The sequence below is a fragment of the Sphingomonas panacis genome (assembly GCF_001717955.1).
Taxonomy (GTDB): Bacteria; Pseudomonadota; Alphaproteobacteria; order Sphingomonadales; family Sphingomonadaceae; genus Sphingomonas; species Sphingomonas panacis.
This window is the reverse complement of the sequence record NZ_CP014168.1, coordinates 3,035,972-3,092,284: the sequence shown is the minus strand read 5'-3', so window position 1 is coordinate 3,092,284 and position 56,313 is coordinate 3,035,972. Positions and strand designations below refer to the sequence as shown.

The window sequence follows — 56,313 nt, the reverse complement described above, 5'->3', positions numbered from 1 at the left end:
CTCGGCCGCGCCGGCTGCCGTTCAGCCTATGAAGGCGGACGCGGGTCGATCATCGTGCGCTCGCGCTACGTGGTCGAGGAAGGCCGCGGCGACCGGCGCTCGATCGTACTGACCGAGATCCCGTTCCAACAGGGCAAGAACGCCCTCGTCGAGAAGATCGCCGAAGCCGCCAAGGACAAGCGGATCGAAGGCGTGAGCGACATTCGCGACGAATCGAACCGCCATGGCGTGCGCATCGTCATCGAACTCAAGCGCGACGCGACCGCAGATGTCGTGCTCAACCAACTCTGGCGGCACACGCCCGCACAAGGCTCGTTCCCGGCCAATATGCTCGCGATTCGCGGCGGTCGCCCCGAACTGCTCAACCTGCGCGACTTCATCCAGGCGTTCATCCAGTTCCGCGAGCAGGTCATCACCCGCCGCTCGAAGTTCGAACTGGCCAAGGCACGCGACCGCGCGCACATCTTGCTCGGCCTCGTCATCGCGGTCACCAACCTCGACGAGGTCGTGAAGATCATCCGGGGTTCGGCGTCACCCGCCGAGGCGCGCGCCAGACTGCTCGCGCGCGAATGGCCGATCGAGGAGATCGCGCCCTATCTGAAGCTGGTCGAGGCGTTCGACGTCGAAGCGACCGGCGACAGCTACCGCCTCTCCGAAATCCAGGTCCGCGCGATCCTCGATCTGCGCCTGCACCGCCTCACCGCGCTCGGCCGCGACGAGATCGGCGACGAACTCAAGGGTCTCGCCGATTCGATCGCCGAACTGCTCGAAATCCTCGGCAACCGCGCGCGTCTGTACGAGGTAATGCGCGAGGAGCTGATCGCGGTGCGCGCCGAATTCGCCACGCCGCGTCGCACGGAGATCGCCGCCGCCGCCGACGGCATCGATGACGAAGACCTGATCGAGCGTGAGGACATGGTCGTTACCGTGACGATGCAGGGCTATATCAAGCGCACCACGCTCGATACGTTCCGCGCGCAGGCGCGGGGCGGCAAGGGCCGTGCCGGCATGGCGACCAAGGACGAGGACGTCGTCACCAACCTGTTCGTCACCTCGACGCACACGCCGGTCCTGTTCTTCTCGACGGCGGGCAAGGTCTATCGCCTCAAGGTGTGGAAGCTGCCCGAAGGCGGCGCCGCCACGCGTGGACGCCCGATGATCAACCTGTTGCCGCTGGCCGAGGGCGAAACGATCTCGACCGTGCTGCCACTTCCCGAGGACGAGGACGAATGGGGCAAGCTCCACGTCATGTTCGCGACCGCGCGCGGCACCGTGCGGCGCAACTCGATGGACGCGTTCACCAACGTGCCGACCGCGGGCAAGATCGCGATGCGGTTCGAGGATGAATCGAACGACCGCCTGATCGGCGTCGCGCTGCTGAGCGAGCAGGACGACGTGCTGCTCGCCACCCGTCAGGGCAAAGCGATCCGCTTCGCCGGCGATGACGTGCGCGAGTTCCAGAGCCGCACTTCGACCGGCGTGCGCGGCATGACGCTGAAGGGCGACGACGAGGTGATCTCGCTGTCGATCCTGCACCGCGTCGGCGCGACGCCCGATGAGCGTGAGACCTACCTCCGTTTCGCCCCGTGGAAGGGCGAGAAGGACGGCGAGCCGGACATGGAACAGGCCCGGTTCGAGGAACTCGTCGCGCGCGAGCAGTTCATCCTAACGGTCTGCGCCAATGGCTACGGCAAGCTGTCGAGCGCCTATGATTATCGTCGCACCGGGCGTGGCGGTCAGGGCATCACCAACATCGACAATATCGGTCGCAACGGGCCGGTCGTGGCGAGCTTCCCCGCCTCGAAGGGGCATCAGTTGATGCTCGTTACCGATCAGGCCAAGCTGATCCGCATGTCGCTCGGCTCGCTGCGCGTCATCAGCCGCAATTCGGCCGGCGTTCGGTTGTTCGATGTCGGCAAGAACGAGCATGTCGTTTCGGCCGCCCGAGTCGAGGAAACCGAAGGCGAGGCCGAGGCCGACGTGCGCGATCCGCTCGCGCCGCTCGAAGTCGCGCCTGACGACGGCGCCAACACCGCCGACGATTCGGCCGCCGGCCCGGAGAACGGCGAATGAGCGACCGGCCGACCACCGCCTACAAGGTGCTGACCGCCGAACAGATGGCGACGCTGGAACAGGGCAGCTTCGCCGGCGCGCCGATCGATCTCGCGGACGGCTATATCCACCTCTCCACCGCCGCACAGCTCACCGAGACCGTCGACAAGCATTTCGCCGGACAGAGTGACCTGCACGTCGCTGCGGTCGATCTCGGTGCGCTGGGCGATGCGGTGAAATGGGAAGAGTCGCGCGGCGGCCAGCTCTTCCCGCACCTTTACGGCGGCCCGTTGCTACTGGAGACGGTGATCGCCTACGGCCCGCTCACGCGAGCGGACGACGACAGCGTCGCGCTGCCCGTCGCGGGCTGACAGGTCGGCTAACCCGTCACCCAGCGTAATCGGGATCTTTGCGTCGGCCCTGCCTTGTTCTCCCGCGCACGCGGGAGTCCAGAGTCCCAAGAGCCGTAAAGCGTGGTTTTGCTTGGCCCTGGATTCCCGCTTTCGCGGGAAACACGATAAAGCTATCGAGGCTTACGCGAAAATCCCGCGCACGCTGTATTCTCCCGCCATTGCGGTGCGCACCTCGAACCCGCAGAAGATGCCAGCTCGCTCTGGCATGACGAAGTTGTCCTTGCCCTCGCCGATAGCACCTGTTATTTCTGAATTTACAGAAATTACGGACATGCCATGCTGACCGATCATCCTGACGCCAAGGCCTTCATCCTGCACTGGGGCGAAATGGGCACGCAGTGGGGCGTCAGCCGCTCGGTCGCGCAAGTGCATGCGCTTCTCTATCTCTCCGACCGTCCGATCGACGCCGAGGCGATCGTCGAGTCGCTCGGTCTCGCCCGGTCCAACGTCTCGACTGCGCTCAAAGAGTTGCAGGGCTACGGCATCGTCCGCCGAGTCCATGTCGAGGGCGACCGGCGTGACCATTTCGTCGCCGAGACCGATTTGTGGGAGATGCTGATGCGGATCGTGCAGGAGCGCAAGAAGCGCGAGATCGACCCCACCATCGCGCTGCTCGGCGACCTCGCCGAACGGCTCAAGGGCGATACGACCGCCCCCGCCCAAATCAGAGAGCGCGTCGTCCGGATGCATGAGTTCATCGGCACGCTCGGCACCTGGTATGAACAGGTGCGCGTGCTGCCAAAGCCGACGCTGGTCACGCTGATGAAGCTCGGCGGCAAGGTCGCGCGCTTCATTCCCGGTGGCAAAGCCAAGGACTGATGCTGCCGACCGCACGTAGATGTGCGCCTTACGATTTCTGAATTTACAGATATTACCGATAATTCGAAAGGAATGGTGATGGAGTCCAGAGACGATATCCCCCGCGCTGTCCGCCCCGCCATACTGCGAATCCTCGCGGCGCTCGGCTTCGCGCTCGCCTTCTGTCTCGGCGCCTACCTTCTCATCAGCGCGACACAGCCGAAATCCGGGCTGGTCAGCTTCTCCTTCCTGCTGGTCCTGCCGGCCGCGATTTCCGCCTTCGTCGCCTATGCCGCCGATCCGTGGGGCGAGCGGTCGCGGCGCTTCTACCTGTTGATGCCGGTGTGGCTGTTGCTCGCGATCATCGTCGCGGCGATCGTCATCCTGCGCGAAGGCGTGATATGCGTGCTGCTGTTGTCGCCGTTGTGGCTCGGCAGCGGGCTGATCGGCACCTGGATCACCTATGCCTCGCGTCATCGCCGGCGGAAGCGTGCGGACGGCACGACGTATTGCTCGGCACTGCTACTTGCACCGCTGCTGGCGATGCAGGTCGAGCCTTATGTGCCGCTGCCCAGCGACACTGCACGCGTCACCCGCAGCGCCGTCATCCACGCCAGCCCCGAGCAACTCTGGCCGTTACTGCGCGGTATCCCCGACGTGCGCCCGGATGAGGGTGCATGGAATATCTCGCAGGACGTGATCGGCATCCCTCGCCCGCTCGGTGCACGGTTGGCCGGAGGCGGCATCGGCGCGGATCGCCACGCCGACTGGGACCGCAGCATCCACTTCCGCGAACGAATCACTGAATGGGACATGCACAAACGGATCGGCTGGCGTTTCATCTTCGACGATATCGCCGGCTGGGGCTTCACCGACCGCCACCTGATGCCCGACAGCCCGTATTTCCGCGTGACCACCGGCGGCTACACGCTCGATCCGATCGCGCCGGGGCTTACGCGCGTGACGATTGACACCGAATATCGCATCACCACGCCGGTCAACGGCTATTCCGAACTGTGGGGCGAACTGTTCCTCGGCGATCTGGAGAACAATCTGCTCGCGCTGATCCGCGGGCGGGCTGAACACCCGGCTTTGTCAGGTGCTTCCGAACGCGCTATCGGCCGCGGATGACTCACGACATTCACATCATCGGCGGCGGTCTCGCCGGGTCCGAAGCCGCGTGGCAACTCGCCGAAGCCGGTTTCCGCGTGAAGCTTTCCGAAATGCGCGGTTCGGGCGAAGCCACCCCAGCGCACCACACCGATGGCCTCGCCGAACTGGTCTGCTCGAACAGCTTCCGCTCGGACGATGCCGAGAGCAATGCGGTCGGGCTGCTCCATGCCGAGATGCGCGGCCTCGGCTCGCTGATCCTGCGCGAAGCCGATATTCATAAGGTTCCGGCAGGTTCGGCGCTGGCGGTCGATCGCGACGGCTTCTCGGCGGGCGTCACTGCGGCGCTGGAAGCACATCGCAACATCACGATCGTGCGAGAGCGGGTCGATTCCCTGCCTGCCGACGGTCCCGCGATCATCGCCACCGGCCCGCTCACCGCCGCCGGCCTCGCCGCCAGCATCGCTGGCGCGACCGGCGCCGATGCGCTCGCCTTTTTCGACGCGATCGCGCCGATCGTCCATTTCGACAGCATCGACATGGAGACCGCGTGGTTCCAGTCGCGCTGGAACAAGGGCGACGGCAAGGACTACATCAACTGCGCGATGAACCGCGAACAGTATGAGGCTTTCCACGCCGGGCTGATCGCGGGCGAAAAGACCGAGTTCAAGGAATGGGAGCGCGACACGCCCTATTTCGAAGGCTGCATGCCGATCGAGGTGATGGCGGAGCGCGGCCTCGACACGCTCCGGTTCGGGCCGATGAAGCCGGTCGGGCTTGACGATCCACGCACCGGACGCTGGCCGCATGCCGTCGTCCAGTTGCGGCAGGACAATGCGCAAGGCACGCTCTGGAACATCGTCGGCTTTCAGACCAAGCTCAAACATGCCGAGCAAGTGCGGCTGTTCCGCTCGATCCCCGGCCTTGAGAAGGCGGAGTTCGCGCGGCTCGGCGGGCTGCATCGCAACACCTTCATCCGCTCGCCCGAACTGCTCGATCCGACGTTGCGTCTCAGGAACCGCCCCAACATCCGCTTCGCCGGGCAGATCACCGGCTGCGAAGGCTATGTCGAGAGCGCCTCGGTCGGGCTGATGGCGGGCCGCTTCGCCATCGCCGAACTGCGCGGCGAAACGCTCGCACCGCCCCCGGTCGAGACGGCGCTGGGCGCATTGCTTCACCACATCACCGGCGCGGCTGTGGCGGAGACATATCAGCCGATGAACGTCAATTTCGGACTGATGCCGCCGATCCCCGGCCGCACCAAGAAGGCGGACCGTAAGAAGATGTATACAGACCGCGCGCGGGCGGCGATGCAGGGGTGGCTGTCACCCGCAGCGCCCTAAGCGCGCGCCTCTCCCGAGACCAAGGTCACCGTGCGGCCGCCAACCCACACCTGGCCATCGGCATCACGCGACACCTGCACGCGCCCGGTGCGTCCGAGCCGGGTGCCCTGCGCTGCAACATAGGGCGCCTGCACACGCCCGCTGTCGAACAGCCACTGGCCGACCGACGCATTGAGGCTGCCGGTGACCGGATCTTCGATCATGCCGCCGCCCGGCCCGGGGAACACCGCGCGCAGTTCGAATGCGACCTCCCCGCCCGGTGCATGCGGGCCGACCACGCCGATGTCGATGTGGCGATGGTACTGGCCGACCGGCTCGATCGCGAGCACCGCCTCTGCGGATTCCAGCATAACCGCGATCCAGCCCGGCCCGTTGTCAGCCCATTGCGCATCGACGATCGCACCGCGATCGATCCGCAACACCGCCGCGACCTCCGCGATCTCCGCCTCGCTCGGCGCGCCGCCCCGGATCAGCGGCGGCGCGGCGAAGGCGAGACGCTCGCCGTCCTGCCGTATCGCGACTGGCCCAGCGCCGCATTCCTGCACGATCACGCCGTCACGCTTCGGTTTGCCGCCCGCCTCAAGCCACGCGTGGCAGGTGCCGAGTGTCGGATGCCCGGCGAAGGGCAGTTCGTGCGTCAGCGTGAAGATGCGTACCCGGTAATCCGCCTCCGGCACCGTCGGCGGCAGTAGAAAGCTGGTCTCCGACAGGTTGAGCCAGCGCGTGATGCGCTGCATCGCGTCGGTGTCGAGTCCCTCGGCATCGGCCACTACCGCGAGCGGATTGCCGGTGAACGGATCAGTGCCGAAGACGTCGACGAGCTTGAACGAATGTTCCATGAGCTTTCCTCCAGGTCAGCGGTGTGGATGATATGCGGCGCTGAGCAGCGGATCGTCGGCGCGTGCCACTGCCTCCGCGACGCTGCCGCGCCAGCAGGCCGAATCGCGCACCGACATCCGTATCTCGCGCAAGCTGAACGACGATGCACCGCACACCGCAAGCGCGGCCTGCTCGATCCGCGCGAGGGCTCGCCGGGCGGCGCGCGGCGTCGGCGGGTGCGCGGCGGCCTTCACCACGACGGCATAACGATCGGGGCCGATCCTGTCCTGCGCCTGCGCGGGGCCGGCCAATGCGGCAAGCGCCGCGGCGAACGATATCATCAGTATCTTCATCTCTGCCTCCTGTGCGCCGCCGGATGCGCGCAAAGTGCTGGCCGACACAGGAACGGATCGATACAATTTGGATAAACCGTACTACCCAAGGAGCCAGTACAGTGGCCAGCGTCGCGTTGAACGTTACCCGCACCGGGCACGTCATGCAGATCATCCGCGATCGGATCGCGCGGCGCATCCTCACCCCCGGCGCGCGGCTGCCTTCGGTACGCGCGATGGCCGAGGCGACCGGCTTTTCGAAATCGACCGTGGTCGAGGCGTATGACCGGCTCGCGGCGGACGGCGTGATCCGGGCGCGGCCCGGTGCGGGTTTCTACGTCGCCGCGCCGCTTCCGCCGCTCTCGCTCGACCGGATCGGCGCGGAGGTGGAACGCGAGGTCGATCCGTTGTGGATGCTGCGCCAGTCACTCGCCGAGCGCCCCGGTGCGCTGATGCCCGGTTGCGGCTGGCTGCCCGACGATTGGCTCGCCGGCGCGCCGATCCGCAAGGCGCTGCGCGCCACCGCGCGCAGCGACGCCGATGGGCCGCTGACCGGCTACGCCTCGCTGCTCGGCTCACCGCCGCTGCGCGCGCTGCTCGCGCGGCGGCTGGACGAACAAGGCATCGGCGCGGCGCCCGACCAGATCCTGCTCACTGACAGCAGCACGCAGGCGCTCGATCTCGTCGCGCGCTTCCTGCTCGAACCCGGCGACACCGTGCTGGTCGATGATCCCTGCTATTTCAACTTCCTCGCGCTGCTGCGCGCGCACCGCGCGAATGTGATCGGCATTCCGATGACGCCGAACGGACCCGACGTGAACGCCTTCGCCGCCGCGCTCGCCGAGCATCGGCCGCGCTTCTATCTCACCAATTCCGCCGTCCACAATCCGACCGGAGCGACGCTCTCCGCCGCGACCGCTCACCGGCTGCTCAAGCTCGCCGCCGCGCACGATCTGGTGATCGTCGAGGACGATATCTTCGCCGATTTCGAGCATACCCCCGCCCCGCGCCTCGCCGCGTTCGACGGACTCGATCGGGTGATCCGCATCGGCAGCTTCTCCAAGTCGGTCACCGCCGCGATCCGTTGCGGGCACATCGCCGCGCGGCGTGACTGGATCGAGTCGCTCGCCGACCTGCGCATCGCGACGTCGATGTCGGGCAATCCGCTCTCTGCCGAAATCCTGCATATGGTGCTGACCGACGGCAGCTATCGGCGCCATATCGAGAGCCTGCGAACCCGCCTCGCCCGTGCGACCGCGCGCACGATGAAGCGGCTGCGCGATGTTGGCATCGAGCCGTGGATCGCGCCTGCGGCCGGGCTGTTCGTGTGGGGGCGGCTGCCGGGAGGGCGCGACGCGGCCGCGCTCGCCCGGGTCGCGCTCACCGAGAACATCGTGCTCGCGCCCGGCAACGTGTTCAGCACGAATGGAGTGTGGGGCGACTATCTCCGCTTCAACGTGGTGATGAGTGACGACGACCGCGTCAGCGCATTCCTCGCCGCGGCGCTCAAGTCCGGGCGGTTGCCAGCGACAGCATGATCCGCGTCGAGCGGATCGCGCCATCGAGGACCGATGCGGTGCCGGCATCGCAACCGACGCTGCCGCGCGCCGCTTGCGATCCGTCGAGCATCGCCAGCACCAGCCGTTCGTCGGCCGAGCGCGCGATCGAGGTGCCAGCCTCGATCCGCCGCCCGAGCGCCGCCTCGCAGGCCCCAAGCAGCGCGTCGAACACCGGCGCGAGCACGCCCGCCTCGAACCGCGCGAGCGCGTCGTAGAGCCGGCGCTGGACCGGCGCGCCCGCGTCGCGCGCAAGGCGCCAGCAGCGGATCGCGACGGTGGTGATTTCGATGGAGACGAGCGGCAATTTTCAGCATCCTCGTTCAAGTGGCAGGATTGTCGTAGCTTAGTTGCGAATGATTCGCAACAAGGCGATCAACTCTCCTCGTCGCGCGCCGGGGCGGTTTGCTGGTTCTCGGGGCAGCGCGCGCGGACCTTGGATTTGCGCTTGGGTGCGGTCGCGGCGAATTCGGTGGCGTTCATCGCGCCCGATTTATCGGCATCGGCGGACACGAACTTCGCTTCGGTCTTCGCCGCCCATTCATCGAACGAGAGCATATCATCATGATTCGCGTCGAGCTTGGCGAACGCCTTGCGGCGCGGCGCCAGATATTCCTCGCGCGTCACGCTGCCGTCGTCATTCTTGTCGTACCGGGCGAGGCGCTTCTGCTCACGGGTCTTGTCGCTCGCTTCCGGCACGGTGTCGGGCAACGCATCGCTGCCCTGCGCGACCGGCGCTGCCTGCACTGCCGCGAGCGGCAGGCCGACGCCGTTGACGGTGCGCCCGGTGAAATAGATGAACCCCGCCGCCAGCAACAGCAACGCCGCCAGACCACCCGCCAGATACCGCCACATGAAGCGACTCTCCCCTCGCCCTTGTTCCTCTTTTGTTTACACGATACGCGAGCGCAACGAAAGGGTCAGCGGCCAGTCATCCGATGCAGCATAAGCCGGGCGACTCGGCGCGGCGCACCGGCGGGAATCGGCGCATCGGCCGCTACCTTGAGGTTCATGCGCGCGATCAGCGTCAGCGCGCCGAGCGACCGCAGCCGGGCCGGCCACGCGCCGACGAGCGCCGCTGCCAAAGCGGACTCAGCCATCGCCCGCGCCTGACCGGCGGCGCCCGCCGCGCGCAAATGCCGGGACAGATCGGCCAGTGCCCAGCCGCGACCGGCCGCGGCAACGCGCGGATCGGACTGTCCGAGCACCGCCGCCGCGACCGCGAACATGCCCCCGCCGCGCGCGTCGGCATGAGCGTGCATCGCCGCCTCGTCGATCGTCTCGGCCTCGATCAGCGCCTCCCAACCGGTGACGAGGTCGGCGAGCGCCGCGCCCGAGACACCGCGCGGCAGAACCGCATCGGCCAGCCCCTGCAACACCGGCTGTGCCGGCGGCGGCGCGTCGTCGAGCTTCCGCAACGCCTCATGCCACCACGCCAGCCGCATCTGGCCGATCATCGGCTCGGTGGTGGTGCGCAGCACCTGCCCGAACGCGTCATCGAGCGCGAACAGCGCATGGAGCGCCGCGCGGGTTTCGGCGGGGGCGTAATCGAGCGCGAGCGCGCGCTCCGGATCGGCTTGCATGCCTCCGCGCCTAGCCCTGCCAAGCGGGCGCGGTCCAGAGGTTATCGCGCCATTTACCATGTCGCTTGAGCCGAAATTATCCACCCCGTCGCTAGACGCCGCGGTCGGAACGGGATCGGGGCAGAGCGTGGGTGGTATCAAGGTGAAGTCGTGCGACAGCCGGGACGCCGTGCAATCCGGTCTGCTCACCCGGCTCGCCCGCGACCGGCGCGGCAACACGCTCGCGATGATGGCCGCCTTCATGATCCCGCTGCTGGCGCTCGCCGGCTCGGCCGTGGATATCGCGCGGCTCTATGTCGTGAAGGTCCGGTTGCAGCAGGCGTGCGACGCCGGCGTGCTCGCCGGGCGCAAGTTCATGACCGATTCCAACCCTAACACACCGCTCGACGCGAACGCCGTGACGCAGGCCAAGGCGTTCTTCGCGAACAACTTTCCGAGCGGCTGGATGGGCACGAACGCGTTCACCGCTGCGTCCAACCCCTATCCCTTCACGCCGACCAAGACGAGCAGCAGCCAGGTCGCCGGCACCGCCGCGATCACGGTGCCAATGACGATCATGAAGATGTTCGCGATGGCCCCCAGCACGATCACCGTGACCTGCGAGGCGCGCTACGACGTGGCGGATACCGACGTGATGTTCGTGCTCGACACGACTGCTTCGATGGCATGCCTGCCGGGCGGGCCGGATAGTTGCGGGACCGGCACCTACACCTACACGCGCCCAAGCACCAGCGGCGGCGTTCCGGGATATGCCGGCACCACGGCAGCCGCCACAAACGAACTGACGTCGGGCGGCGCCAACGTGTCCCGTATTCAGGCGTTGCGGCAGGCCGTGCTGAGCTTCTACGACACGTTCGCCGCCAACGCGGACCCATCCACGCATATTCGCTATGGTTTTGTCACCTATAGCTCGTCGGTCAACGTCGGCCAGGCGATATTGGCCAAATCGCCTAGCTATCTGATGGGATCAGCCGGCCCTTCCGACGACATGCCCTATTACCAGACGCGCCACGTCATAGACGACTACATCGCAAGCACCACTTATACTGACAATAATAAAAGCAAGAGTAATTGTACAGCGCCTCTCACGCGCATGCCTGCGGCGCCACTAACATACAATGTTCCAAGCGGCACCGCCTTGCAGAGCCAGGATGTTTGGGTAAACTACTATAACCAACCAACGACGAATGTTGGCTACGGAAACTCCTGCAAGACGCGCACGGACACGTTGTGGCCAAAATGGCGATATGAACGGTATCAACTCAACATCAGTCCGCTGATTAGTGGCAGCACTACCTTGACCGATCCGACAAAATGGACGGGCGACAAGCTGCAATGGTCCGGCTGCATCGAAACGACAGTCGACAATCCGGGCCAAACCGGGTTTTCGACGAGCAACTTACCGTCCGAGCTCAACCCTGATCTGAGGCCAAGCGGGGACAAACGCTGGTGGCCCCATCTTCAGGACGTGGAGTATCCACGTTCGAACGCCAATTCCGAGATAGGCTATGGAGACCAGGACCATAGCGACATGGGTTCCGGAAGCTATGTGACGAGCGGCTACGTCGCCTGTGGCAAACCCGCCAAGCGTATCGACACTATGACGCGAGATCAGGTGCGAAACTTCGTTTATGCGACAGATTTCGTGCCCCAGGGCGGCACCTACCACGACGTCGGCATGATCTGGGGCGCACGCCTGATCTCGCCGACCGGCCCGTGGTCGGACGATACCGCCGCTTGGCCCGGCCGGACCGCGCCCAACCGTGTGATCGTGTTCATGACCGACGGCATCATGTCCCCGAACAGCAATTCCTATTCGATGTATGGCTATGAGGATTACGACAAGCGTGTCGCCAACGGCAACACAGGCAATCTCACCAATTACCATAATTACCGCTTCCTCGCCGCCTGCGCCGCCGCCAAGGCGCGCAACATCGACGTGTGGACGGTGGCGATCGCCAGCAGTGCCTCGACGCAACTTCAGACGTGCGCGACGACGGTGAATCAGGCACTCTATACGACCACCGGCGACGGGCTCTCCGCGGCGTTCACATCGATCGCACAACATCTCGCGATGTTGCGGATCAGCAAATGATCCGCACGCTGCACAGGCTCGCGCGCGATCGGCGCGGTGTCACGATCATCGAGTTCGCGATCGTCCTACCGGTCATGCTGCTGATGATGATGGGGCTCGGCGACCTGCTTTATCAGGAATATGCGCAGTCGATCCTGAGCGGCGCCGTGCAGAAGGCGGCGCGCGATTCGGGTATCGAAGGCGGATCGAACAACACGACCAATATCGATAACGGCGTCGTCACGCTGATGGCGCCGCTCATAAAAAATCTCAGCAAGAACTGCACGCCGACTGGCGCCGGCGCAACTTGGTGCTCGGTCCGCAAAACCTACGATAGATTTAGCGCAGTCGGCACGGCAGAGCCGTTCGTCGATAGCAACGCGAACGGCGTACTCGATATTGGCGAGTGCTTTTCCGACGAAAACGGAAATGGCGATTGGGATACGAATCCGCAGCCGCTCGGACAGGGCGGCGCCAGCGCCGTGGCGCTGTATACGATGACCATAACCTACCCGCGTATTTTTCCGGTGGCTGGGCTTTTCAAATGGCCGGCGACGCAGACCATAACCGCGACCACATTGCTCAAGAATCAACCGTATGCGACTCAGACAATGAGCGCCACGATATGCCGAAAATCATGATGCTCGCGGCGCCCGTCCGCGCTTTCGCCCACCGGCTCCGCGCTGATCGCAGTGGCGTCGCCATGATCGAGTTCGCCCTCAGCGCGCCGATCGTGCTTGCCATCGGCTGCTATGGCACCGAACTGGCGAACCTGGCGCTCGTCAACATGCGGATCAGCCAGATCGCACTGAACCTAGCCGACAATGCTTCGCGCGTCGGCATCTATAGCGGCCTGACGACGCAGCAAATGCGTGAGGTCGATGTCAACGATATCCTTCAGGCGGCGCGCTATCAGGGCAACAGCATCGGGCTGACGACGAACGGACGCATCACGCTATCGAGTCTGGAAAACGTCACGCAGAGCTACGACACAGCCAACAATGGCGCCCCGGTTCAGCGTATCCACTGGCAGCGCTGCGTCGGCGCCAAGCGAGGCGCGGGGTATGACTCGCAGTTCAAGGCCAACGTGCCGGTCGCCGCCGGCTCCGACGCGACTCAGGCCAACAAGGGGTATGACCTGCCCGGCGGCATCGTCGATAATGGCAGCGCTGCGATCAGCCCGCCCGGCGGTTCGGGGCTGATGTATGTCGAGATCAACTATCTGACCAAGCCGCTGTTCGGCACCTGGCTGGTTCCGCCGCAGCGTATCCACTACACCGCGTCGTTCATCGTGCGCGACAAGCGCGACTACACACAGATCTACAATCCCTCGCCCGCGGCGACGCGATCGACCTGCGATCTCTATTCGGCCTGAGCCGCCGGCAAACGGGCGGAGCGCACCGGCGCCCCGCCCGTCCAATCAGCGGTAGGTCACCTTCTTCACCGCGGCGACGATCTTGTCGGCGTTGACCAAGGCGAGCTTTTCGAGATTGGCCGCATACGGGAGCGGCACGTCCTCATTGGCGACGCGCAGCACCGGCGCGTCGAGATCGTCGAAGCCCTGCTCCATCACGACAGCGCTGATTTCCGACGCGATCGAGCAGGTCGCCCAGCCCTCTTCGACGACGACCAGACGGTTGGTCTTCTTGACGCTCCTGAGCACCGCCTGCGTGTCGAGCGGGCGCAAGGTGCGCAGATCGATCACTTCGGCGTCGATGCCCTCGGCCGCGAGCGTCTCGGCGGCTTCGAGCGCGAGCCCGACGCCGATCGAATAGCTGACGATCGTCACGTCCTTGCCGGCGCGCATCGTCCGCGCCTTGCCGATCGGCAGGACGTAATCGTCGAGCTTGGGCACGTCGAACGAGCGGCCGTAGAGCAGCTCGTTTTCGAGGAATACGACCGGGTCTTCGCTGCGGATCGCCGCCTTGAGCAGACCCTTGGCATCGGCCGCATCATAGGGCGCGATCACGATCAGGCCCGGCACAGCGGCATACCACGGGCCGTAGTTCTGCGAGTGCTGCGCGCCGACGCGGCTGGCCGCGCCGTTGGGGCCGCGGAACACGATCGGGCAGCGCATCTGGCCGCCCGACATGTAGTTGGTCTTGGCGGCCGAGTTGATGATGTGGTCGATCGCCTGCATCGCGAAGTTGAAGGTCATGAACTCGACGATCGGCTTCAATCCGCCCATCGCCGCGCCCGTGCCGATGCCGGCGAAGCCATATTCGGTGATCGGCGTGTCGATCACGCGGCGCTCGCCGAACTCGTCGAGCAAGCCCTGCGTCACCTTGTAGGCGCCCTGATATTGCGCGACTTCCTCGCCCATCACGAAGACGCGGTCGTCGGCGCGCATTTCCTCGGCCATCGCGTCGCGCAGCGCCTCGCGCAGCGTCATGCGGACCATCTCGGTGCCCTCGGGCAGCGCGGGATCGGCGATGTCGGTGTCGTGCTTGGCGGCTTCGAACAACTGGCGTGCGCCAGTCTCGGCCTTGTGCGCGCCGCCCTCGGGTGCGGGTGCTGCATCCTTGGGCGCGTCGGGCGCGGCGCTCTCGGCGGCCTGTTCGGTCTCGGCGGGCGAAGGCTCGGCGCCGGCTTCCTCGCCTTCGGCCAGCAACGTCGCGATGACGGTGCCGACCTTCACGCCTTCGGCACCCTCGGCGACGAGAATCTTGCCGACGACGCCTTCATCGACCGCCTCGAACTCCATCGTCGCCTTGTCGGTCTCGATCTCGGCCATGATGTCGCCGGACTTGACGGTGTCGCCTTCCTTGATGAGCCACTTGGCGAGCGTGCCTTCCTCCATCGTCGGGGAAAGCGCGGGCATCTTGATCTCGATCGCCATCTCAGTAACGCTCCACCAGAACGTCGGTATACAGTTCGGCGACATCCGGTTCGGGGGTCTGCTCGGCGAAGTCGGCGGCTTCGTTCACGGTCTTGCGGATCGCCTGCTCGACGGTCTTCAGGTCTTCTTCCTGCACGCCCTGTTCCTCGAGAAGTTTCTTGATGTGTTCGATCGGGTCGGACTTGTCGCGGACCGCCTGCACTTCCTCGCGGCTGCGATATTTGGCGGGGTCGGACATCGAGTGGCCACGGTAGCGATAGGTCTTCATCTCGAGGATGATCGGGCCCTTGCCGGCGCGCACCCAGGCGAGCGCCTCTTCCGCCGCACCGCGACAGGCCAGCACGTCCATGCCGTCAACCTGGATGCCGGGAATGCGGAAGCTCTCGCCGCGCTTGTAGAGCTGGTCCTCAGCGGACGAGCGGTTGACGCTGGTGCCCATGGCGTATTGGTTGTTCTCGATCACGTAGATGATCGGGAGCTTCCACAGCTCGGCCATGTTGAACGATTCGTAGACCTGGCCCTGGTTGGCCGCGCCGTCGCCGAAATAGGCCATCGCGACGCCACCGTCGCCGCTATACTTGTGCTTGAACGCGAGGCCGGTGCCGAGGCTGACCTGTGCGCCGACGATGCCGTGCCCGCCGTAGAATTTCTTCTCGGTCGAGAACATGTGCATCGAGCCGCCCTTGCCCTTCGAGATGCCGGCGGCGCGGCCGGTCAGCTCGGCCATGATGACCTTGGGGTCGATGCCGTAAGCGAGCATGTGGCCGTGATCGCGATAGCCGGTGATGACCGAGTCCTTCTCGCCATCAAGCGCCGACTGGAGGCCAACCGCGACCGCTTCCTGGCCGATATAGAGGTGGCAGAAGCCGCCGATGAAGCCGAGGCCGTAGAGCTGCCCCGCCTTTTCCTCGAAACGCCGGATCAGCAGCATCTGCTTGTAGAGCGCGAGCAGCTCGTCCTTCGATGCCTTATACGGCACCGGTTCGTTGGGGCGCTCGCGATTGGGCACTGGGGGTTGGGCTGTTCTGGTCGCTGGGGCTTTGGCCACGTGATCGAAACCTCATCTGTCCTTGGGGAGGAAGGTGGCCGCTATAGGCGGGATGCGGCCGAAACATCAACGGTGCGTGGCTAGACGAGTTTTCCTCATCAATTGCAATCGCCGATTGCCCGGACGCGGCGGCTCGTCCTAAGGCCCTAGATAATGGCCAGATCGCCCGACCCGCTTCGCCCCACCCATCCCTTGCGCATCGCGAATTTCCGCGCCTACTGGGCCGCGCGCTTCTGCATGACGCTCGCGCAGAACGGCATGATCGTGGTGATCGGCTGGCAGACCTACACGATCGCACGTGCGACAATGTCGCCGAGCGCATCGGCCGCGCAGCTCGGGTTGATCGGGCTGTTGCAGTTCCTGCCCTTGTTCATCTCGACGCCGATCACCGGATGGGTGGCGGACCGGTTCGACCGGCGGATGATCACGCGCGTGACGCTGAGCCTGCAGGTGTTCTGTGCGGCGGTGCTGGCGGTGTCGACCGTCGAGGGCTGGATCTCGCTGCCGGTGATCTTCGCGGTCGCGGTGCTGCTCGGCATCGGCCGCGCCTTCGCCGGGCCGGCGTTCGGCGCGCTTGCCCCCAATCTGGTGCCGCGCGAATCGCTGCCGACCGCGATCGCGCTCAGCTCGACCTCGTGGCAGGTCGGCGCGATCGTCGGCCCGGCGATCGGCGGGTTCGCCTATTCGGTCACGCCATCGGGCGCGTACTTCCTCGCGACCGCGTTGTTCGGCCTCGCGCTCGGCTGCATGCTGCTGATCGGCGCGGTGCCGCGCACGATCGCCATCGCCAAAGGCTCGCCGCTCAAGCAGATCGCCGAGGGCCTCGCCTATGTCGGGCAGAACAAGCTCGTGCTCGGCGCGATCACGCTCGATCTGTTCGCGGTGTTCCTCGCGGGCACCAGCGCGCTGCTGCCGATCTATGCTCACGACATCCTCAAGGTCGGGCCGCAAGGGCTGAGCCTGCTCGTCGGCGCGCCCGCGATCGGCGCGGCGGTGGTGGCGATCTTCTTCTCGTTCCGCCCGATCAAGACCAATGTCGGCGTCAAGATGCTCGCCGCGGTGCTGGTCTATGGCGTGGCGACGGTGACGTTCGGCCTATCCACCTCGATGCCGCTCAGCCTCGCCGCGCTCGCGCTGGCGGGCGCGGCCGACATGTTCTCGGTCTATATCCGCTCGTCGCTGATCCAGCTCTACACCCCCGACGACAAGCGCGGGCGCGTCGGCGCGGTGTCGCAGCTCACCATCTCCGCCTCGAACGAACTCGGCGAAGCGGAGTCGGGCTTCCTCGCCGCCGCGCTCGGGCCGGTCGGCGCGGTCCTGGTCGGTGGCGGCGGCGCGATTGTAGTGACGATCCTGTGGACCTATCTCTTCCCGAGCATTCGCAACGCGAAGACGTTCGAACCGCCCAAGTCGCTTCGGGACGCGGCAGACCTTGAGATGGAGGCACACGCATGAAAGCCAACACGATCCTCGATACGATCGGCAACACGCCGCACATCCGCCTGCAAAAGCTGTTTCCGGGTCAGGAAGTCTGGATCAAGTCCGAACGCTCCAACCCCGGAGGGTCGATCAAGGACCGGATCGCTCTGGCGATGGTCGAGGCGGCCGAGCGCGACGGTCTGCTCCAGCCCGGCGGCACGATCATCGAGCCGACCAGCGGCAACACCGGCGTCGGCCTCGCGATGGTCGCGGCGGTGAAGGGCTACAAGCTGATCCTCGTCATGCCCGAGAGCATGTCGATCGAGCGCCGCCGCCTGATGCTCGCCTATGGCGCGAGCTTCGACCTGACGCCGCGCGAAAAGGGGATGAAGGGCGCGATCGAGCGCGCGCTGGACCTCGTCTCGCAGACCCCCGGCGCGTGGATGCCGCAACAGTTCGACAACGCCGCCAACATCGACGTCCACGTTCGCACCACCGCGCAGGAAATCCTCGCCGATTTCGCCGATTCGCCGATCGACGTCATCATCACCGGCGTCGGCACCGGCGGGCACATCACCGGCGTCGCCGAGACGCTCAAGAAGGAATGGCCGCACCTCAAGGTGTATGCGGTCGAGCCCGAGGCGTCGCCGGTCATCTCGGGCGGCCAGCCCGGTCCGCACCCGATCCAGGGCATCGGCGCTGGCTTCGTCCCCGCCAACCTCCACACCCAGGCAATCGACGGGGCGATCAAGGTCGACGCCGCCGTCGCCAAGGACATGGCGCGGCGCTCGGCCAGCGAGGAAGGTATCCTCGTCGGCATATCTTCGGGGGCGACGCTCGCGGCGATCCTGCAGAAGCTGCCCGACTTGCCCGATGGCGTGCGTGTGCTGGGGTTCAACTACGACACCGGCGAGCGCTATCTGTCGGTGCCGGACTTCCTCCCCGAGTCCTGAGCCAGTTCGTCGGGCGCATGCGCCTTTCTTAACCGTTCGTGTCGAGCGAAGTCGAGACACCTGCGCTCCGGGCCGGTCCCTCGACTTCGCTCGGGACGAACGGATGAGGGTCGGTCGTCAGACCGGACCCGGACCGGACAAAGGTTGACCAACCGCAGCGCCTTGGCGCATCGCGCGCCGATGCGCCAACCCGCCCCCATGATCGCCCGTGCACAGCACCTTTTCGTCTCGCACTAAGCGGTCCTCGTCACGGAAACGGCGCGGCGTCCATCGCCCGGACGATTTCGTGCTGCGTTGTCTGCTCGCCTTCGTCGCTTTCGTCGCGGTCGTGGCACCGGCGTTGCTGGTCCATTACGGCCCGCACGTCGTCGTCGTTCACAACCGGCTGATCCGCGTGCCGCGCCACCGCGTCGTGCCCAAGGCCGAGTTGCCACCGGTCGAGCCGGTCGCCTTCCAGGATCTCGCCCCCGCCGACGCGCGCGCCTATAACGCGACCGTCCCGTTCTCGACCGGTCCGAACCCAGCCGCGCGCCCCTTCCACCTCGTCGGGACGCCCGAGCAGCAGGCGCGCGCGACCGACTGCATGGCGGCGGCGATGCTCTATGAAGCGGGCGACGATGGCGAGGGCCAGCGCGCGGTTGGTCAGGTCATCATCAACCGAGTCCGCCATCCCGCCTTCCCCAAGACGATTTGCGGCGTCGTGTTCCAAGGGTCGGAGCGCACCACCGGCTGCCAGTTCACCTTCACGTGCGACGGTGCGCTGGTCCGCCACGGCTGGCGGCCCGAACAATGGGTGCGCGCCCGCACGCAGGCGGCGCTGTCGCTCGGCGGGCAGGTCTATGCGCCCGTCGGCCATGCGACGCATTACCATACCGATTGGGTGGTGCCGTATTGGCAATCGAGCCTCGACAAAGTGGCGGCGGTGCATTCGCATCTGTTCTTCCGCTGGAGCGGCTGGTGGGGCACCCCGCCCGCCTTCAACCGCACGGTATCCCCGGACGAACCGATCATCCGCGCGCTCGCGCCCTATTCGGACGCGCACAAGACCGGTGCGGCGCTGGTCGCGGCGCAGGCGACCGCCGCCGAGGTGACGGTCGCGGCACTCGCTCCCGAGGCGCTGCCAGTGCCGCTCGCGAGCGATTCGGAAACCTTCCTCATCACAATCGACCCGCATCTGCCGCCCGAATCGTTCGCATTGCTCGCCACGCGCGCGTGCGGCGAGCGGCCGCGCTGCAAGCTGATGGCGTGGACGGACCGCGCCCGCACCCCCACCGCGATGCCACTCGACGCCGCGCAGATCGACCAGATGGCGTTCAGCTACATGCGCGACCGCGCCTTCCACTATGACAAGACGCTGTGGAACTGCGCGACCTTCAAACGCCCCCAGCCGAGCGAGTGCATGAAGACGCAGGTGCTGCTGCCGCGCGATTCGGCGCCGAAAGCCGCAGCCACGCCCGCGGCACCGGCGGCGGAGACCTTGCCGGGGGTGCGGCGCAAACCCGCCGCCGGCACCGCACCGACCGCGCTGGCGACCCCCGCGAAGCCCGATTCACCGCTGACGGCGGAGAGCCGGTAGCTTCAGTGCCAGCGGCGGGGCACGGCCCTCACCTGCTCGGACACAACAGCCGCCCACGCGAATCGCGCAAGGTGGCCGCTTCGGATGCCGCGTCGCTCAACTGATCGACCGCCAGCCCGGCGATCGAGGCGCGTTCGGAGCACAGCTTGCGGCACGCCTCCGGCACGCTGCCGGGGAAGACGATGCGGTCGCCTTCGAAGCGCGCATCGAACGCGCAGCCATCGGCATCGCTGAAATCCAGGTGCAGCGTCTCGCCGGCGCGCGTGACCGACCCCAACCCGCTGCAGTGCTGCTGATCGCCGTAATCGACGAACACGCCGATCTGATAGGCCTTGGGTGTCGGCACGATGCACACCCGGTCGGTCTCGCGGGTGTACAGCCCGGTGATGTCCGCGCTCTTGGGATCGGCGATCACGCCGGCCTCGATCGCGGCCGCCTCCAGCCCGGTCGGCGCGGCGGCGTTGCTCTCAGCGACCGGCTCGGCGCGCGAGCAGCCCGCGACGAGCAGTACCGCCAGCGCGAGCGCACGCCTCATTCGGCCGGGATCAGCCGGTCGCCGTCGATGCGGCGGAAGAAGCACGAGCGTTGCCCGGTGTGACACGCCGGCCCGACCGGATCGACAACCAGCCATACCGCATCCTGATCGCAATCGATGCGGACATCCTGGACGTGGAGCACATGCCCCGAGGTCTCGCCCTTCTTCCACAGCCTGGCGCGGCTGCGCGACCAGAAATGCGCCTCGCGCGTCGCCAGCGTCGCGGCGAGCGCCTCGGCATTCATGTGCGCGAGCATCAGCACCTCGCCCGATGCGCGGTCGGTCGCCACGGCGGTGATCAGGCCGTTCGCGTCGTATTTCGGGTTGAGGGCAAGCGTCGTGTCGCGGTCATCGGTCATGCCGACTCCATAGTCGCGCCGCCAGCGGAGCGGAAGCGCCCGCGAATCACCGTGTCGTCGCGAACACACCTCGCGCGCACCTCTCGCATTTTCGGGACATCCCGGCCGCAAAAACCACACGCGGAAACGGTGGTTTTCCGCCAATGCGACGAGCGTCGACACGATCGATGTGACAAAAGCGCGACAAACCCGCGCGGCGCCCCTATATGGCGGGGACACGCTCACCCCCGCGAAGGGCGCCATGTTCACAACCAATCCGTTCGACGTCGCCGATGGCGACAAGCTCCGTGAGGAGTGTGGTGTTTTCGGTGTCGCCGGTGCGGCGGACGCGGCGCGTCTGGTCGCGCTGGGTCTGCATGCGCTCCAGCATCGCGGGCAGGAAGCCGCCGGTATCACCAGCTTCGATGGGGTGGATTTCCACACCCACCGCGCGATGGGGCATGTCGCCGGCAATTTCGATCGCGAGGACGTGATGGTCCCGCTGCGCGGCCACGTCGCCTGCGGCCACGTCCGCTATTCGACGACCGGCGAGACGGCGCTGCGCAACGTCCAGCCGCTCTATGCCGATCTCGCCTCGGGCGGCTTCGCGATCTCGCACAACGGCAATATCTCAAATGCGATGCGGTTGCGGCGCGATCTCGTCCGAAACGGATCGATCTTCCAATCGACCAGCGACACCGAGACGATCATCCACCTCGTCGCGATGTCCAAATACCGGACCTTCCTCGACAAGTTCATCGATGCGCTCAAGCAGGTCGAGGGCGCCTATTCGCTGATCGTGATGACGCCGGAAGGCATGATCGCCTGCCGCGACCCGCTCGGCATCCGTCCGCTGGTGATGGGCAAGGTCGGTGAGGCGATCATCTTCGCGTCGGAAACGGTGGCGCTCGACGTGGTCGGCGCGGCCTTCGTGCGCGAGATCGAGCCGGGCGAACTGGTGATCGTGAAGGGCGGCGAGATCAGCTCGCACCATCCGTTCGCACCGATTTCGCCGCGTCCGTGCATTTTCGAGCACGTCTATTTCTCGCGCCCCGATTCGATCGCCGGCGGGCGCAGCATCTATACCGTCCGCAAGGCGATCGGCGCGCAACTCGCGATCGAAAGCCCGGTCGATGCCGATCTCGTCATCCCGGTGCCCGATTCGGGCACGCCCGCCGCGATCGGCTATGCCCAGCAATCGGGCATTCCGTTCGAACTCGGCATCATCCGCTCGCATTATGTCGGGCGTACCTTCATCCAGCCGACCAACGAGGTCCGCCACCTCGGCGTCAAGCTCAAACACAACGCCAACCGGGCGCTGATCGAAGGCAAACGCGTCATCCTGATCGACGATTCGATCGTGCGCGGCACCACCTCGTTGAAGATCGTGCAGATGATGCGCGATGCCGGCGCCGCCGAAGTCCATATGCGGATCGCCAGCCCGCCGACCCGGCATAGCTGCTATTACGGCGTCGACACGCCCGAGCGCGCCAAGCTGCTCGCGCACAGCAAGAACGTCGCCGAGATGAACGCGTACATCCACGCCGACAGCCTCGCCTTCGTCTCGATCGACGGGCTGTACAAGGCGCTCGGCGAACCCTGCCGCGCCGACATCCGCCCGAGCCACTGCGACGCCTGCTTCACCGGCGACTATCCGACCTCGCTGACCGACCAGGACGAAGTCGCATCGGTCGATCAGTTCGCATTGCTAGCGGAACGGGTGGTCTGAAGACCCGAATACCGTTCGTGCTGAGCTTGTCGAAGCACGTGTTTTCCCTCTACGCGGGTTGGAAGATACGCCCTTCGACAAGCTCAGGGCGAACGGAGGGACAATGACCGACAAGCCGCTCGCCAACCAGCTCGCCCTCGTCACCGGCGCGAGCCGTGGTATCGGTGCTGCGACCGCGCGTGCGCTGGCGGCGGCTGGCGCGCACGTCGTGCTGACCGCACGCACCGGCGCCGCGCTCGAACAGGTCGAGGAAGCGATCTTCGCCGCCGGCGGCTCGGCGACGATCGCGCCGCTCGACCTTACCGAGACCGACAGCATCGCCCGGCTCGCGGCCGCGATCGGGGAGCGCTGGCAGACGCTCGACGTGATGGTGCTCAACGCCGCGATGCTCGGCACGCTCGGCTCGGTGCCCGCGATCGACCCCAAGGAACTCGCCCGTGTGCTGACGCTCAACATCAGCGCGCAGGCCGCGCTGATCGGCGCGTTCGATCCGATGCTGCGCCGATCGAAGCGCGCGCGCGTGATCGGCATCACCTCCAGCGTCGCGCGCAGCCCACGCGCCTATTGGGGGCTGTACGGTGCGTCGAAGGCGGGGTTCGAGACGCTGATCGGCGCGTATGGAGATGAGATGGAGCAGATCAGCTCGCTCCGCACCGCGATCATCGACCCCGGCGCCACGCGCACCGCGATGCGCGCGCGCGCCTATCCGGGCGAGGCGCCCGAGACGGTGAAAGCGCCGGAAGTGGTGGGCGACCGGATCGCCGCGCTGGTGATCGACGATTTCGCGACGGGGCATTTCGAGCGGGTGGGATGACCCCGCTCGGTTCGTGCTGAGCTTGTCGAAGCACGTGCCACGAGCGGCCCGTTAGAGACACGCCCTTCGACACGCTCAGGGCGAACGGTGTTAAAGGTTTACCGCCTTCACCAACGTCACCTGCGCGACATCGATCCCGCCGCCGCGAAAACCGCCTTCGCAGTACATCAGATAATAGCGCCACAAGCCTATGAAATTACTGTCGAACCGCTCCGGCAACCGCCCGTCCGCCACCACCTGATCGAACGCCTCGCGCCAGCGCCGCAGCGTCTCGGCATAGTGCAGCCCGAAGCCGCGCCGATCTTCCCAGGCCAGCCCATGCTCCACCGCAAGCGCGCGGAAGCGGCTTTCCGAGATCAGCATCCCGCCGGGAAAGACGTAACGCTGGATGAAGTCGACATTGTCGGCATAGGCCGTGAAGATCGCATCATCGATCGCGATATATTGCAGCGCCGCCCGCCCACCGGGCTTGAGCGCACGCGCGACCGCAGCGAGATATTCGGGCCAATAGGCCTGACCGACCGCCTCGACCATCTCGATGCTCGCGACCGCATCATAGCTGCCGATCACATCGCGATAATCGGTCAGCGAGACGGTTACGCCCTCCAGCCCAAGCCGCTCGGCGCGCGCCTCGACCGCGCGCTTCTGCTCCGCCGACAGCGTGATGCCGTGGACGCTGCGCCCGCCGCGCGCCGCAACCTCGACGAACGATCCCCAGCCGCAGCCGATCTCAAGGATGGTATCGCCCGGCGCCGTGGCGGTGCGATCGAGGATCGCCGCCAGCTTGGTGCGCTGCGCATCTTCGAGACTCTGCGCCGCCGAAATCGGTTCGGCGAACAGGGCGCTCGAATAACTCATCGTAGGATCGAGCCATAAGCTATAGAAATCGTTGCCGAGATCGTAATGAAACTCGATGTTGCGCCGCGCGCCTTGCCGACTGTTGGCGCGCAGCCGATGCCAGACGCGCTGGAGCCGACGCGTCAGCCCCGACGCGCGCCCGGCATTGCCGAGCGTCGTCCGGTTGAGCACGAACAGTTCGAACAGCGCGACCGGATCGGGGCTAGACCATTCGCCGAGCGACCAGGCGACATACCAACCCACCGAACCGCGCGTCGCCAGCCGTAGCAGCGAGCGCCAGCTCGCGAGCGTCACGACCGCCGCCGGCCCGTCGGCGCGGCCGCCCAGCCGCCGCACCCGGCCATCGGGCAAGGTCGTCTCGATCGACCCGGCAGCGAGGCCAGCGTCGATACGGTCGAGGATCTTCTGGAACGCGCCCGCGAACAGCGCGAACAGCGGATCGAGCGCGGATGCCCGCCGCGATGGGGAGGCGCCGTTCTGGCGCCCGGAAGCCGGCGCGATTGCATTCATGGCGTCAGCCCATGCACCGAGCGCCCGCGCCGCCACAAGAGGTCATTTCGTCTGGGCGTATGCCGCCAGCGCCCGCTCGCGCGCCTCGCGATGGCCGATCAATTTGGCCGGGTAATCCTTGGGACGACAGCCACTTGCTTCGGGATCGTGAATCGCAGTGTCAGCGATCCCGGCGAGTTCCGGCACCCATAAGCGGATATACGCGCCCGCGTCGAACTTCGGCGACTGGACGAGCGGCGCCATGATTCGCGGGAACATGTTCGAATCGATCCCGCTGCCGGCGGTCCATTGCCAGTTGACCGAATTGTTGCCGTAATCGGCATCGACCAGACAATCCCAGAACCAGCGCTCACCCTCGCGCCAGTCGATCAACAGATGTTTGATGAGGAACGAGGCGGTAATCATCCGCACGCGATTGTGCATCCAGCCGGTCGTCCAAAGCTGGCGCATGCCGGCGTCGACGATCGGATAGCCGGTGCGGCCCTGCTGCCACGCGCGCAGGTCGGCGCGCGCGTCTGATCCCGCACGCCACGGCATCGCATCGAATGCGGCGCGGCCGTTTTTCGCCGCATATTCGGGGAGTTGCAGGATGACGTTCTGCGCATAATCGCGCCAGCCGATCTCGCCGAGGAACACCTGAGGCTGGTCGCCGACCGCGTGCCACACCTGCGCGGGCGACAGTTCGCCGAAATGCAGATGCGGCGACAGGCGCGAACTGCCCTCGACCGAGGGGAGGTTGCGCGCCTCGGCATAATCGCCGACGTCGTCGCGGAACGCATCGAGCCGGCGGTGCGCATTCTCCTCGCCCGGCATCCAGTCCTCCGCGAACCCTGCCGCCCAGTCGGGCCTGGTTGGCAGCAAACCCCAGTCTTCGAGCGAATCGCTGTTCGGCCAGCGCGCCGGCGCCGGGATGTCACGCGGCGCGGCGTGTGGCGCGGGTGGCGGCATGTGCTGCCGAAGCGCGCGCCAGAACGGCGTGTAGATCTTGTACGGCGCACCGCCGCCGGTGGTGATCGATCCGGGTGGCGCGAGGTAATTGCCGTCGTGGCACACCAGATCGAGCCGCTTCGCCACCGCGCGCTCGGCATTGCGCCACCACGGTTCGTAATGACGCAGGCAATGCACGCGCTTTGCCCCGGTCTCCTCGGCGAGCGCGGCGAGTGTCGCCTCGGCACCACCCCGCCGCAGGATCAGCCGCGATCCCTTGGCGCGCAATGCCGCGTCGAGCGCGGCAAGGCTATGGTGAAGCCACCAGCGCGAGGCGCCGCCCATCGCGCGGTGCCGGGGCGTCTCGTCGTCGAGGATATAGACCGGGATCACCGGGCCTTCGTTCGCGGCGGCGGCGAGTGCGGCCTGATCGGCGAGGCGCAGATCGCGCCGCAGCCAGAGGATGGTTGGATCTGTCATCACCGGCCCAACGCGGGAGTGCGGTTACGGCTTCGTCGCGGCGAGATATTTGTCGAGGATCGCCAGCCGTTCGGCGATCGCCGGACGGTAGGAGATCGTCTTCGGCGCCAAGGCCAGCGCGCGCGCCCAATAGGGCCGCGCAGCGGCGAAATCACCGCTCTGGATCAGCGCGACGCCGAGGAAGAAAGGCGGCGCTGGGTGGTTCGGGGCGAGTTGCATCGCACGCGCGAAGGCCAGTCGCGCCGCCGGCGACACCGCGCCGCCATCGTGCCGCGCATAGGCCATGCCGAGCCACGTCCACAAAGCGAAATTGTCGGGCGCGTGCCCTACCCCGCCGAGCATGATCTGCACCGCCGCGCGCGGATTGCCCGCGCGCGTCAGCCCGTCGGCCATCACCATATAGGCAGCCTCTCCGGTATAGCGGCCGAGCATGTCGCCGCGCAGTTCGATCAGCCCGGCGTCGAGCGGCATCGGCCGCGTGAACGCCTCGACCGGATGGCCGGGCAGCCCCGGCCGTCCCTGCACCGCATAGCCGGTCGCGCCGAGCATCAGGCCGGCCCCGACGAGGCTCCATAGCGAGCGTGCCAGGCCGAGCAGCCACAAGGCCGTCGCCGCCGCCACGCCGATCAACGCAAGCGCGATCCATCCCATCACCGGCGGCGCCTCCGAAAGCTCGCCCGCGCGAGCCACAGGCCGAGCACGATCAGCGCCAGCGGCGCGATCCAGAGCGGGGCGGTCAGCAGGCTGAACGGCGGATCATAGGTGACGTAATCGCCGTAGCGCGCGACCAGCCAGTCGCGGATCTGGGCGGGCTTCTCGCCCGACTGGATGCGCTGACGCACCAGAGCGCGCATGTCGCCCGCCATCTCGGCATCGCTGTCGGCGATCGACTGGCCCTGACAGACGAGGCAGCGCAATGTCGTCATCAGCGCCTGCGCCTGCGCCTCTTGCGCGGGATCGGACAGTTGGGTGTTGGCGAGTGGTGCCGCCGGCAGGTTGCTGTCGGCGAACGCCGGCGCGGCGGCGAGCAGCAACAGGGCAATCGCGAGCCGCCTCATTTCGCCGCATCCAGCTTGGCGAGGATGCCGGGCACCTCGTCGGCGCGGATATCGCCGACGTGCTGGAGCAGGATCGTGCCGTTGCCATCGATCAGGAAGCTCTCCGGCACGCCCGACGAGCCGAGCGAGAGTTGCACCGCGCTCGCCTTGTCGTCGCCGATCGCAGCATAGGGATCGCCGCCGCGCGCGAGGAAATCGCGCATCGCCTGCGGGGTGTCGCGGATCGCGACGCCCTCGATCGTGACACCCGCCGCCTTGAGCGCCATCAGTTGCGGCGCTTCGGCAGCACAGGGCACGCACCAGCTCGCGAAGATGTTGAGCAGCTTGGGTTTGCCGTCATGAAACGCCGCGCTGGTAAGACCGGGCTTGCCGGGCAGCAGCGGCGGCGTGTCGAACTTGGGCAGCGGCTTGCCGATCATCGCCGAATAGACGGTGCGGTCGGCCGGGCGATACAGCGCCAAGGCAATGATCGCGATCACCGCGACGAACGCGAACAGGGGCAGCCACAGCTTCACGCCGGCCTTCACGTCCAAGCCTCCGCTTCGGCACGATGCCGGGCGCGTCGCTCGCGCAGCAATCGCCCGATCAGCGACAGCGCGCCGCCCAGCGCGACCAGCGCGCCGCCGAGCCAGATCAATGTCACGAACGGCTTCCACCACAAGCGCAATTGAACCCGCCCTGCCCCATCGATCTGGCCGAGCACGGTGTACAATTGCCCGTCCCACCGCGTCGCGATCGCCGACTCGCTCGTCACCGTGACGGGATTGGTGAAGAAGCGCGACTGCGGGCGAAGCGTGATGGCCGGCGAATCGCCACGCCGCGCCGTCAGATGCGCCTCGAGCGCCGACCAGTTCGGGCCGATCACCGGCGAAATTCCGGTCAGCGTGACCGTATACGGCCCGACCTGCTGCGGCTCGCCGACGCGCGCCGCGACCAGCGTCTGCTTGGTGAACGCGCTCTCAGACGCCATGCCGGCGAGGCTCACCGCGATGCCGAGATGCGCAACCACCATTCCCCAGGTGAACAACGGCGTGCGGATCAGGTTGCGCCCCCAAAGCGGCGCGACGCTCGCCACGCCCAGCCCCGCCGCAAGCGCGAGCCCGAGCAGCGGCAGCAGCGATACCCCGCCCGCGACCACCAGTACCGCCGCCAGCACGATCGCGCAGGCCGCCGCCGGCACCGCCAGCCGCGCCGCCAGCGCCCGCCAGCCATCGCGCCGCCAGCGCAACAGCGGCCCCGCCGCCATCACCACCACGAGCAGCAGCGCGACCGGCCCCGCCGCCTTGTCGAAGAACGGCGGCCCGACCGACAATTGCACGCCGAACCCGGCCGCAACGATCGGGTAGAGCGTGCCGATCAGCACCACGCCGAGGATCACCGACAGCAGCAGATTGTTGGCGACCAAAGCGCCCTCGCGGCTGACCAGATCGAACGTGTTGCCGGCGCGCACCGTGCCGACGCGGGTCGCGAACAGCGCCAGCGCACCGCCGATATAGAGCACCAGCAGCACGAGGATGAAGCTGCCCCGCGTCGGATCGACGGCGAAGGCATGGACGCTCGTCAGGATGCCCGATCGCACCAGGAATGTGCCGATCATCGACATCGAGAAGGCGACCACCGCCAGCATCACCGTCCAGGCGCGCAGACCATCGCGCGTCGCCAGCACCGTCACCGAATGGAGCAGCGCGGTCGCCGCCAGCCACGGCATCAGCGAGGCGTTCTCGACCGGGTCCCAGAACCACCAGCCGCCCCAGCCGAGCTCGTAATAGGCCCAGTAGCTGCCGGCGGTGATGCCGAGCGTGAGGAAGATCCACGCGCCCAGCACCCACGGCCGCATCGCCCGCGCAAACGCCGGGCCGACATCGCGCGCCACGAGCGCGCCGACCGCGAAGGAGAACGCCACCGAAATGCCGACGTAGCCGATGTACAGCGTCGGCGGGTGGAACGCCAAACCGGGGTCTTGCAGCAACGGGTTGAGCCCCTGCCCGTCGGCGGGCGCGGGATCGATCCGCGCGAACGGGTTCGAGGCGAACAGCAGGAAGGCGTAGAAACCGAGCGCGATCAGCGCCTGCGCGCCGAGCGTCGCGGTGACAGTAGCGCGCGCGAGACTGCGTTCGAAGATCGCGACCGCGCCGCCGGCCAGCCCGAGGATCGTCACCCACAGCAGCATCGAGCCTTCGTGATTGCCCCACGCGCCCGCGAATTTGTAAAGCCAAGGCTTCTCGGAATGGCTGTTCTCGGCGACGAGCAGCACCGACATGTCGCTGCGCAGGAACACCGCGATCAGCAGCGCCATCGCCAGCGCCGCCAGCGCGCCCTGCACGATCGCGACCGGACGCACCGCACCGATCAGGTCGGTGGTCAGCGCGCTCTCGTCATCGGGCGCAGCCAGCACGCGGCGCACGCCGATCGCGGCGAGCACGAACTGCATCGCCGCCAGCGCGGCGGCGAGCCACAAAGCGGCGAGGCCGGCTTCGGCGATCATGCGGCCCTCGCGGGGAAACTCATGTCTCCCCTCCCTGCAAGGGAGGGGCCGGGGGTGGGTTGCTCACAAGGAAGCGCGCCGACCGCCACAGGCCGACCCACCCCCAACCCCTCCCTTCCAGGGAGGGGGGCAACAAGAAGGCGACCGCGCGCGCTCATTCCTTCAACGTCGTGGTTTCGTGCATTTTGCCGGCCATCTGCGGCGGCATGTACTTTTCATCGTGCTTGGCGAGCAGATTGGTCGCGGTGAAGCTGCCGTCCGGGTTGAACGATCCTTCCGCCACCACGCCCGACTTCTCGCGGAACAGATCGGGCGCGATGCCGCGGAAGCTGACCGGCACGCGGGCGACACCGTCGCCTACGACGAAGTGGATCGAGACGCCGTCCGCCTGCCGCTTGATCGACCCGGCCTCGACCATCCCGCCGAGCCGCACCGCGCGGCCGAGCGGAAGACCCTGACGCCGCACGTCGCCGGGCGCGTAGAAGAACGACGCCTGGTCCTTGAGCGCCGACAGCGCCAGTAGCGCCGCCGCTGCCACCGCCGCCAGCCCGAGGCCGGCGAGAATCATACGTTGCTGCTTCGCTTTCACCGCCGCTCGCTGCCCCGCATCGCGAGATAGCTCCACGCCGCCAGCACGCCCGCGCCGAGGCCGGTGATCGTGTAAGCGGCGATGACGAAGGGCCAGGGACTCATCGGGCCATCCGGCGCATCCGCGCCTCGGCCTTGGTGATGGCGAGGATCGTCCGCATCCGCATCAGCACCACGCTCGCGAAGAACAAGGAGAAGCCGCCGAGCGTGAACCACAACGGCCATAGCATCGTCGCGTCGATGCTCGATCGCGTGAGACCGATGCTCTCGCCCTGGTGCAGCGTGTTCCACCACACCACCGAATAGCGGATGATCGGCAGCAGTACCGATCCGGCGAGGCCATAGAGTGCGGGGATGCGTCCGTCACCGCCACGATCGGAATCGGCGCGCAGCAGCGCCATGAAGCCGAGATAGACGAACAGCAGCAGCAGCATCGAGGTCAGCCGCCCGTCCCATTCCCACCACGTTCCCCACGTCGGCCGTCCCCAGATCGAGCCGGTGACGAGGCACAAAGCGGCGAACACCGCGCCCGGCAACGCGATCGCGCGTGCCGCGACCATCGCCAGCGGATGCCGCCATACCAGATAGGCGAGCGAACACATTGCAATGCCGCTCCACCCGCCCATGCCGAGCCATGCGGCCGGCACGTGGATGTAGAGGATGCGCACCGTCTCGCCCTGAAGATAATCCGCCGGCGTCTGAGTCAGGCCCGCCCATGCGCCGATCGCGATCAGCACCACGCCCGCCCAGAACAGCGCCGGCGTGAGTGGCCGCGCCAGCTTCAAGAAGCGTGCGGGATTGGCAAGGGCATGAAGGGAAGCCACGATTTCCGACGTCTAGGCAATTGCGGGGCGACACTCAACCAAACTCGTCGGCGCGGTGAAGACGGTGCCGCTGGATTGCCTGGCGAGACCAGCGCCCGAAATCGCGCGAAACGTTCGCGAAGTTCTTGCAAATGCCAAATACGATCGTGTGTTCCCGCGCAGGCGGGAACACAGAGCCAAGCGAAACAACGCTTTACGGCGCTTGCGCCTCTGGGCTCCCGCTTGCGCGGGAGAACAAGCAAGCCTTACGCGGAGGTCTCGCCTGCCCCAAGCGACGGTCAATCGGACTGCGATACCGCCATTTCGTGCCCGTCGTGATCGCGGAAGTGGAAGCGCTTGCCGCCCGGATATTCGACGATCGGCAGCGTGATCGCCCCGCCCGCCGCCTCGACCGCCGCCAGTGCCGCGTCCACGTCGGCAACGTCGATCACGGGCAACGCCGCCGCGGTCCTTTCCGCCGGATCGGCCTGAAAGCCGAGATCGGTGTCGCCGCTGGTCGTCGCCGCATAGGTTGGCCCGAAATCGGCGAAGCTCCAGCCGAACGCCGATCCGTAAAACGCTTTCGCCCGCGCGGTGTCCGTAACCGGCAATTCCAGATAATTGAGTCGCGCCATCACATCCTCCATGTTCTTGTATTGTTCTAATTGCACGCCTATAATCGCGCAATGGCAAAGACTCGCCCCGCGCGCGGCGCGACCGTCAACCGCGAGAGCGGCCGCTTCAACCTGCCCGAGCGCGCCGCCGATGGCGACTGGCTCGACGATCGCGAGATCGTCGATGACGGCGCCGCGCCCTTGCGCACTACCGTCACGATCGACACGCCGCGCACGATCATCACGCGCAACACTTCGCCCGACATCGGATTCGATCAGTCGATCAACCCGTATCGCGGCTGCGAGCATGGCTGCATCTACTGCTTCGCGCGGCCGACCCACGCCTATCTCGACCTCTCGCCGGGCCTGGACTTCGAAAGCCGGCTGTTCGCCAAGCCCGATGCGCCTGTGTTGCTGCGCGCCGAACTCGGCAAGCGCGGCTATGTCGTCCAGCCGATCGCGTTCGGCACCAACACCGATCCCTATCAGCCGATCGAGACCGAATGGCGCATCATGCGCGGCTGCCTCGAAGTGCTCGCCGAGACCGGGCATCCCGTGTTCATCACCACCAAGTCCGATCGCATCCTGCGCGATCTCGATCTGATCGCGCCGATGGCGAAGCGCGGGCTGGTTGCCGTGATGATCTCCGTAACCTCGCTCGACCCGCGCACCGCGATGACAGTCGAGCCGCGCGCGCCCACCCCCGAGCGGCGGCTCGCGGCGGTCAAGGCGCTGAGCGACGCAGGGGTGCCGACCTATGTCTCGATCTCCCCCGTCATCCCCGCGATCACCGATCACGAGATCGAGCATCTCATCGCGCGCGCGGCGCAGGCAGGCGCGCGCAGCGTCAATTACATCCCGGTGCGCCTGCCGCACGAAGTCGCGCCGCTGTTCCGCGCCTGGCTCGACGAGCATTTCCCCGATCGTGCCGCCAAGGTGATGGCGACGATCCAGTCGCTGCGCGGCGGGCGCGACAACGATCCCAATTTCGGCACGCGGATGCGCGGACAAGGGCCGTGGGCGGAGCTGCTGCGCACCCGAGTCCAGATCGCATGCCGCAAGCACGGGCTGGTGCGCGAGAAGCTGGTGTTGCGGACGGACCTGTTCCGGGCGCCGGCGGGCGCGCAGGGGGAGCTTTTCTAGCGGCTTGCAAGAACATCATACTCAAAAAAGACCCGTTCGTGCTCGTCGAAGCACGTGCAACACACGCCTCGGTGCCTCGGGCACGCCCTTCGACAGGCTCAGGGCGAACGGATTTTTGTCTGGAAACAGAAGCGTCCTCAGTCCTCGCGACCGTCGAATGCCTCGCGCGAGCGCGTGATCTCGTCCTTATTCTCCATCACCCACAGCCCGAGCGCCTTGACCGGCACGCGCAGCGAGTGGCCGAGCGGGGTCAGTTCATAGTCGACGCGCGGCGGGATCGTCGGGAAGACGGTGCGGCTGACCAGCCCGTCACGTTCGAGGCTGCGCAGCGTATGCGTGAGCATCCGCTGCGAGATGCCGTCGATCAGCCGCTTGAGTTCGTTGAAGCGGCGCGGCCCGGCGGACAGCACCATCACCACCAGGATGCTCCATTTGTCACCGATGCGCGCGAGTAGCGGCGTAACGGTCTTGCAGCCAGCGTGGATGTCGACCGGGTCGAGATCAGGCACATCGATGTGACCGAGTGACAAAATAGTGCCTCCTTGCGCGTCGGGTACTTGCGGTAACATATCCGGCCCCGGTTACATTTCTATACCGGAGACTTTGAAAAAATGAAACTGCTCCAGATCGACTCCAGCATCACCGGCGCAAGCTCGGTATCGCGGCCGCTCACCGAGGCGGTCGTCGCGAAATTGGTCGCGGCCGATCCCGCCACCGCAGTCACCAAGCGCGATCTCGCGGCGGCGCCGCTGCCGCATCTCGATCTGGCATCGTACCCGGGTGGCGAGAGCGAAGCCGCTGCCGCCAGCAGCGCGATCCTCGAAGAATTCCTCGCTGCCGATGTCGTCGTGATCGGCGCGCCGATGTACAACTTCACCATTCCGAGCCAGCTCAAGGCATGGATCGACCGAGTCGTCGTTCGCGGCCGCACCTTCAGCTACGGCCCCGACGGTGTCACCGGCCTGATTCCGGGCAAGCGCATCATCATCGTGGTGTCACGCGGCAATTTCTACGGTCCGGGCGCACCGGCGGCTGTTTTCGAACACCTCGAGACGTTGCTGGGTGGCGTGTTCGGTTTCCTCGGCGCTCCGCCCGAATTCGTGATCGCGGAAGGCGTTGCGGCCGGACCCGAACACCTCGCCGCCGCGCTCGACAGCGCGCATCAGGCGATCGATCGGCTCGCCGCCTGACGCCGCTACCGGCAGATGGGGAGCCGTCTGCCGGTATTACCCGACCAGCGCCAGCCGCGTTTCTGACGTCTTCAACGCGACGCCGCTGATCCCGGGCAGTCCCTCGATCCGCGTCGCGAGTTCCTGATCGAGCAGGAAGTCGCGGCCGAGCAGCACGCGCGCGAACCCGCCGTCCGGCATCGCCGCCTTAGCCCATACTTCGCCGCGCGCGCCGCGATGGTCGGCGAGAACGCCGGCAAGCGTCTGCATCGCCGCAGGCGCCTCCACGGTGAGGTCGAGCACGAAGCGCGCTGCGGTCGCCAGCGAATCGAACCGCTGCAGCCGCTTGACCGAAACGCGCGGCGTCTCCTCGCCTGGCCGGCGATCGAGTTCCACCGTCAGCAGCCCGCACGCGCCTTCACGTGCGGCCTCCTCCAGATCGGCGGCGACGACATCGTCGAAACAGGTCGCGATGAACTGGCCCGAGGGATCGGACAGCGTCGCCATCAGGTAGCGCCGTCCGCGCGCCGAGGTGCGCCAGCGCGCGTCCTCCACCAGCACCGCCATCATCGCCCCGGCGCGCGATTTGCCGTCGTCGGGAATGTCGAGTTCGCCCAGCGTCGCATAGCTGCGCGCGCCGTGCATCCGCGCGAGGTGACCATGGCGATCGACCGGGTGCGCCGAGAAATAGAAGCCGAACGCCTCCTTCTCCGCCTCCATCCGCTCGGCGAGCGGCCAATGTGCATTGGGCAGGCGAATCGGCGGTTCGGCGGCGTCCTCGCCACCGAACAGCCCGCCCTGCCCGCTCGCGCGCATCGATTGCACGCGCGACGCTGTCGCTAGAATCGTCTCGGCGGCGGCGTGGATGCCGGCGCGATTGGGGGTGAACGCGTCGAACGCGCCCGCGCCCGCCAGCGTCTCCAACTGCCGCTTGTTGAGCAGCCGCGGATCGACGCGGTGCGCGAGATCGTCGAGCGTGGCGAACTTGCCATTGGCCTCGCGCTCGACAATCAGCTTCTCCATCGCGGCCTCGCCAACGCTCTTCAGCGCGCCGAGCGCATAGCGCACCGCCAGGCCGTGGCTTTCCTCGCTGCCCGTATCCTCGACCGAGAATTCCGCCTCGCTGCGGTTGATGTCGGGCGGCAGGATCGCCACGCCCAAGCGCCGCATGTCATCGACGAAGATGCTGAGCTTGTCGGTCAGCGCCATGTCGTAGCACATCGACGCTGCGAAAAATTCGTGCGGGTGATGCGCCTTGAGCCACGCCGTCTGGTACGCGAGCAGCGCGTAGGCGGCGGCGTGCGACTTGTTGAAGCCGTAGCCGGCGAACTTGTCGATCAAATCGAACAGTTCGTTGGCCTTGGCGGCGGGGATCTGGTTGTGCTCGGCGCAGCCCGCGACGAAGATCGCACGTTGTGCGTCCATCTCGGCCTTGATCTTCTTGCCCATCGCGCGGCGCAGCAGATCGGCCCCGCCCAGCGAATAGCCGGCGAGGATCTGCGTCGCCTGCATCACCTGCTCCTGGTAGACGAAGATGCCGTAGGTCTCGGCCAGGATCGGTTCGAGCAATGCGTGCGGATATTCGATCGGTTCCTGCCCGTTCTTGCGGCGGCCGAAGCTCGGGATATTGTCCATCGGACCCGGCCGGTACAGCGAGACGAGCGCGATGATGTCGCCGAAATTGGACGGCTTCACCGCCGCCAGCGTGCGCCGCATCCCCTCCGATTCGAGCTGGAACACGCCGACCGTGTCACCCTTCTGGAGCAGCTTGTAGACGCCTTCGTCATCCCATTCGAGCGCCGACAGGTCGATCGTCACGCCCCGGTCAGCGAGCATCTGCACCGCCTTCTGCAACACCGACAGCGTCTTGAGGCCGAGGAAGTCGAACTTCACCAGCCCCGCGCCCTCGACATATTTCATGTCGAACTGCGTGACCGGCATGTCCGAGCGCGGATCGCGGTACAGCGGCACCAGCTCGGCGAGCGGGCGGTCGCCGATCACCACGCCGGCGGCGTGAGTCGAGGAGTGGCGTGGCAGCCCCTCCAGCTTCATCGCCAGATCGAGCAGATGCTTGACCCCGGCGTTGCCCTTGTACTCGGCGACGAGTTCGGACACGCCGTTCATCGCGCGATCGAGCGTCCACGGGTCGGCCGGGAAGTTGGGGACCAGCTTCGCCAGCCGATCGACCTGACCGTAGCTCATCTGGAGCACGCGGCCGGTATCCTTGAGCACCGCGCGCGCCTTGAGCTTTCCGAACGTGATGATCTGCGCGACCTGATCGCGCCCGTATTTCTCCTGCACGTAGCGGATCACCTCGCCACGCCGGGTTTCGCAGAAATCGATGTCGAAGTCGGGCATCGACACGCGTTCCGGGTTGAGGAAGCGTTCGAACAGCAGCCCGAGCTTGATCGGATCAAGATCGGTGATCGTCAGCGCCCACGCCACCACCGAGCCTGCGCCCGATCCGCGCCCCGGCCCGACCGGAATGTCGTGGTCCTTCGCCCATTTGATGAAGTCGCCGACGATCAGGAAATAGCCGGGGAATCCCATCGAGATGATGACGTCGAGTTCGAATTCGAGCCGCTCGGCATAGGTGGCGCGCAACGCGGGATCGGTGATCTTCGCCTTGGCGAGCCGGGCCTCCAGCCCGCTGCGCGAGGTGACGCGCAACGCCTCGGCCTCGCCCTCGCGGTCGCCGGCAAGGCTCGGCAGGATCGGCTTGCGATACGGTGCCGCCACCGCGCAGCGCTGCGCGACGACGAGTGTGTTGGCGATCGCCTCGGGCAGATCGGCGAACAGGGTCCGCATCTCGGCGGCGGGCTTCATCCACGCATCGGGTGAACTGCGCGGGCGATCCTCGCTGGCCAGGTATGACGAACTGGCGATGCACAGCATCGCATCATGCGCCTCGACGAAATCCGCCTCGGCGAAGCAGCACGGGTTGGTCGCGACCAACGGCAGATCGCGCGCATAGGCGAGGTCGAGCAACGGAGCTTCGGCCTTGCCTTCGATCGGATCGAGCCGCCGGGTCAGTTCGATATACAGCCGGTCGGCGAACAGCGCCTGCAGGCGATCGGCATAGGCGAGCGCGCGCGCCGGCTGGTCCTCGGCGAACAGCCGCGCCAGCCCCCCCTCGCGCCCGGCGGTGAGCGCGATCAGCCCGTCTGTGTGCCGGGCGAGCATCTCGAACGAGACATGCGGCGCGTGTTCGAGCGGCCGGTCGAGATGCGCCTTCGACACCAGTTCGCACAGATTGCGATAGCCAGCCTCGTCCTGCGCGTAGAGCGCCAGCCAGTCGAACACCGGCTCGACGCCCTCGGGCAGATCGGGCCGCGCGACGCCCAGCATCGTGCCGATCACCGGCTGGACGCCGGCTTTCTTGGCCGCATCGGAATAGGCCATCGCCGCATACAGGCCGTTGCGATCGGTCAGCGCGGCGGCGGGGAAGCCCAGTTCCTGCGCGCGCTTGGCGATCGCCTTGGGGTCGATCGCCCCGTCGAGCATGGTGTAACAGGAGAAGATACGCAGCGGAACGAACGCGGAATGGGCCATCGCGCATCTATGCCCGCGTCCCGCGATTCGCGAAACTGTCATGTGCGGCCGATGGGCTTGCCCCTCGACTTCGCTCGGGGCGAACGGCGGTGGTTACGAGCTTCCACGGCCGTTCGTGTCGAGCGAAGTCGAGACACCGATAGCTACAGCAGTTTCTCGATATCCGCCGCGATCGCCTCGGGCGCGGTACGCGGCCCGTAGCGCGCGACCGCCTTGCCGCCGCGATCGATCAGGAACTTGGTGAAGTTCCACTTGATCGATTTGGTCCCCAGCAGCCCCGGCGCTTCCGCCTTCAACGCCGTGAACAGCGGATCGGCGGCCGGGCCGTTAACGTCGATCTTGGCGAAGACCGGGAAGGTCACGTCATAGGTCAGCGAACAGAAGGTGGCGATCTCGGTGGCGTCGCCCGGTTCCTGCGCGCCGAACTGGTTGCAGGGAAAGCCGAGCACCTCAAAGCCGCGCCCGGCATAGCGCCGGTGCAGGTCTTCCAGGCCCCGATATTGCGGCGTGAACCCGCATTTCGAGGCGGTGTTGACGATCAGCAGCACCTTGCCGGCATAAGCGGTCAGGTCGACCGGCGCGCCATCCGCGCCGCGCACGGTGAAATCGGTGATCGCGCTCATGCCGTGTGCCTCGCAAGCAGATAGATGAGGTTCTGCCGCACGCCCGGCCATTCGCGGTCGAGGATCGAATAGACCACCGAATCGCGCAGCCGCCCGTCCGCCATGATTTGATGCCCGCGCAACACCCCGTCGCGCTTCGCGCCGAGCCGCTCGATCGCCGCCTGGCTGCGCAGGTTGAGCGCATCGGTGCGGATCTGCACGCACTGGCAGCCAAGCACGTCGAAGGCATGCCCAAGCAGCAACAGCTTCGCTTCGGTGTTGACGCCGGTCCGCTGCACCGCCGTCGCGTAGAAGGTGCCGCCAATCTCAAGCCGCCGGTGTTTCTCGGCAACGCGCAGATAGCGGGTCGTGCCGACCACCTTGCCCGCTGTGAGCACTGCGAACGGGATCACGCGACCATGCGACTGATCGGTGACGGTCTCGTCCATGAAGGCATCGACGTCCTTCAGCTTGGCCACGCTGGCATAGAACAGGTTCCACAACCCGTCGGTCCGCGCGACCTCGACGAGCGCCGGGCCGTCGTCACGCGTCAACGGGCGCAGCGTGACGTGCTGGCCCTTGAGCGTCGGCACCGAGCGCCACAGACTCATCCGAGCGTGCCTTCGTGGAGCCGCACCACGCGGTCCATCTTCTGCGCGAGCCGCTCGTTATGCGTCGCGACCAGCGCCGCCGAACCTTCGCCGCGCACCAGCCGCAGGAATTCGGCCAGTACGACGTCCGCCGTGGCTTCATCGAGATTGCCGGTCGGTTCGTCGGCGAGCACCAGCGCGGGCTGGTTGGCGAGCGCACGCGCCACCGCGACGCGCTGCTGCTCGCCGCCCGACAATTGGCTGGGCCGGTGCGTCAGCCGGTGGCCGAGGCCGAGCGCCGTCAGCAGCGCCTCGGCGCGCGCATCGGCGGTGGCGCGATCGGCGCCACGGATCATCTGCGGCAGCACGACATTCTCGGCGGCGCTGAAATCGGGCAGCAGATGGTGGAACTGATAGACGAAGCCGAGCGACTCGCGCCGGACGCGCGTGCGCCCGTCCGAATCGAGTTCGGCGGCTTCGGCGCCGGCGATGCGGATCGACCCTTCGAACCCGCCTTCGAGCAGCCCGACCGCCTGCAACAACGTCGACTTGCCCGATCCCGACGGACCGAGCAGCGCGACGATCTCGCCCTGCCCCACGGTCATGTCGACCCCGCGCAGCACGTCGATCCGCACGCCGCCCTGCTCGAAACTGCGCGCGAGGCCACTTACGGCGAGAACGGGAACGCTCATTCCGCGCACTCCTGTTCCCCCGCGAAAGCGGGGGTCCAGAGCCACAAACGCCGCACTTCGTTGCTCTGGATTCCCGCTTTCGCGGGAAAACGGTTCGGGAGACTATTCATACCGCAACACCTGCACAGGATCGGTACTCGCCGCCTTGAACGCGGGGTACAAAGTGGCGAGGAAGCTGAACACCAAGGCCATCAACGCGATGGTCGTCACCTCGACCGGATCGGTCTTCGACGGCAATTCGGTGAGGAAGCGGATCGAAGGGTCCCACAGGTTCTGCCCTGTCACCAACTGCACGAAATCGACGATCGACTGGCGGAAGAACAGGAACACGAAGCCGAGCGCCAGCCCGGCCACCACGCCAAGCGCGCCGATCGTCGTGCCGACCACCATGAAGATCTTCATCAACCCGAACCGGGACGCACCCATCGTCCTCAGGATCGCGATGTCGCGCGTCTTGGCGCGCACCAGCATGATGAGCGAGGACAGGATGTTGAACACCGCGACCAGGATGATGATCGACAGCACCGTGAACATCGCCACCCGCTCGACCGCGAGCGCCTGGAAGAGCTGCGCGTTCATCTGCTGCCAGGTGGTGATGACCGCCCGGCCGGCGATCTGGTTCTCGACGGGTTTAAGGATCGCGTTGACCCGGTCGGGATCGACCGTGTTGACCTCGATCATCCCCACCGAATCGCCAATCAGCAGTAAGGTCTGCGCATCCTCGATCGGCATGATGATGTATTTGATATCATAATCGTACACGCCGACTTCGAAGATCGCACCGACCGTGTAGCTGACCACGCGCGGCACCGTGCCGAACGGAGTCGCTTGCCCAAGCGGATTGAAGATCGATATCTGGCTGCCGACCTGCGCGCCGAGCGCCTCGGCGAGCCGGCTGCCGATCGCGACCCGGCCGCTGCCAGCGGTGATGCTGTTGAGCGACCCCATGAGGACCTTGCTGCCGATCGTCGCGTTGGAGCGGATATCCTCGACGCGCATGCCGCGCACCAGGATGCCCTCGGTGCGCCCCGAATAGGTGACGGCGAGCGGCTGCTCGATCAGCGGCAGCGCGCTGGTGACGCCCGGCGTCTGCTTGGCGATCCTGGCGATGTTGCGCCAGTCGGGCAGGTTGGAACCGACTGGCTGGATCACGGCATGGCCGTTCAGCCCGACGATCTTGTCGAACAGCTCGGCACGGAAGCCGTTCATCACGCTCATCACGATGATGAGCGCGGCGACGCCGAGCATCACCGCGACCAGACTGATGCCGGCGACGAGGAAAATGAACGCCTCGCCGCGCCCCGGCAGCAAATAGCGCTTCGCGATCATGCGTTCGTAACGGGAAAGGATCATATGCGGTGTCTGCCCGGCCCCCGGGAGGTAAGTCGCCGCTGCTCTAGGTCGCGCGCGCGCCGCTGGCAACCTGCATACCCCTGTTGCGTATACGCCACAGCAGCGCCGCAATCGCCGCGCGAGTGTCACAATCCCGGTGACAAAATGGGGTTGTCGCCCTAGCAACACAATCACTGAGACACAGGCAATGGCCGTGGTTCGGGGAGAGTTTCCAGTCCCGCCTAAAAGGGCGTGTGGGCGGAGACAATTTTGGGGGCTGACGAGCGATCGTCACGCAGGCGCCCGGGCTGGAAACGGCCCGGGCGTTTGCCGTTGCGGCGCAGGCGGCAAAGCCGCTGCTGCGCTCCGCGCAGCGCCGCAACCGGCCGGCGGGTCGCGCCAGCGAACCCGACCGACGGCGGCTTCGCCGCCGGCGCCACCACACCCACCTTGGCCGACGGTGTTGCCACCGCCGACCCTGGCAGACCCTTCCACCGGCTCCCCGATAAGCAGGGCGATATGTCCGCCATATGTCCAGCGGCGGAGCATCGCCCCGCCGCCCATCCTCAAAACGCCTTGGAGATCGTCGCGCCGATCGTGCGCGGATCGCCCGGCTGGCCGACAATCAGCCCGGTGCTGCCCGACTGCGCCGAAAGCAGCTCATAGTAATTCTGGTTGAACGCGTTGCGCACCCAGCCGAACACGTTGAAGCTGTCCTGACGGTAGCCGAGCCGGAAGTTCGACAGCGAATAGCCATCGATCCACATATAGCGCGACACCGAGGGATTGGAGGAGAAGCGCGAGCGATAGCTGCCATCGTAGCCGGCATAGACCTGGCCCTTGCCGACCGGCACATTGACCTCGGTGCCGAACGAGAACGACCATTTCGAAATGCCCGGCAGCACCGTTCCCGAAATGTCGCACGTCAGCGGGCTGAGGCCGGGCGTGCCCGCCGCCGCCGGCGTCGCCCCGTTCAGCGCGGGGTTGCCGCCGGCCAGTTCGGGCGCGCACGGCGCGTTGGTGAAGCGCAGATATTTGGCGTCGGTATAGGCACCGTTGGCGTAGAAATTGACGCGCTGGCTCGGCCGGTACGACGCATCGAACTCGCCGCCGCGCACGCGCACGAGGCCGGCATTGGCGAGATAGCCCCGGATCACCGTCGTCTGGCCGTTGTTCACCGTCGCCTGATAATCATGAACGTCGGTCCAGAAGCCGGCGAGGTTGAGGGTCAGCTTGCGATCGAGGAACTGCGTCTTGAGGCCGACCTCGAAATGGTCCTCGCTCTCGGGCTTCACGGTCTGCTTGGTGAGATCGGCAACCGTGTTGGTCGAATCGAGCGGCAGGCCGGACAGGTTGATCCCGCCCGATTTGAAGCTGCGCGCATAGGTCGCATAAGCATGGATATCCGCCGTCACGTCGTAGGAGAGCGTGAAATCGCCTGACACGTTCCACGCGCTGAATCGCGGACTGTAACGCTGCGGCGCGAGCGTGTTGATCTGGTTGGCGAAGGTCGTCCGCGCCGCGCCGGTCTTGGATGCCAGCATCGCCGCAACGTTGTCGGCGGTCGCGACGAAATCATACTGGCTGTTGTGAATGCTCACGACCGAGTCGTAATATCCTGACTTCTTGTCGTAATTGATGCGCAGGCCGGGTGCGATGTGCAGCCCGGACACCGGCTGGTAGTTGAGCTTGCCGAACACCGCGAAGCTATCGTTCTTGAAGTTGATCGTGTTGGTCGAGGTCAGGCCGTCGAGCACATTGGGATTCTTCGCGTCATCGCCCGTCAGCAGCCAGCGGCTCGCCGCCGATCCCTGCACCTGCGACCCTTGCGTGTTGATCGTCTGGTGAAAGTAGAACACGCCGGCGGTGTAATCGAGCGTGTTCTTGCCGTTCGAGGCGATCCGCACTTCCTGCGACCATTGCTTCTGCTGCGACGGGTTTTGCGACACGGTGGTGATCGGCAGGCCGACATAGTCGCGGTCGTTGGCGGGTTTCCAGTCCCAGTAGCGCCACGCCGAGACCGAAGTGATCGTCGCCGGACCGATATCCCAATTGCCGACCAGCGACGCGCCGCCCATCTCCTGCCGCGAGTTGATGTCGGCGTCGAGATCGGTCACGCGGTCGAACGCATTGGTGCTTGGCGGGGCGTAGTTGAGCGCCGCCGCCAGCGCGGTGTATTGCCGATTGGTCGCGCGCTGCGTCGGCGCGAGCCGCGCGTAATATTGCACGCAGCACAACGGATTCTGGACGTTGAAGTCGCCGGTCAGCCGGAAATCGAGATCGGCACGCGGCTTCCACAGCAACTGGCCGCGCACGCTGAAATTGTCGAGCTTCTGAAGGTATTTGTCGCTCGTGGTGTCCTTGATCGTGCCGCCGCGATTGGTGAACGAGGCCGACAGCCGCGCCGCCAGCGTGTCGCTGGTGATCGGCCCCGAGACCGATCCCTTCAACTGCACATAGCCGTAATCGCCACCACTCGCCTCGAACCGCGCCTCGGGCGAGAAGCTCGGCGCGCGCGTGGTGATGTTGACCGCGCCCGCCGTGGTGTTCTTGCCGTAGAGCGTCCCCTGCGGCCCGCGCAGCACCTCGACCCGGTCGATATCGACGAAATCGAAGGTCGAGGCGCCGACCCGCCCGACATAGACGCCGTCGAGGTAGAAGCCGACGCCTTGCTCGATCCCGTCGTTGGTGAGGCCGAACGGCGTGCCGAGACCGCGAATGTTGATCGAGGAATTGCGCGGGTTGCTCGAATAGAATTGCAGCGCGGGCTGTTGCTGCTGCAACCGGTTGACGTTGAACGCACCGGTCTTGTCGATCTGGTCGCTGCCGATCACCGACATCGCGATCGGCACGTCCTGCGCGCGCTCCTCGCGGCGCCGCGCCGTCACCACCACGTCGCCGTCGGTGGCGGGTTGCGCCTGTGCGGCGGCCGGTTGCGCCACTGGCGCGTCCGGCACGGCGGCGGCCGATGCGAGCAAAATCGACGTGAGCTGAGCGAACATCATATCCCCCTGAGATTTTCTTATCCGAGTCGCAGCTCAATACCCATCACTTCACTAGGATTTCAGCCCGTTCGTTCTTCACACCGCTAAAGTTTCCCTTCGCGGCTCGTCGAAAATTCCGCATCCAAGGCTCTTGAACGCGCAAACGAACGCCCCAAATCTGCTGCGTGCGGCGCCAATCGGGCCGCACGAAACCGGGTGCCGCGCCGCTGTGCGGGCGCCCTTCAGCACCGTTCATTCGCTCACAGGAGGCATGCACATGCGTCAGTTCGATCTTACCCCCTTCCGCCGTTCCGCGATCGGTTTCGACCGTCTTTTCGATATGTTGGAAACCAGCGCGCGCCAGCAGGCGGCGGACAATTACCCTCCGTTCAATCTGGAGCGAGTCGCCGATGACCGCTACCGGATCACCCTCGCCGTCGCCGGTTTCAGCCGTGACGAGATCGAGATCGTCGCCCAGCAGAATCTGCTGCAGGTGAAGGGCAAGAAGGATGAGAAGGAAGGCCAGAATACCTTCCTGCATCTCGGCATCGCCAATCGCAGCTTCGAGCGTCGTTTCGAGCTCGCCGATTTCGTGCGCGTCGATGATGCCCGTCTCACCGACGGCCTGCTCGTGATCGACCTCGTCCGCGAAGTGCCCGAGGCGGCCAAGCCGAAGACCATCGCGATCAAGACCGGCGCTCCCCTCGCCGCCGTCGAGAGCGCGACGGCCGACGAAGCACAGGCCGCGTAACGCGCGGCCGGGCGCTCTCAGCCCCCCTCCCCGAATGAGAGCGCCGCAGGAGGGCGCCCGGAGCGATCCGGGCGCCCTTTTTGCGCGGCTTTTCCGCAGCTTCGATCACGTGTAGCGGACGGGAATGAAGACACTCGTCGATCCCACGCACGCCCTCGCACGGGGCCTGCGCGCCATCCGCACGCAATATCAGGTGCCCGAGAGCTTCCCGCCCGAGGTGCAGACCGCCGCCGAAGCCGCCGCCCGGCGCACGCCCACCGAGCATGTCGATCGCACCGCCGAGCCGTTCGTCACGCTCGATCCGGCCAGTTCGACCGACCTCGACCAGGCGTTGTCGATCCAGACAGCGGGCGGCGACCTGCTGCTGCGCTACGCCATCGCCGACGTGGCATGGTTCGTTCGCGATGGCGATCCGCTCGATGCCGAGGCATGGCGGCGTGGCGAGACGATATACCTGCCCGATGGCAAGGCGCCGCTCTATCCGCCCGTGCTGAGCCAGGGCGCGGCGAGCCTGCTGCCGGACGGTCCGCGCCCGGCGGTGATCTTCACGGTGCGCGTCGCAGGTGACGGCGCGGTCAAGCTCGACGGCGCCGAACGTGCGCTGATCCGCAGCCGCGCCAAACTCGCTTATGACAGCGTCACGGCAGCCGATCTGCCCGCCGCTTTCGCCGAACTGTCGCGCCGGATCACAGCGGCCGAACTGGCGCGCGGCGCGGCGCGTGTCGATCCGCCCGAACAGGAGGTGAGCGCGACCGGCCCCGGCGCCTATCAACTCGCCTTCCGGCCCCGCCTCGCCGCCGAGGATCAGAACGCCGCGCTCTCGCTCGCCACCAACATGGCGATCGCCGACGCGCTGGCCGCGCACCACACCGGCCTGTTCCGCGTGATGGCCGCGCCCGATGCGCGCGCCGTCGCCCGGCTGCGCAACACCGCGCGCGCCTATCACCTCGATTGGCCCGAGGCCCGGTCGCTCGATGATTATGCCCGCACGCTCGACGCCGCCGATCCGCAGCAGGCCGCGCTCATGCTCGCGATCCGCCGCGCCGGCCAGGGCGCGAGCTACGCCCCGTATCGCGACGGCGTGACGCCGTGGCATGCCGCGATGGCCGCGACCTACGCCCACGCCACCGCCCCGTTGCGCCGCCTCGCCGACCGCTATGTGGTGGAAGCCACACTCGCCATCGCCAACGGCCGCGCGGTGCCGGAAACGGTGAGCGCCGCGTTCGAGACTCTCCCCAAGGTGATGGCCAAGGCCGAAGCCCTCGGCGGCCAGATCGACCGCGCCGTGATCGATCTGGCCGAGGCGGTGATGCTGTCGCGCGATGTCGGCGAAACCTTCGACGCGGTCGTTACCGACGCCGACGATCGCGGCGCGCGGATTCAGATGTGCGGTGCGCCGGTGGTGGCGCGGGTGGCGGCAACGGGCGTTGCGCCGGGCGATGCGGTGCGAGTTACGCTGACCGGGGTGGACGTTGATAAGCGTACAGTGACGTTCGAGCGGATCGGCTGAGGGCGAATCGAGGGTTCCGCCCTCTGGCTCGCATCCTATGACGACCAAACTTGAACGCACAGCGGAATAGATATACATTGTTGTTGTATATCCTTGGAGCGGCGCGATGCAGGTCACACGCTGGGGCAACAGCCTCGCAATCCGCCTTCCCGCTGCCGTCGTCGAGGCGCTGGCGCTCAAGGAAGGCGACGACATCGAGGTTCGCATCGCGGGCGAACGGACGTTTCTCGTCGAACGGGATCGCGAACGCGCGGCTGCACTCGACAGCATCCGCCGACTCCGTCGCCCGCTGCCGGCGGGCTGGAGTTTTTCGCGCGAAGAGGCGAACGAGCGGGATTGATGGCGAAGCCGTTCTTCGACACGAATATTCTCGTTTACGCTTTCTCCGACGATGCGCGATCAACCGTGGCGGAAACGCTGCTGGCGCAAGGCGGAGATGTCAGCGTTCAGGTCCTCAACGAGTTCACCAACGTCGCGCGTCGAAAGCTCGGCTTCGACTGGGAGCAAATTCGGCAAGCCCTGGCGGCTATTCGAACGCTCGCACGGGCGATCCATCCCATCGAGCTCGAAACCCATACCGATGCGATCGCACTGGCCGAGCGCCACGGCTTCTCGTTCTACGATGCGTTGATCGTCGCCTCGGCGCTGCGCGCGCGATGCAAAATCCTGTTTTCGGAGGACATGCACGACGGGCTTGTCGTCGGTGATGGTCTGCGCATCACAAACCCATTCAAGCCACCAAGCCCCGAACGTGCGGCGGACTGATACCGAAATCCGCACCCCCTTTGCGCAGCGCTTCCAGCCACCAGGGCCGCCCCCCTCAAACCAGCCGGCTCTGCCGAACCGCCGCTTCGATGAAGCTCTTGAACAGGGGATGCGGGTCGAACGGCTTGCTCTTCAGTTCCGGGTGGAACTGCACGCCGACGAACCACGGATGATCGGGCCGCTCGACGATTTCGGGGAGCATCCCGTCGGGCGACATGCCGCTGAACACGAGGCCACCCTTCTCCAGCGCCTCGCGGTAGGCGGTGTTTACCTCATACCGGTGGCGGTGGCGTTCGGAGATCGTCTCGCCGCCGTAGATTGACGCGACGACGCTGTTGCCGTCGAGCTTCGCCTCATACGCGCCGAGCCGCATCGTCCCGCCGAGATCGCCGCCTTCCTCGCGCTTCTCGATTCCCGCGTCGCTCATCCATTCGGTGATCATGCCGACCACCGGCTCGGGCGTCGGGCCGAACTCGGTCGAGCTTGCCTCGGCGATGCCCGCGAGATCGCGCGCGCCCTCGACGCAGGCCATCTGCATGCCGAAGCAGATGCCGAGATACGGCACGCGGCGTTCGCGCGCGAAGCGGACGCTGGCGATCTTGCCCTCGGCGCCGCGCGATCCGAACGCGCCCGGCACGAGGATCGCATGCATCGGTTCGAGCCTGGCGGCGATATCGCTATCGGCCGCTTCGAACAGTTCGGCGTCGATCCACTGGACGTTGACCTTGACCCGGTTGGCGATGCCGCCATGCACCAGCGCCTCGTTCAAGGACTTGTACGCATCCTGCAGGCCGACGTACTTGCCGACCACGCCGATCGTCACCTCGCCCTCGGGGTTGGTGACGCGGTCCATGATGTCGGTCCAGCGTGACAGATCGGGCGCGCCGCCGGGTGCGATCCCGAAGGCGTTGAGGACGGCGGTGTCGAGCCCTTCCTCGTGATATTGCACCGGCACGGCGTAGATGCTCTTCGCGTCGAGCGCCGGGATCACCGCTTCCTTGGGTACGTTGCAGAACAGCGCGATCTTGGCGCGGTCGCTCTCGGGCAGCGGCTGTTCGCAGCGGCACACCAGCACGTCGGGCTGGACACCCAGCGCGGCGAGTTCGCGCACCGAATGCTGGGTCGGCTTGGTCTTCAGTTCGCCCGCCGCGGCGATATACGGCACCAGAGTCACGTGGATGCTGATCGAATTGCCGCGTCCGACGTCGTTCTTGAGCTGGCGGATCGCCTCGATGAACGGCAGCGATTCGATATCGCCGACCGTGCCGCCGATCTCGCACAGTACGAAATCGAGATCGTCGGTCTCGGCCTGCGCGAATTCCTTGATCGCGTCGGTGACGTGCGGAATCACCTGCACGGTCGCGCCGAGATAATCGCCGCGCCGCTCGCGCGTGATGATCTGCTGATAGATCCGCCCCGAGGTGACATTGTCCGACTGACGCGAGGCGACGCCGGTGAAACGTTCATAATGGCCCAGATCGAGGTCGGTCTCGGCACCGTCGTCGGTCACGTAGACCTCGCCGTGCTGATAGGGCGACATCGTGCCGGGATCGACGTTCAGATAAGGATCGAACTTGCGGATTCGCACGCGATACCCGCGCGCCTGCAGCAACGCCGCGAGGCTCGCCGCCATGAGACCCTTGCCGAGCGAGGAAACCACGCCGCCGGTGATGAAAATGAACCGCGCCATGGGAGGAAACGCCTAACGTCAAACGCCGTGGCACGACAAGCGCGCGACTCCGGCGACCATAAAGAAAAGCGGGCGGCGAACCTCCCGCGCGATGCGATTTACGCTTACTGGGCGAGCGGAACGCTGTTGTTGCCGGCGGGCGCGGCGCCTGCCGGAGCAGCGTCATTGCCGATCGCCTGCCTCGCCGCCGAGGAGAACGGCGCCGCATCATCGGCGGGCGCCTGCGGCACGGGCAGTTGCGCGGCGGGCGCCGCCGGCTTTCCGGTTGCGAGCGTCGTGTCGATCTTCGCGGTGTGCCCGCGCGCCGCCAGCACGGCGAGGCCGATGCTCAGCGCCACGAACAAGGTCGCCAGCACGGTCGTCGCACGCGTGAGAAAATCCGCCGCGCCGCGTGCCGACATCAGCCCCGACGGGCTGCCCCCCATCCCCAGACCGCCGCCTTCGGACTTCTGCACGAGAATCACCCCCACCAACAAGGCGGCGATGATGGCGTGAACGACGAGGAGGAACTGGAACAGCATGAAATCGGGCTACCCTGCGGGGAAATTCAAGCGGCGCACATAGGCCCGCAATCGATGTCGATCAACCGCCGTGGCAGACACGCTGGACATTTCCGGCCCGGTCTGAAACCAGAGCGAACGCGGATCGTTACAACTTGCGAGCATCCCGGCCTCCGGGATGTCGAGCTGTTTAACAGAAAGACTCGCCGTGGCATCTGGGATCAATCGTTCGCTCGATAGCTGGATGGCAGCGCTGGTCGACTATGTCCGGTCCGGTGAACCCGATCTCACCAACCGGCAGATGGCGCTGCTTTTGTTTGTATATCTCACGCCGGGGCCGCATACGGTGCGCGGGCTGGCGCGTGTTCTGAACGTTTCCAAGCCGGTCGTCACGCGCGCCTTGAATAGACTTGGTTCCCTCGGCTATCTGCGGCGCCAGCGCGACGATACCGACAAGCGCAATATCTTCATCGCGCAAACGTCCGAGGGGGCAGATTTTCTTGAAGAGTTCGGCCAGTTTATCGGCGATACAGAGCAGCCAACACCCCGCCGCAGGCCCGCGCCGGAGCTTCGCTCTGCTGGGGCACTCGGTCGAGATTGATCCCCGTTTCAACGCGGTACGGCGCGATCTCGCCGACGTGCGGCTGGCCGACCGGGTGTTCGCCCCGCATTACGCCGCGCCAGTGCTGATGGTGGTCGCGCGCGCGACCGCGCTTCGCGCCGCGCGCGACGGCGATTCGGATGTGCGGGCGGCGCTGGTGCCCGGCGATGTGTTCGAAGTGTTCGAACTCGCCGGCGGCAATGCCTGGGGCAAAGCGCCCGGCTGCGGGCTGGTCGGTTATCTCGATGAGACTGCATTGGTAGGGGTTTCGTCATGAGCACACGCGTTTTCATCGATGGCGCGGTCGGCACGACCGGCCTCGAAATCCGCGATCGGCTCGCCGGGCGCACCGATATCGAGCAGATCATCCTCGACGACGAGCTTCGCAAGGACGCCAAGGCGCGCGCCGAGGCGCTCAACGCCGCCGATTTCGTCATCCTCTGCCTGCCCGATGCCGCCTCGCGCGAGGCGGTGTCGCTGATCGACAACGATCGCACCCGCGTGATCGACGCATCGACCGCGTTCCGCACCACCGAAGGCTGGACCTACGGCTTCCCCGAACTCGAACCCGGCGCCGCCGATGCCGTCGCGTCCGCAGCCCGCGTCAGCAACCCCGGCTGCTACCCGACCGGCTTTCTCGCGCTCGTGCGACCTCTCATCCGCGCCGGCCTGATCCCGGCCGACTGGCCGCTCACCGTCAATGCGCTGTCGGGCTATTCGGGCGGCGGCAAGGCGATGATCGCAGACTATGAGAACGGCACGCCGCACTCCGCCGCGCGCGCCTATGCGATGGCGCTCGCGCACAAGCATGTCAGCGAGATGCAGAAGCACGCCCGCGTCGAACACGCGCCGATCTTCACGCCAGCCGTGGTCAACACCTATCGCGGCATGCTCGTCGAAGTGCCGCTGCCGCTGCACGCCTTCCCGCGCCGCCCGTCGCTCGCCGCGTGCGAAGCGGCGTTGCGCGACGCCTACAAGGCCTCACCGATCGTCCGCGTCGTCGATGGCGATGCCGCCACTGTCGCGATCGAGGATGATGCGGGCACGGACCGGCTCACCTTGCGCGTCTGCGGCAATGCCGAGACCGGCCAGGCGCGGCTGATCGCGACGCTCGACAATCTCGGCAAGGGTGCCGCCGGCGCCGCCGTGCAGAACCTCAATCTGATGGCCGGGCTGGACCCGGTCGCGGGGCTGACGCTTTAAGCGGCCACCGATTCGTTTCGCCGATGCGAACCAAGGAGATTTGAATGCCAGGTACGCGCCAGCCAGTCGCCAAGCTGCTGCTGTTCGGAGCGACGGGCGATCTCGCCCAGCGCATGCTGCTGCCCTCGCTCTATGGGCTACATGCCGATGGGCTGCTGCCCGAGGCGCTGACCATCACCGGCACCGCGCGCGCCGAGCATGACGACGCCGATTACCAGAAGTTCGCCGAAAAGGCGTTGAAGCAGTTCCTGCCGGAAGACCGCAAGGACGCCGACAAGATCAAGAGCTTCCTGCACCGGCTCGGCTACCAGCCGCACGACGCATCGGATGTCGAGGGCTACAAGACGCTCGCCGAGAAGGTCGGCGATGTCTCGGGCGGCCTCGCCATCTTCCTGTCGACCGCGCCATCGCTGTTCGAACCGGTCATCAAGGGCCTCGCCACCGCCGGTCTCGCCGGCGAGACGGTGCGAATCGGGCTCGAAAAGCCGCTCGGCTACGATCTCGCCTCCAGCCGCGAGATCAACGATACGGTCGCGACCGCGTTCAGCGAGGACCGCACCTTCCGCATCGACCATTATCTGGGCAAGGAAACCGTCCAGAACATCATGGCGCTGCGGTTCGGCAATTCGTTCTTCGAGCCGATCTGGAACGCGCAGGGCATCGACAATATCCAGATCACCATCGCCGAGACGGTTGGGCTGGAAGATCGCGCGTCCTATTATGACGGCGCCGGGGCTTTGCGCGACATGGTCGCCAACCACATGCTCCAGTTGCTCGCGCTCGTCGCGATGGAAGCGCCCGCCAAGTTCGACGGCGCCGCGATCCGAGATGAAAAGGCCAAGGTGTTCCGCTCGATGCGTCCGATCGCACCCGATCAGGTGCCCGCCAACACCGTCACCGGCCAATATGGCGCGGGCGCGGTCAAGGGCGAGATCGTCAAGGGCTATATCGACGAACTCGGCCAGCCCTCCACCACCGAGACCTTCGTCGCGATCAAGGCGCATGTCGATAACTGGCGCTGGCAGGGCGTGCCTTTCTACCTGCGCACCGGCAAGCGCATGACCACGCGGCGCAGCGAGATCGCGATCCAGTTCAAGCCGGTGCCGCACTCGATGTTCCGCAATCGCGGCGGGCTGCTTCAGCCCAACGTGCTGGTGATTCGCCTGCAGCCCGAGGAATATATTCAGATCCTCATGATGGCGAAGGAACCCGGCCTCGATCGCGAGGGCATCCGCCTGCGCGAGCTGCCGCTCAACCTCAGCCTCGACGCCGCCTTCGCCGGCAAGCCCCGCCGAATCGCCTATGAGCGGCTGCTGCTCGATCTGATCGAGGGCGACCAGACGCTGTTCGTGCGCCGCGACGAGGTCGAGGCGCAATGGGAGTGGATCGACGCGATCCGCGCCGGCTGGACCGCCAACGACACCAAACCCAAGAGTTACCCTTCGGGAAGCTGGGGTCCGAGCGCCGCGATCGCGCTGACCGAACGCGACGGGGTTACCTGGCAGGACGATTGAACGCCCCCTATCCCGTTCGTCCTGAGTAGGGACTGAGCGCAGTCGAAGACCCGTATCGAAGGACATTGCCCGGAGCGTGCCCTTCGATACGCCGCTTCGACAGGCTCAGCGGCTACTCAGGGCGAACGGACTGATGTACGCATTAAGGACAAAGACATGACCGACGAAGTCGAATGGTGGGATTATGACGACGCAGCCGAGATGGCTGGCGCCGTCGCTGGCGACATCGCCTTCATCATCGAAAGCGCGATCGACGCGCGCGGCGGCGCGGTCATCGCGCTCGCCGGCGGCAAGACGCCGATGCCGATCTACGAGAAGCTCAGCCAGACCAAGCTCGACTGGAAGCGCGTGACGATCGTGCCGGGCGACGATCGTATCGTGCCGCTGGGGGATCCGCTGTCGAACGTCACGGCGATCGGCAAGATCTTCATCCCCAAGGGCGCGCGCGTCATCCCGCTGATCAGCGAAGCGGCGAAGGACTATAAGGCGGCGGGCAAGGCAGCCGACGCGCGGCTCGGCGATCTGCACTGGCCGCTCGATCTGTGTCTGCTCGGCGTCGGCGCGGACGGGCATACCGCCTCGATCTTCCCCGGCCCCGACTATGACGAAGCGGTCAACGGCCCGAAGGAGCGCCGCGCTCTCGGCGTGATGCCCGATCCGCTCCCCGCCGAAGCGCCGGTGCCGCGCGTCACGCTCAGCCTTTCGGCGATCACCACGGCGCGCGCGCTGATGCTCGCGGTGACCGGCGACGCCAAGCGCAAGGTGATCGAGACCGCGATCAAACAGGGTCCGGCCTCGACCTACCCGATCGGCCGCGTGCTGGCCGATGCCGAACTGCCCGCCGACATCCACTGGGCGCCGTGACCGAATAATCGTTACAGCTACGACCACCCCCCTGTTTCGCGCATCCATGTCGCGCGATAAGAGGGGGGTGCGCGCAGGCGCGCCCTCCCCGCTCCAAGGGACATTCAAATCATGACGCTCCACCCCGAGATCGCGGCCGTCACCGACCGGATCATCAGCCGTTCGAAGCGCACGCGCGACGCCTATCTCGGCTTGATCGGGCGCGAGCGCGACCAGCATATCGCCCGCCCCGCACTGAGCTGCGCCAACCTCGCGCACGGCTACGCCGGCACCGAGGAGGATCGCGACGCGATGCGCGTGGCCAAGGCGATGAACATCGGCATCGTCACCTCGTACAACGACATGCTCTCGGCGCACGCGACCTATTATCGCTATCCCGAACAGATGAAGGTTTGGGCGCGCGAGGCGGGCGCGACCGCGCAGGTCGCCGGCGGTGTGCCGGCGATGTGCGACGGCGTGACTCAGGGTTATGCCGGCATGGAATTGTCGCTGTTCAGCCGAGACACGATCGCGCTTTCCACCGCAATCGCGCTCAGCCACGGGCTGTTCGAGGGCGCGGCGTTGCTCGGCATCTGCGACAAGATCGTTCCCGGCCTGCTGATCGGGGCTTTGCGCTTCGGCCATCTGCCGATGGTGCTGATCCCCGGCGGGCCGATGCCGACCGGCATCCCCAACAAGCAGAAGGCGGCGGTGCGCGAGGCGTTCGCGGAAGGCAAGGTCGGCCGCGACGACCTGCTCGACGCGGAGATCGCCGCCTATCATTCGAAGGGCACCTGCACCTTCTACGGCACCGCCAATTCGAACCAGATGATGATGGAGATGATGGGCCTCCACATCCCCGGAGCGGCCTTCGCCAACCCCGGCACCAAGCTGCGCCAGGAACTCACCCGCGCCGCAGTCCACCGCCTCGCCGAGATCGGCTGGGACGGCAATGATTATCGCCCGATCGGCTTGTGCGTCGACGAAAAGGCGATCGTCAACGCCGCGATCGGCCTGCTCGCCACCGGCGGCTCGACCAACCATCTGATCCATCTGCCGGCGATTGCCGCCTCGGCCGGGATCGTCATCGACTGGGAGGATTTCGACCGCCTCTCGCGCAGCGTGCCGCTGATCGCGCGCGTCTATCCCAACGGCGCCGCCGACGTGAACGGGTTCGAGGATGCCGGCGGCATGCCGTTCGTGATCCGCGAACTTGCCGACGCCGGTCTGCTCCACCGCGACCTGCTGACGATCGGCCACGGCGACATGACCGAGTATGGCAAGCGCCCGGTCGTGGCCGGCGATGGCCTCATCTGGGAAGATCCCGGCGCGAGCGGCGACGACACGATCCTGCGCCCGGCGGCGGCGCCCTTCTCCGAGGAGGGCGGCTTCCGCATCCTTACCGGTAACCTTGGACGCGGCTGCATCAAGGTGTCGGCTGTGGATCGCGACCGCTGGACGATCGAGGCGCCTTGCCGCATCTTCCAGACCCAGGCCGAGGTGCAGGCCGCGTTCCAGGCGGGCGAACTCGATCGCGATGTCGTGGTGGTGGTCCGCTTCCAGGGGCCGCGTGCCAACGGCATGCCCGAACTCCACAAGCTGACGCCAGCGCTCGGCGTGCTCCAGAACCGCGGCTACCGCGTCGCACTCGTAACCGACGGGCGCATGTCGGGCGCGAGCGGCAAGGTGCCCGCCGCGATCCACTGCTCGCCCGAGGCACTCGGCGGCGGCCCGCTTGCGTTGCTGCGCGACGGCGACGTGGTGCGGATGTCGGCGGAAACCAACGAACTGGTTGCGCTGGTCGATCCCGCCGAATGGGCCGCGCGCGTGGCCGTAGAGGCGCCACCGCCCGCCGAGGGCATGGGCCGCGAGCTGTTCGGCATGTTCCGCAGCCTCGCCAACGAGGCCGAAAAGGGCGCGTGCGCCGTACTGGCGGGAATGGAATGATGCAGGTCGTTGCTGTTGATATCGGGGGTACGCACGCCCGTTTCGCCATCGCCGAGGTCGAAGGCGGTCATGTCGCCTCGCTTGGCGAACCCGTGACGCTCAAGACCGCAGAGCATGCCTCGCTCCAGACCGCCTGGCAGGCGTTCGGCAAGACGCTTGACCGGCCGATGCCGCGCGCCGCCGCTATCGCGGTCGCCTCGCCGGTCGATGGCGATCTCATCAAGCTCACCAACAACCCGTGGATCATCCGGCGCGGGCTGGTGAAGGAGCGGCTCGAGGTTGACGAGTTCGTGCTCGTCAACGATTTCGGCGCGGTCGGCCATGCCGTCGCGCAGGTCGGGCCAGAGATGTTCGAACATATCACCGGCCCTGACGTGCCGCTGCCCGATCACGGCATCATCTCGATCGTCGGCCCCGGCACCGGCCTCGGCGTCGCGCAGGTGCTGCGGGAGAAGCGCGGCTATCATGTGTTGGAAACCGAAGGCGGCCACAGCGACTTCCCGCCGCTCGACAGTTTCGAGGACGCATTGCTCAAGCGGCTGCGCACGCTGCACGGCCGCGTGTCGTCCGAACGAGTCGTCTCCGGCCCCGGCATCGTCGCGATCTACGAAACGCTCGCCGAGATCGACGGGCGCCCGGTGGCGCGCCTCGACGACAAGGCGATCTGGCAGATGGCGCTCGAAGGCAATGACAGCCTCGCGCTCGCCGCGCTCGACCGCTTCTGCCTCGCGCTCGGCGCCACCGCCGGCGACCGCGCGATCTGCCAGGGCGCGAAGGCGGTCGTCATCGCCGGCGGCCTTGGTCTGCGCATCAAGGATCACATCGTCCGCTCCGGCTTCGCCGAGCGCTTCGCGGCCAAGGGCCGTTTCCGCGCGATGATGCAGGCGCTGCCCGTCAAGCTCATAACCCATCCCCAGCCCGGCCTGTTCGGCGCCGCGGCCGCCTTTGCTCAGGAGCATCACCAGTGACCACTGTCCGCGACCTCATGCTGATCGCCCCCGTCATTCCGGTCATCGTGATCGACGACGCCGCGACCGCGCGCCCGATCGCCGAGGCGCTCGTGGCGGGCGGTATCCGTGTGCTCGAAGTCACGCTGCGCACCCCCGCCGCGCTCGACGCGATCCGTGAGATGAAGCAGGTGCCCGGCGCGATCGTCGGCGCCGGCACGGTCATAAACCCCGATCAGTTCGCACAGGCGATGGACGCGGGCGCCGAGTTCATCGTCTCGCCCGGCCTGACCGAGCGGCTCGCGCGCCCGATCATCGACAGCG

General features: G+C 66.5%; 56 protein-coding genes (2 of these 56 only partly in view). 28 read left to right on the top strand and 28 right to left on the bottom strand.

Going from position 1 to position 56,313, the window contains the following annotated elements; genetic code table 11:
• Together gyrA and J0A91_RS14225 are read left to right on the top strand one after the other, a co-directional pair.
• Positions 1–2,073 carry the 3' portion of a DNA gyrase subunit A gene (gyrA, locus tag J0A91_RS14230; protein WP_069205461.1) on the top strand. It extends 684 nt beyond the left edge of the window, so only the last 2,073 of its 2,757 coding nucleotides appear in the window; its start codon lies off the left edge, out of view; its stop codon occupies positions 2,071–2,073.
• Positions 2,070–2,423 carry a DUF952 domain-containing protein gene (locus tag J0A91_RS14225; protein WP_069205460.1) on the top strand — a complete coding sequence of 118 codons (354 nt, stop codon included), beginning with the start codon at positions 2,070–2,072 and terminating at the stop codon, positions 2,421–2,423. Before gyrA ends, J0A91_RS14225 begins: the two co-directional genes overlap by 4 nt.
• A gap of 162 nt (positions 2,424–2,585) precedes the next feature.
• Here J0A91_RS14225 and J0A91_RS14220 read toward each other — a convergent pair whose 3' ends face one another.
• Positions 2,586–2,756 carry a hypothetical protein gene (locus J0A91_RS14220; RefSeq protein ID WP_169833145.1) on the bottom strand — a complete coding sequence of 57 codons (171 nt, stop codon included), beginning with the start codon at positions 2,754–2,756 and terminating at the stop codon, positions 2,586–2,588.
• Between J0A91_RS14220 and J0A91_RS14215 the strand changes: the two genes are divergently transcribed.
• From J0A91_RS14215 to trmFO, 3 genes are all read left to right on the top strand, one after another.
• Complete coding sequence (locus tag J0A91_RS14215) at positions 2,742–3,284, top strand: GbsR/MarR family transcriptional regulator (protein ID WP_069205459.1); 543 nt, start codon at positions 2,742–2,744, stop codon at positions 3,282–3,284. The genes J0A91_RS14220 and J0A91_RS14215 overlap by 15 nt on opposite strands.
• 78 nt (positions 3,285–3,362) lie before the next feature.
• Positions 3,363–4,394: an SRPBCC family protein gene (locus tag J0A91_RS14210; protein ID WP_240502022.1), complete on the top strand. Its 1,032-nt coding sequence runs from the start codon at positions 3,363–3,365 to the stop codon at positions 4,392–4,394.
• The gene (trmFO, locus tag J0A91_RS14205) at positions 4,391–5,716 is read left to right on the top strand and encodes a methylenetetrahydrofolate--tRNA-(uracil(54)-C(5))-methyltransferase (FADH(2)-oxidizing) TrmFO (protein WP_069205458.1); all 1,326 of its coding nucleotides are present in this window, start codon (positions 4,391–4,393) and stop codon (positions 5,714–5,716) included. Before J0A91_RS14210 ends, trmFO begins: the two co-directional genes overlap by 4 nt.
• On the opposite strand, the gene J0A91_RS14200 is transcribed toward trmFO, so the two are convergent.
• Together J0A91_RS14200 and J0A91_RS14195 are read right to left on the bottom strand one after the other, a co-directional pair.
• Complete coding sequence (locus tag J0A91_RS14200) at positions 5,713–6,555, bottom strand: PhzF family phenazine biosynthesis protein (protein WP_069205457.1); 843 nt, start codon at positions 6,553–6,555, stop codon at positions 5,713–5,715. The two genes, trmFO and J0A91_RS14200, sit on opposite strands and share 4 nt — an antisense overlap.
• A 15-nt stretch (positions 6,556–6,570) precedes the next feature.
• Positions 6,571–6,888, bottom strand: a complete 318-nt coding sequence (locus tag J0A91_RS14195; protein ID WP_069205456.1) for a UrcA family protein — start codon at positions 6,886–6,888, stop codon at positions 6,571–6,573.
• Positions 6,889–6,989: 101 nt separating this feature from the next.
• On the opposite strand from J0A91_RS14195, the gene J0A91_RS14190 reads away from it, so the two are divergent.
• Positions 6,990–8,405 (top strand): aminotransferase-like domain-containing protein, encoded by a 1,416-nt coding sequence (locus J0A91_RS14190; protein ID WP_338056878.1) that lies wholly within the window; start codon positions 6,990–6,992, stop codon positions 8,403–8,405.
• Here J0A91_RS14190 and J0A91_RS14185 read toward each other — a convergent pair.
• From J0A91_RS14185 to J0A91_RS14175, 3 genes are all read right to left on the bottom strand, one after another.
• A complete protein-coding gene (locus J0A91_RS14185) occupies positions 8,374–8,730 on the bottom strand; it encodes a hypothetical protein (protein WP_069205455.1) in 357 nt (118 codons plus the stop codon). The genes J0A91_RS14190 and J0A91_RS14185 overlap by 32 nt on opposite strands.
• A gap of 68 nt (positions 8,731–8,798) precedes the next feature.
• Positions 8,799–9,278: an EF-hand domain-containing protein gene (locus tag J0A91_RS14180; RefSeq protein WP_069205454.1), complete on the bottom strand. Its 480-nt coding sequence runs from the start codon at positions 9,276–9,278 to the stop codon at positions 8,799–8,801.
• Positions 9,279–9,343: 65 nt separating this feature from the next.
• On the bottom strand, positions 9,344–10,006 hold the full coding sequence (locus tag J0A91_RS14175; protein WP_069205453.1) for a squalene/phytoene synthase family protein: 663 nt from the start codon (positions 10,004–10,006) through the stop codon (positions 9,344–9,346).
• Positions 10,007–10,232: 226 nt separating this feature from the next.
• Here J0A91_RS14175 and J0A91_RS14170 point away from each other — a divergent pair, with 226 nt between their 5' ends.
• From J0A91_RS14170 to J0A91_RS14160, 3 genes are all read left to right on the top strand, one after another.
• Entirely contained in the window at positions 10,233–12,101 is a 1,869-nt protein-coding gene (locus tag J0A91_RS14170) for a pilus assembly protein TadG-related protein (RefSeq protein ID WP_240502021.1), read from the top strand.
• A complete protein-coding gene (locus tag J0A91_RS14165) occupies positions 12,098–12,721 on the top strand; it encodes a TadE/TadG family type IV pilus assembly protein (protein WP_069205452.1) in 624 nt (207 codons plus the stop codon). Before J0A91_RS14170 ends, J0A91_RS14165 begins: the two co-directional genes overlap by 4 nt.
• Before the next feature lie 62 nt (positions 12,722–12,783).
• Entirely contained in the window at positions 12,784–13,455 is a 672-nt protein-coding gene (locus tag J0A91_RS14160) for a hypothetical protein (RefSeq protein WP_240502020.1), read from the top strand.
• 45 nt (positions 13,456–13,500) lie between these two features.
• Here the strand turns inward: J0A91_RS14160 and J0A91_RS14155 are convergent, their stop codons facing one another.
• Entirely contained in the window at positions 13,501–14,919 is a 1,419-nt protein-coding gene (locus tag J0A91_RS14155) for a pyruvate dehydrogenase complex E1 component subunit beta (RefSeq protein ID WP_069205450.1), read from the bottom strand.
• Between the two features lies 1 nt (position 14,920).
• The gene (gene pdhA / locus J0A91_RS14150; protein WP_069205449.1) at positions 14,921–15,967 is read right to left on the bottom strand and encodes a pyruvate dehydrogenase (acetyl-transferring) E1 component subunit alpha; all 1,047 of its coding nucleotides are present in this window, start codon (positions 15,965–15,967) and stop codon (positions 14,921–14,923) included.
• A gap of 153 nt (positions 15,968–16,120) precedes the next feature.
• Here pdhA and J0A91_RS14145 point away from each other — a divergent pair, with 153 nt between their 5' ends.
• The 3 genes from J0A91_RS14145 (at position 16,121) to J0A91_RS14135 (ending at position 19,915) form a co-directional block, all read left to right on the top strand.
• A complete protein-coding gene (locus tag J0A91_RS14145; RefSeq protein ID WP_069205448.1) occupies positions 16,121–17,422 on the top strand; it encodes an MFS transporter in 1,302 nt (433 codons plus the stop codon).
• Positions 17,419–18,339: a cysteine synthase A gene (gene cysK, locus J0A91_RS14140; RefSeq protein ID WP_069205447.1), complete on the top strand. Its 921-nt coding sequence runs from the start codon at positions 17,419–17,421 to the stop codon at positions 18,337–18,339. The genes J0A91_RS14145 and cysK overlap by 4 nt, the downstream gene beginning before the upstream one ends.
• Before the next feature lie 286 nt (positions 18,340–18,625).
• The gene (locus J0A91_RS14135; protein ID WP_240502019.1) at positions 18,626–19,915 is read left to right on the top strand and encodes a cell wall hydrolase; all 1,290 of its coding nucleotides are present in this window, start codon (positions 18,626–18,628) and stop codon (positions 19,913–19,915) included.
• A gap of 28 nt (positions 19,916–19,943) precedes the next feature.
• Here the strand turns inward: J0A91_RS14135 and J0A91_RS14130 are convergent, their stop codons facing one another.
• Together J0A91_RS14130 and hisI are read right to left on the bottom strand one after the other, a co-directional pair.
• The gene (locus tag J0A91_RS14130) at positions 19,944–20,450 is read right to left on the bottom strand and encodes a hypothetical protein (protein WP_069205446.1); all 507 of its coding nucleotides are present in this window, start codon (positions 20,448–20,450) and stop codon (positions 19,944–19,946) included.
• Positions 20,447–20,809, bottom strand: a complete 363-nt coding sequence (gene hisI / locus J0A91_RS14125) for a phosphoribosyl-AMP cyclohydrolase (protein ID WP_069205445.1) — start codon at positions 20,807–20,809, stop codon at positions 20,447–20,449. Before hisI ends, J0A91_RS14130 begins: the two co-directional genes overlap by 4 nt.
• A 241-nt stretch (positions 20,810–21,050) precedes the next feature.
• Between hisI and purF the strand changes: the two genes are divergently transcribed.
• The gene (purF, locus tag J0A91_RS14120; RefSeq protein ID WP_069205444.1) at positions 21,051–22,517 is read left to right on the top strand and encodes an amidophosphoribosyltransferase; all 1,467 of its coding nucleotides are present in this window, start codon (positions 21,051–21,053) and stop codon (positions 22,515–22,517) included.
• Between the two features lie 103 nt (positions 22,518–22,620).
• Positions 22,621–23,331: an SDR family NAD(P)-dependent oxidoreductase gene (locus J0A91_RS14115; protein ID WP_069205443.1), complete on the top strand. Its 711-nt coding sequence runs from the start codon at positions 22,621–22,623 to the stop codon at positions 23,329–23,331.
• Between the two features lie 90 nt (positions 23,332–23,421).
• Here J0A91_RS14115 and J0A91_RS14110 read toward each other — a convergent pair whose 3' ends face one another.
• The 9 genes from J0A91_RS14110 to J0A91_RS14070 all read right to left on the bottom strand — a co-directional run bounded on the left by J0A91_RS14110 (position 23,422) and on the right by J0A91_RS14070 (position 31,675).
• Positions 23,422–24,699, bottom strand: a complete 1,278-nt coding sequence (locus J0A91_RS14110) for an SAM-dependent methyltransferase (protein WP_069205442.1) — start codon at positions 24,697–24,699, stop codon at positions 23,422–23,424.
• A 42-nt stretch (positions 24,700–24,741) separates the two neighbouring features.
• Positions 24,742–26,106: a cryptochrome/photolyase family protein gene (locus J0A91_RS14105; RefSeq protein ID WP_069205441.1), complete on the bottom strand. Its 1,365-nt coding sequence runs from the start codon at positions 26,104–26,106 to the stop codon at positions 24,742–24,744.
• Positions 26,107–26,130: 24 nt separating this feature from the next.
• Positions 26,131–26,757 (bottom strand): tetratricopeptide repeat protein, encoded by a 627-nt coding sequence (locus J0A91_RS14100; protein WP_069207335.1) that lies wholly within the window; start codon positions 26,755–26,757, stop codon positions 26,131–26,133.
• Complete coding sequence (locus J0A91_RS14095; RefSeq protein WP_069205440.1) at positions 26,757–27,164, bottom strand: cytochrome c-type biogenesis protein; 408 nt, start codon at positions 27,162–27,164, stop codon at positions 26,757–26,759. The genes J0A91_RS14100 and J0A91_RS14095 overlap by 1 nt, the downstream gene beginning before the upstream one ends.
• A complete protein-coding gene (locus J0A91_RS14090; RefSeq protein ID WP_240502018.1) occupies positions 27,161–27,691 on the bottom strand; it encodes a redoxin family protein in 531 nt (176 codons plus the stop codon). Before J0A91_RS14090 ends, J0A91_RS14095 begins: the two co-directional genes overlap by 4 nt.
• The gene (locus tag J0A91_RS14085; protein WP_069205439.1) at positions 27,688–29,649 is read right to left on the bottom strand and encodes a heme lyase CcmF/NrfE family subunit; all 1,962 of its coding nucleotides are present in this window, start codon (positions 29,647–29,649) and stop codon (positions 27,688–27,690) included. The genes J0A91_RS14090 and J0A91_RS14085 overlap by 4 nt, the downstream gene beginning before the upstream one ends.
• Positions 29,650–29,803: 154 nt before the next feature.
• On the bottom strand, positions 29,804–30,238 hold the full coding sequence (gene ccmE / locus J0A91_RS14080) for a cytochrome c maturation protein CcmE (RefSeq protein WP_069205438.1): 435 nt from the start codon (positions 30,236–30,238) through the stop codon (positions 29,804–29,806).
• A gap of 100 nt (positions 30,239–30,338) precedes the next feature.
• On the bottom strand, positions 30,339–31,061 hold the full coding sequence (gene ccmC, locus J0A91_RS14075) for a heme ABC transporter permease CcmC (protein WP_069205437.1): 723 nt from the start codon (positions 31,059–31,061) through the stop codon (positions 30,339–30,341).
• Between the two features lie 278 nt (positions 31,062–31,339).
• On the bottom strand, positions 31,340–31,675 hold the full coding sequence (locus J0A91_RS14070; protein WP_069207333.1) for a VOC family protein: 336 nt from the start codon (positions 31,673–31,675) through the stop codon (positions 31,340–31,342).
• A gap of 51 nt (positions 31,676–31,726) precedes the next feature.
• On the opposite strand from J0A91_RS14070, the gene J0A91_RS14065 reads away from it, so the two are divergent.
• Positions 31,727–32,797 carry a PA0069 family radical SAM protein gene (locus tag J0A91_RS14065; RefSeq protein WP_069205436.1) on the top strand — a complete coding sequence of 357 codons (1,071 nt, stop codon included), beginning with the start codon at positions 31,727–31,729 and terminating at the stop codon, positions 32,795–32,797.
• A gap of 137 nt (positions 32,798–32,934) precedes the next feature.
• Here the strand turns inward: J0A91_RS14065 and J0A91_RS14060 are convergent, their stop codons facing one another.
• On the bottom strand, positions 32,935–33,327 hold the full coding sequence (locus J0A91_RS14060; protein WP_240502017.1) for a winged helix-turn-helix transcriptional regulator: 393 nt from the start codon (positions 33,325–33,327) through the stop codon (positions 32,935–32,937).
• 81 nt (positions 33,328–33,408) lie between these two features.
• Between J0A91_RS14060 and J0A91_RS14055 the strand changes: the two genes are divergently transcribed.
• Positions 33,409–33,987 carry an FMN-dependent NADH-azoreductase gene (locus tag J0A91_RS14055; protein ID WP_069205434.1) on the top strand — a complete coding sequence of 193 codons (579 nt, stop codon included), beginning with the start codon at positions 33,409–33,411 and terminating at the stop codon, positions 33,985–33,987.
• 36 nt (positions 33,988–34,023) lie between these two features.
• Here the strand turns inward: J0A91_RS14055 and dnaE are convergent, their stop codons facing one another.
• The 6 genes from dnaE to J0A91_RS14025 form a co-directional block, all read right to left on the bottom strand.
• A complete protein-coding gene (dnaE, locus tag J0A91_RS14050) occupies positions 34,024–37,518 on the bottom strand; it encodes a DNA polymerase III subunit alpha (protein WP_069205433.1) in 3,495 nt (1,164 codons plus the stop codon).
• A 143-nt stretch (positions 37,519–37,661) separates the two neighbouring features.
• The gene (locus J0A91_RS14045; RefSeq protein ID WP_069205432.1) at positions 37,662–38,141 is read right to left on the bottom strand and encodes a glutathione peroxidase; all 480 of its coding nucleotides are present in this window, start codon (positions 38,139–38,141) and stop codon (positions 37,662–37,664) included.
• The gene (locus J0A91_RS14040) at positions 38,138–38,731 is read right to left on the bottom strand and encodes a GNAT family N-acetyltransferase (protein ID WP_069205431.1); all 594 of its coding nucleotides are present in this window, start codon (positions 38,729–38,731) and stop codon (positions 38,138–38,140) included. Before J0A91_RS14040 ends, J0A91_RS14045 begins: the two co-directional genes overlap by 4 nt.
• A complete protein-coding gene (locus J0A91_RS14035; protein WP_069205430.1) occupies positions 38,728–39,402 on the bottom strand; it encodes an ABC transporter ATP-binding protein in 675 nt (224 codons plus the stop codon). The genes J0A91_RS14040 and J0A91_RS14035 overlap by 4 nt, the downstream gene beginning before the upstream one ends.
• 102 nt (positions 39,403–39,504) lie before the next feature.
• Positions 39,505–40,755 carry a lipoprotein-releasing ABC transporter permease subunit gene (locus tag J0A91_RS14030; protein WP_069205429.1) on the bottom strand — a complete coding sequence of 417 codons (1,251 nt, stop codon included), beginning with the start codon at positions 40,753–40,755 and terminating at the stop codon, positions 39,505–39,507.
• A gap of 545 nt (positions 40,756–41,300) precedes the next feature.
• Positions 41,301–43,736 (bottom strand): TonB-dependent receptor, encoded by a 2,436-nt coding sequence (locus J0A91_RS14025; protein ID WP_069207332.1) that lies wholly within the window; start codon positions 43,734–43,736, stop codon positions 41,301–41,303.
• Between the two features lie 259 nt (positions 43,737–43,995).
• Here J0A91_RS14025 and J0A91_RS14020 point away from each other — a divergent pair, with 259 nt between their 5' ends.
• From J0A91_RS14020 to J0A91_RS14005, 4 genes are all read left to right on the top strand, one after another.
• A complete protein-coding gene (locus tag J0A91_RS14020; RefSeq protein WP_069207331.1) occupies positions 43,996–44,469 on the top strand; it encodes an Hsp20 family protein in 474 nt (157 codons plus the stop codon).
• A gap of 124 nt (positions 44,470–44,593) precedes the next feature.
• Positions 44,594–45,979 carry an RNB domain-containing ribonuclease gene (locus J0A91_RS14015; RefSeq protein WP_069205428.1) on the top strand — a complete coding sequence of 462 codons (1,386 nt, stop codon included), beginning with the start codon at positions 44,594–44,596 and terminating at the stop codon, positions 45,977–45,979.
• Between the two features lie 106 nt (positions 45,980–46,085).
• Complete coding sequence (locus J0A91_RS14010; RefSeq protein WP_069205427.1) at positions 46,086–46,319, top strand: AbrB/MazE/SpoVT family DNA-binding domain-containing protein; 234 nt, start codon at positions 46,086–46,088, stop codon at positions 46,317–46,319.
• Positions 46,319–46,744 (top strand): PIN domain-containing protein, encoded by a 426-nt coding sequence (locus tag J0A91_RS14005; protein ID WP_069205426.1) that lies wholly within the window; start codon positions 46,319–46,321, stop codon positions 46,742–46,744. The genes J0A91_RS14010 and J0A91_RS14005 overlap by 1 nt, the downstream gene beginning before the upstream one ends.
• A gap of 55 nt (positions 46,745–46,799) precedes the next feature.
• On the opposite strand, the gene J0A91_RS14000 is transcribed toward J0A91_RS14005, so the two are convergent.
• Complete coding sequence (locus tag J0A91_RS14000) at positions 46,800–48,434, bottom strand: CTP synthase (protein WP_069205425.1); 1,635 nt, start codon at positions 48,432–48,434, stop codon at positions 46,800–46,802.
• Between the two features lie 104 nt (positions 48,435–48,538).
• Entirely contained in the window at positions 48,539–48,955 is a 417-nt protein-coding gene (gene secG, locus J0A91_RS13995; protein WP_206364908.1) for a preprotein translocase subunit SecG, read from the bottom strand.
• Positions 48,956–49,178: 223 nt separating this feature from the next.
• Here secG and J0A91_RS13990 point away from each other — a divergent pair, with 223 nt between their 5' ends.
• The 8 genes from J0A91_RS13990 to eda all read left to right on the top strand — a co-directional run.
• Positions 49,179–49,535 carry a MarR family transcriptional regulator gene (locus J0A91_RS13990; protein WP_069207329.1) on the top strand — a complete coding sequence of 119 codons (357 nt, stop codon included), beginning with the start codon at positions 49,179–49,181 and terminating at the stop codon, positions 49,533–49,535.
• Positions 49,536–49,572: 37 nt separating this feature from the next.
• Positions 49,573–49,812, top strand: coding sequence for an SH3 domain-containing protein (locus J0A91_RS13985; protein ID WP_240502016.1), 240 nt, complete (start codon positions 49,573–49,575; stop codon positions 49,810–49,812).
• Entirely contained in the window at positions 49,809–50,738 is a 930-nt protein-coding gene (gene argC / locus J0A91_RS13980; protein WP_069205423.1) for an N-acetyl-gamma-glutamyl-phosphate reductase, read from the top strand. Before J0A91_RS13985 ends, argC begins: the two co-directional genes overlap by 4 nt.
• Before the next feature lie 44 nt (positions 50,739–50,782).
• Positions 50,783–52,252, top strand: a complete 1,470-nt coding sequence (zwf, locus tag J0A91_RS13975) for a glucose-6-phosphate dehydrogenase (protein ID WP_069205422.1) — start codon at positions 50,783–50,785, stop codon at positions 52,250–52,252.
• Positions 52,253–52,408: 156 nt separating this feature from the next.
• A complete protein-coding gene (gene pgl / locus J0A91_RS13970) occupies positions 52,409–53,116 on the top strand; it encodes a 6-phosphogluconolactonase (protein ID WP_069205421.1) in 708 nt (235 codons plus the stop codon).
• A gap of 111 nt (positions 53,117–53,227) precedes the next feature.
• Positions 53,228–55,042: a phosphogluconate dehydratase gene (gene edd, locus J0A91_RS13965; protein WP_069205420.1), complete on the top strand. Its 1,815-nt coding sequence runs from the start codon at positions 53,228–53,230 to the stop codon at positions 55,040–55,042.
• Positions 55,042–56,010 (top strand): glucokinase, encoded by a 969-nt coding sequence (glk, locus tag J0A91_RS13960; protein WP_069207327.1) that lies wholly within the window; start codon positions 55,042–55,044, stop codon positions 56,008–56,010. Before edd ends, glk begins: the two co-directional genes overlap by 1 nt.
• Positions 56,011–56,027: 17 nt before the next feature.
• Positions 56,028–56,313, top strand: the 5' end (the start) of a protein-coding gene (gene eda / locus J0A91_RS13955) for a bifunctional 4-hydroxy-2-oxoglutarate aldolase/2-dehydro-3-deoxy-phosphogluconate aldolase (RefSeq protein ID WP_069207328.1). It continues 299 nt past the right edge of the window; 286 of the gene's 585 nt are visible here — the first part of the coding sequence; it begins with the start codon at positions 56,028–56,030; the stop codon falls past the right edge of the window.

Coding starts and splice junctions, on each gene's coding strand:
- J0A91_RS14225 (WP_069205460.1), top strand. CDS start 2,070: ATGAGCGACCGGCCGACCACCGCCTACAAGGTGCTGACCGCCGAACAG.
- J0A91_RS14215 (WP_069205459.1), top strand. CDS start 2,742: ATGCTGACCGATCATCCTGACGCCAAGGCCTTCATCCTGCACTGGGGC.
- J0A91_RS14220 (WP_169833145.1), bottom strand. CDS start 2,756: ATGATCGGTCAGCATGGCATGTCCGTAATTTCTGTAAATTCAGAAATA.
- J0A91_RS14210 (WP_240502022.1), top strand. CDS start 3,363: ATGGAGTCCAGAGACGATATCCCCCGCGCTGTCCGCCCCGCCATACTG.
- trmFO (WP_069205458.1), top strand. CDS start 4,391: ATGACTCACGACATTCACATCATCGGCGGCGGTCTCGCCGGGTCCGAA.
- J0A91_RS14200 (WP_069205457.1), bottom strand. CDS start 6,555: ATGGAACATTCGTTCAAGCTCGTCGACGTCTTCGGCACTGATCCGTTC.
- J0A91_RS14195 (WP_069205456.1), bottom strand. CDS start 6,888: ATGAAGATACTGATGATATCGTTCGCCGCGGCGCTTGCCGCATTGGCC.
- J0A91_RS14180 (WP_069205454.1), bottom strand. CDS start 9,278: ATGTGGCGGTATCTGGCGGGTGGTCTGGCGGCGTTGCTGTTGCTGGCG.
- J0A91_RS14175 (WP_069205453.1), bottom strand. CDS start 10,006: ATGCAAGCCGATCCGGAGCGCGCGCTCGCGCTCGATTACGCCCCCGCC.
- J0A91_RS14170 (WP_240502021.1), top strand. CDS start 10,233: ATGATGGCCGCCTTCATGATCCCGCTGCTGGCGCTCGCCGGCTCGGCC.
- J0A91_RS14165 (WP_069205452.1), top strand. CDS start 12,098: ATGATCCGCACGCTGCACAGGCTCGCGCGCGATCGGCGCGGTGTCACG.
- J0A91_RS14160 (WP_240502020.1), top strand. CDS start 12,784: ATGATCGAGTTCGCCCTCAGCGCGCCGATCGTGCTTGCCATCGGCTGC.
- J0A91_RS14155 (WP_069205450.1), bottom strand. CDS start 14,919: ATGGCGATCGAGATCAAGATGCCCGCGCTTTCCCCGACGATGGAGGAA.
- J0A91_RS14145 (WP_069205448.1), top strand. CDS start 16,121: ATGGCCAGATCGCCCGACCCGCTTCGCCCCACCCATCCCTTGCGCATC.
- cysK (WP_069205447.1), top strand. CDS start 17,419: ATGAAAGCCAACACGATCCTCGATACGATCGGCAACACGCCGCACATC.
- J0A91_RS14130 (WP_069205446.1), bottom strand. CDS start 20,450: ATGAGGCGTGCGCTCGCGCTGGCGGTACTGCTCGTCGCGGGCTGCTCG.
- hisI (WP_069205445.1), bottom strand. CDS start 20,809: ATGACCGATGACCGCGACACGACGCTTGCCCTCAACCCGAAATACGAC.
- purF (WP_069205444.1), top strand. CDS start 21,051: ATGTTCACAACCAATCCGTTCGACGTCGCCGATGGCGACAAGCTCCGT.
- J0A91_RS14115 (WP_069205443.1), top strand. CDS start 22,621: ATGACCGACAAGCCGCTCGCCAACCAGCTCGCCCTCGTCACCGGCGCG.
- J0A91_RS14110 (WP_069205442.1), bottom strand. CDS start 24,699: ATGAATGCAATCGCGCCGGCTTCCGGGCGCCAGAACGGCGCCTCCCCA.
- J0A91_RS14105 (WP_069205441.1), bottom strand. CDS start 26,106: ATGACAGATCCAACCATCCTCTGGCTGCGGCGCGATCTGCGCCTCGCC.
- J0A91_RS14100 (WP_069207335.1), bottom strand. CDS start 26,757: ATGGGATGGATCGCGCTTGCGTTGATCGGCGTGGCGGCGGCGACGGCC.
- J0A91_RS14095 (WP_069205440.1), bottom strand. CDS start 27,164: ATGAGGCGGCTCGCGATTGCCCTGTTGCTGCTCGCCGCCGCGCCGGCG.
- J0A91_RS14085 (WP_069205439.1), bottom strand. CDS start 29,649: ATGATCGCCGAAGCCGGCCTCGCCGCTTTGTGGCTCGCCGCCGCGCTG.
- J0A91_RS14070 (WP_069207333.1), bottom strand. CDS start 31,675: ATGGCGCGACTCAATTATCTGGAATTGCCGGTTACGGACACCGCGCGG.
- J0A91_RS14065 (WP_069205436.1), top strand. CDS start 31,727: ATGGCAAAGACTCGCCCCGCGCGCGGCGCGACCGTCAACCGCGAGAGC.
- J0A91_RS14055 (WP_069205434.1), top strand. CDS start 33,409: ATGAAACTGCTCCAGATCGACTCCAGCATCACCGGCGCAAGCTCGGTA.
- dnaE (WP_069205433.1), bottom strand. CDS start 37,518: ATGGCCCATTCCGCGTTCGTTCCGCTGCGTATCTTCTCCTGTTACACC.
- J0A91_RS14045 (WP_069205432.1), bottom strand. CDS start 38,141: ATGAGCGCGATCACCGATTTCACCGTGCGCGGCGCGGATGGCGCGCCG.
- J0A91_RS14040 (WP_069205431.1), bottom strand. CDS start 38,731: ATGAGTCTGTGGCGCTCGGTGCCGACGCTCAAGGGCCAGCACGTCACG.
- J0A91_RS14035 (WP_069205430.1), bottom strand. CDS start 39,402: ATGAGCGTTCCCGTTCTCGCCGTAAGTGGCCTCGCGCGCAGTTTCGAG.
- J0A91_RS14030 (WP_069205429.1), bottom strand. CDS start 40,755: ATGATCCTTTCCCGTTACGAACGCATGATCGCGAAGCGCTATTTGCTG.
- J0A91_RS14025 (WP_069207332.1), bottom strand. CDS start 43,736: ATGTTCGCTCAGCTCACGTCGATTTTGCTCGCATCGGCCGCCGCCGTG.
- J0A91_RS14020 (WP_069207331.1), top strand. CDS start 43,996: ATGCGTCAGTTCGATCTTACCCCCTTCCGCCGTTCCGCGATCGGTTTC.
- J0A91_RS14015 (WP_069205428.1), top strand. CDS start 44,594: ATGAAGACACTCGTCGATCCCACGCACGCCCTCGCACGGGGCCTGCGC.
- J0A91_RS14010 (WP_069205427.1), top strand. CDS start 46,086: ATGCAGGTCACACGCTGGGGCAACAGCCTCGCAATCCGCCTTCCCGCT.
- J0A91_RS14005 (WP_069205426.1), top strand. CDS start 46,319: ATGGCGAAGCCGTTCTTCGACACGAATATTCTCGTTTACGCTTTCTCC.
- J0A91_RS14000 (WP_069205425.1), bottom strand. CDS start 48,434: ATGGCGCGGTTCATTTTCATCACCGGCGGCGTGGTTTCCTCGCTCGGC.
- secG (WP_206364908.1), bottom strand. CDS start 48,955: ATGCTGTTCCAGTTCCTCCTCGTCGTTCACGCCATCATCGCCGCCTTG.
- J0A91_RS13990 (WP_069207329.1), top strand. CDS start 49,179: ATGGCAGCGCTGGTCGACTATGTCCGGTCCGGTGAACCCGATCTCACC.
- argC (WP_069205423.1), top strand. CDS start 49,809: ATGAGCACACGCGTTTTCATCGATGGCGCGGTCGGCACGACCGGCCTC.
- zwf (WP_069205422.1), top strand. CDS start 50,783: ATGCCAGGTACGCGCCAGCCAGTCGCCAAGCTGCTGCTGTTCGGAGCG.
- pgl (WP_069205421.1), top strand. CDS start 52,409: ATGACCGACGAAGTCGAATGGTGGGATTATGACGACGCAGCCGAGATG.
- edd (WP_069205420.1), top strand. CDS start 53,228: ATGACGCTCCACCCCGAGATCGCGGCCGTCACCGACCGGATCATCAGC.
- glk (WP_069207327.1), top strand. CDS start 55,042: ATGCAGGTCGTTGCTGTTGATATCGGGGGTACGCACGCCCGTTTCGCC.